Raw genomic sequence first — 57,010 nt, 5'->3', positions numbered from 1 at the left:
AAGTGTTTCCATTTGCAGCGCTTCATCGGATGTCATGACCAATTTGCCGTCAATGTCAAGGCCTGGCAGCGTTCGCGGACGCGAACCTGTGGCGATGATGACATTTTTTGGCACGAGCATTTCGTTTTCCGAACCGTCATTCATTTCCACGGAAATCGTTCCCGGCATCGGCGAGAAAATCGATGGGCCTAAAATGCGCCCAGTTCCGGCATAAACGTCAATTTTTCCTTTTTTCATTAAGTGCTGGACGCCTTTATGGAGCTGCTCGATAATGGCTGCTTTGCGCGCCTGCACTTTGGCGAAGTCAAGGCGTACATCGCTTGCCACGACGCCAAACGTTTCGCTGTTTTTCGTTTGCGCGTATACTTCCGCGCTCCGCAGCAGCGCCTTGCTTGGAATACAGCCGGCATGCAGACACGTTCCGCCCAGCTTGCCTTTTTCGACAACGGCTGTTTTTAACCCTAGCTGGGAAGCGCGAATCGCCGCCACATATCCTCCCGTGCCGCCGCCAAGGATGACGAGATCATATTCTTTTGCCATATCGTTTTCTCCTTTCTATCGCAAAACGGTTGTGTGTGTCACATTTCCGCTCGGATATACTTTGTCTTTTTCTTCGCCGCGCAACACGCGCAACGCCCCTTCCGCAAGCGCTTGCAACTCGTTTTCACCAGGGTGAACAATCACATCGGCAATCCAGTGAACGCGATCGCTGATTTCCTTCACAAACTGTTTTCCGTAGGCAAGGCCGCCCGTTAAAATAATCGCGTCGACTTTTCCCGCCAATGCAGCGCTTGCCGCTCCGATTTCTTTTGCCACTTGATAGGCCATTGCGCTATATACTAGCTTCGCCTTTTCATCGCCCGCTTCAATCATTTTTTCCACTTTTACCGCATCATTGGTGCCAAGGTAACCGACTAGCCCGCCTTTGCCGACAAGCATGCTCATTACTTCATCACGGAAGTATTCACCGGAGAAACATAAAGAAACGAGGTCGCCAGCGGGCACGGTGCCGGCGCGTTCCGGGCTAAACGGACCTTCGCCGTCCAATCCGTTATTAACATCGACTACGCGGCCTTTTTTATGGGCGCCGACGGTAATTCCGCCGCCCATATGGGCGACAATAAGGTTCAGCTCTTCATACCGTTTGCCGAGCTGCTTAGCAACGCGGCGAGCCACCGCCTTTTGATTGAGAGCATGGAAAATGCTTCTCCGCTCAATGAGCGCAAATCCAGAAATACGGGCGATTGGCTCAAGTTCATCAACGACAACAGGGTCAACAATAAACGCGGGGATATTTAACGCTGAAGCAATTTCATATGCCAAAATGCCGCCAAGATTCGAAGCGTGCTGGCCGGAATAGCCTTTACGCAAATCCTTGAGCATCTGTTCATTGACACGGTACGTGCCGCCTTCAATTGGGCGCAAAAGCCCGCCGCGGCCGCAAACAGCACTTAACTTGGAAAGATTAATTCCCTCTTCATCGAGAGCGTCTAGAATCGTTTGTTTGCGAAATTCATATTGATCAATAATCGATGGATAGCGCTGCAGCGTTTCTGCGTCATGGCGAATCGTTTTTTCAAAAATGGAGCGTTCATTTTCAAACACACCAATTTTTGTCGAGGTCGATCCGGGATTAATGGTTAAAATGCGAAACTTCTGCTCTTGCAACGGTTGCTACCTCCATTTCTGGGTGCGGAAGCAGAAAATATTTTCCTGCTTTTCCGCTTCCGCTTATATTGTCCTTAACGACCGCGACGGCGGCTTAAAATATGATGACCGTTTTGCAAGAATTGGCTGCGGGACTTGCGCATCGTTTCAATGCGTTCCTCCGCAAGACGGTCTGCTGCTTTATACGTCGGAATGCCGTCGCGTTTCGCAATGGCAAATACTTTTTCGATGTTGTCGTAAATTTGTTCGATTTTTTTCATTGCGCGTTCGCGATTGTAGCCGTACAGCTCATCGGCAACGTTAATGACACCGCCGGCATTGATGACGTAATCCGGTGCGTACACGATGCCCATTTCATGAATGATATCGCCATGTCTCGGTTCTTTTAGCTGGTTGTTCGCCGAACCGGCAATGACTTTCGCTTTTAATTGCGGAATCGTTTGGTCGTTAATAATGCCGCCAAGCGCACATGGAGCAAAAATATCGCAATCAACGCCATAAATATCGTTCGGGTCTACCGCTTTGGCGCCAAATTCTTCAACGGCGCGCTGCACCGCTTCTTTGTTAATGTCAGTAACGATAAGTTGCGCCCCTTCTTCATGAAGATGACGGCATAAATGATAGGCGACATTGCCGACCCCTTGCACGGCGATCACTTTTCCTTCTAATGAATCGCTACCAAATGCTTCTTTTGCCGCCGCTTTCATGCCGCGATACACTCCATATGCCGTTGCTGGAGAAGGATTGCCCGATGAACCAAATTCTGGCGAAATTCCTGTCACATAATCTGTTTCTTGGTAGATAATATCCATATCGGCAACGGTGGTGCCGACGTCTTCCGCGGTGATATAGCGGCCGTTTAATCCTTGAATAAAGCGGCCGAACGCGCGGAACATCGCTTCATTTTTATCTTTGCGCGGGTCGCCGATAATGACCGTTTTCCCGCCGCCAAGGTTGAGCCCTGCCGCAGCGTTTTTATACGTCATGCCGCGTGCTAAGCGGAGCGCGTCTTCAATCGCTTCTTCTTCCGAGTTATACATCCACATGCGCGTACCGCCTAATGCTGGGCCGAGAGTTGTATCGTGAATAGCGATAATCGCTTTCAATCCCGATTCTTTGTCTTGGCAAAACAACAATTGTTCATAATCGTATTTTTCCATGTATTTAAACAGTTCCATGATAACTTCCTCCCTAATTTTTTATTTGGATGCGGAACAAACCGCGAGCGCTAACGAATACAGTTTGCTTTCCGCCGAATCGGCGCGTGATGTAAGGACAATCGGTGCCTTCGCCCCAGCGATGACGGCCCCGACTTTGGCATTGGCAAAATAAACAAGCGATTTATATAGCATATTTCCCGCTTCAATGTCAGGAACGAGCAAAATATCTGCCCTTCCCGCCACTTCGCTCTCAATGCGCTTATGTTCTGCCGCTATAGCCGAAACAGCATTGTCGAGGGCAAGCGGTCCATCAATGATGCAATCTTTTATTTGTCCGCGTTTTTGCATCATGGTCAGAGCTGCCGCATCAACGGTAGCTGGCATCGCCGGGTTGACTACTTCCACCGCCGCCAACGGCGCCACTTTCGGCATGTCAATGCCAATTGACCGGGCTACGGCAACGGCATTCGCCACAATCTGCGCTTTTTGTTCCAAATCCGGCACAATGTTCATCGCCGCATCCGTCACAATAATGAAACGGTCATATCCAGGGACTTCAAATACAGCCACATGGGAAAGCACCTTTCCCGTCCGCAGGCCGTATTCTTTGTTTAACACCGCTTTTAACAACGCAGCGGTTGGGATGTTCCCTTTCATCAGGACATTTGCCTCATTGAAGTGAACAGCTTTTACCGCCAGCTCAGCGGCTTGCACAGCAGAATTGGCATGGACGACTTCAATATGTCCGGAATTCGTATAGCCTTTTCGCCTTAACAGTTGCACAATTTGTTCACGGTCTCCATACAACACAAACTTTCCGAAATGACGATCGAGCGCCATCGTCACGGCATCAATCACTTCTTCATCTTCCGCTGCCGCGACAGCTACCGTCATATCGGTATATTTGGTTGCATGATCGATCAACGATTGCAGCTTCATCTTATGCACCAACCTCTTCATTAAAATTTGCGGTGGCATTTTATTAACATGCAAAAATCGTGCCAACCCAAAAAGTTGAAAGCGCTTTATTTTTCGTGAATTTTGTTTTACTGATTATAAGCAATAATTTGCATGGTATGCAAATTATTGCGTGCTATTTTTGTCAATGTTATATTTCTCCAGCTTGTAATATAAATTGCGAATCGAAATGCCCAGCGCCCGCGCTGTCGCCGTTTTATTGTTGTTGTATTTTCGCAGCGCCTGCTTGATGATGCTTGCTTCATATTGCTCCATCATCTCCTCAAGCGGACGGATTTCCGGCTCCTTCTCATTTTTATGGGGAGAAGAATCGGCTCGCGGAATATCAAGGAGCGGAATATGATGAACATCGATCATCACTTCATTAAACTTCATAAAAATCATCGCCCGGCCTAATACGTTTTCCAATTCGCGCACATTCCCCGGCCAATCGTAAGCGAGGAGGAGGTCAAGCGCGGCCGGAGTGACTCCTTCGACATTGCGCCCGTAATCTTGGTTCAGCTTTTGAATTAAATGCTGGCACAACGCCGGGATATCTTCCTTCCTTGCCCGCAGCGGCGGAATGTAAATCGGCATGCGGTTTAAGCGGTAATATAAATCTTCGCGGAATGTCCCTTCGGCAATCGCTTTTTCTAAGTTGACATTCGTAGCGGCAATGACACGGACGTTAATCGGAATTGGCTTCGTGCCTCCGACGCGGACGATTTCCCCTTCTTGCAAAACGCGGAGCAGTTTCGCCTGCGTATTCGCGGAAAGCTCACCGATTTCATCAAGGAAAATGCTGCCGTTGTTCGCCTCTTCAAACAAGCCGCGTTTGCCGCCGCGTTTTGCCCCGGAAAATGCCCCTTCTTCATAACCAAATAGTTCGCTCTCTAATAGTGTTTCAGGAATGGCCGCACAATTGACACGGATAAATTTGTTATATTTTCTATCACTTGCATTATGAATCGCGTGAGCAAATAATTCTTTTCCCGTGCCGGATTCACCGCGCAGCAATATCGTCACCGGCGTTTTTGCGGCTACTTTCGCTTGTTCAATTGCTACCTTTATTCCCTCTGACGTACCGATAATATCGGCAAACGAATATTTCGCTTCGAGTGTACGGATAATTTGCCTTGCCCGATTGAGTTCCGCTGTCAGCCGCTGGATCTCAGATACGTCATGAATCACCCCGACGCTGCCTTTCAGCACTCCATCGACAATAATCGGCGCCACATTCACGACCACGTCACGGTTTTTCGGCCCGACTTTCATACGCACCCCGCGGACAGGCCGCCGCGTTTTTAGCACTTGCATATGCATGCTTTCCCCTTCGGCGATATCGGCTGTCGCCGGCTTTCCAATTACTTCTTCTTCCGACAGGCCGGTAATGCGCGTATACGCCGGGTTGATTAAAATGCCGTTTCCATGCTCATCGACAACGGAAATCGCTTCCTCTGACGAATGAATAATCGCTTCGAGCATCATGCGCATTTCTTTTAAGTCGGTAATTTCCTCGGCCAGTTTCACCAATTCGGTAATATCTTTAAAAATCGCCAGTGCGCCGAACAGTTTTCCGGTCTCATCCATCATCGGAATTCTTGTCGTTATAATTTTTTTCCCATTGGCTAGTTTTACTTCCTGGTGAAATTCCGTCTGTTTCGTTTTTAATACCCGCGGCAGTCCGCTTGTCGGCAGAACTTCTACAATGTGTTTTCCAATTACTTTTTCCTTATCCACTTCAATCATTTCGGCGGCGCTGTTATTAATATCGGTAATGTAAGCATATTCATCAACAACAATCATGCCATCATGAGACGAGTTAAAGATTAAATCGCGTCTTGTTGTCTCGCTTTTCAGTTTTGCAATTAACATTTCCTTTTCTTCCACCAATTCTGCCATCATATGGGCGACGGCTCCTGGTACGACAGTGATGTTAGGAGCACACTGCCCTCGAATGTCATCCAACACTTCCTGCTTCCCTGTCGCTTCAATAACGAGGTCAATTTCCTCACTAATAAAAGCACGCCAATCCGTGCCGACAGCAATATTCCATTCCCGCGCCAGTTTTATTCCGGGAGCCGTCTCATCAATATCTACTACGGCTGTTACCTGAAATGCTGTTGTTTTATGCAGCAGTTTTAGCAGCGCCGTTCCTCCGGTTCCCGCTCCCACGATTAATACTTTTTTCATCGTTCTTCACCACTCTTTGGCATATGCAATTTTTTGCAGACATTTTTATCATAACGGTTTTTTCTTTGCTTGACAAACGCAGAGGAACAGTTAAGATGGTTCATGAAACTACCTTTTTTTCGAAAGGATCAAGATGACGATGGTACGAATGATCGCTCTTCTTATTTTAGTGATTCCCGGCTTATTGGCGGCGCTTGGAATTAAATGGATGCGCGACACCTTATTTGGTATTTTGCACTCTCCGTTTCCATTTCTTTCCTTGCAGTTTTTAGCGGGGTTCCTTTTGTTTGCAGGCGGTCTGGCATTTATCGGCGGATTTATTTTATATCGCGACCGCAAGCGCAATAAAGTGCAGCCGAGGTTTCAAAACAAGAAAAAAACACCTTAAACATTTTTGTTTAAGGCGTTTTTTTTAATACTTCCCTCGCCTGACGCGGATAATCGGTAAAAATGGCATCGACTTTGTATTGGAACATTTTTTTCATTAAAGATTCTTTGTTAATGGTAAAGGGGCGAACGGCAATTTGATGACGGCGGGCCTGGCGAATAAACGGCTCTGTCACGTTGCGATGATAAGGATGCAGCCCCTTTGCCTGCATAACGCGGACATAGTGCCATGGTTCATATAACGGCTCGATATACAGCAAAGCCGTTTCGATCGCAGGGGCAAGGCGGTGGCACCACGCCATGCTGTTATGATTAAAGGACGAGAGAACGGTTCTATCTTCAAGACGATAGTGACGGATCATGGCGATCACTTTTTCTTCCAATTTTTCGTAGGCGATCAGGCTGTTTTTTAATTCGATATTCAATAGAAGTGGCTTTGAACAAATCCAGGCAAGCACTTCTTCTAGCAATGGAATGCGGCAGGTGCCGTATTGATCAGCAAATTTATATGCTGCATTAAACTGCTGCAGTTCATGATACGTAAAATCTTTGACCCAGCCGGTCCCATCAGTCGTTCGGTCGATCGTTTCATCATGAATGACGACAATTTGTCCGTCTTTTGTCAGTTGCACATCTAATTCAATGCCGTCTGCTCCCGCCCGTTCTGCTTCATAAAAAGCAATCATCGTATTTTCCGGATGCGTGCCGGCGGAACCGCGGTGCGCGAAAATTTTTGTCATTCGTTTATTACTCCTTTCCGTTTCCGATGCAAAAGCGATCATAAAAATATATGCAGGAACATAACAACATTTGCTATACTGTTTTATAAGCAAGCGAGGTGATACTATGCAGCCGCTAAAAATTTCGTTGGAAACGGCGCAAAAGCTGGCCAAAGCGCTAGGGATGCCGATCGAACGAATCATGCACATGCCACAGCACATTTTAGTGCAAAAATTGCTCGAACTGGAAAAAAAGCAAAATGAGCAATCGTAAAAAAGGCAGTCCACATCGGACTACCTTTTTTATTAGGAAGCCTTATGTTCCCATCTTAACCCCGAGTGCGACACTTACAAATCATTCCTCACCGGAGTTCTACTCTTTTTTGTTCTTTTCCTGTCAGACAAAAAATTTGACTACTACTCATCATAACGTATTTCAAGCAAGAGGGATTAGCAAAGCGACTAAGTCAGAGATGCAGAAGACTTACCACGCGTTAACACCATTTTCTCCGTAATTCATCGGGAAAATAATGGGAAATAGTCGCTTTTTTGCCTAATTTGGTGTATTATTAACTTAAGGTCAATCGTGCGAGCAGGGTGGGCGGTTGAGCCTCCAATAAGGAGGGGAAGCCGATGGACATGCCGACAGCGATGTTTATGATTTCGCTGGTGACATTGGTCGTGTTGCTGATCGAAAAAATAAAAAAGTAACCCACCCTGTGTTTGGCCGACGGAGGGTGGATTACTTTTTTTAAAATCCCAATGAAGTTTGCCAATCGCTCATCTTGTGACGTGCGATTGACTTAAGCCGAGGTGCTGCCGCACACATATCATATTATATCATGCTTCCGAAGGTTAAAAAACATAAATCCGTAAATTTATTTTAACAAAAACTGAATTTTGTGTCTAGAGACCTATGTAAAAAGTCACCTCTCGTTTGCTTCTACGAGAGGTGGTTTTTTATTTTACGACAATGTGACTCAATATCAAAATCGGGCAAAATAGAAACCCCTCCTACTTACCGTTGTGTTTCCGGTAAATATTTGGGAAGTATAAACCATGAGGTGATTGGATGAAAAGAACTTTTATGATGCTCTTGCTCGTGGCAATGGCTTCAACATCTATTCCTGTCCATGCTGAACCAAAACCATATGGAAAACAGACTGAACAATCTATTCCCAGTCCTCCATATGCAAAATGGAGTACATTAGCTATACGGGAAACCAACAAGAAGTATCCGAACGCGAAAATTGTTGATTATCTACATGTAGGTCGACAAACCGTATCCTCAACCACTACCCGAGAAACATTCAAACTTTGGCTAAAACAAGGAGATCGTGAGTTTGGGGTTTATGTAAGAATAACATTTGATACAGTAACCGAAAGGATTCAAGCAATCGTTTTTGAAGAAACAGAACGATAAATCAACATAAGCCACTTCCAGCGGTGATGGAGTGGTTTTTTATTCTAAGCTCTATAACTGTTGGTTGTTGTTTCCGAACAAAAGAAACCCACTAAGAAAAAAGTGGGTTAATTGAACTCTTGCACCGTTAGTTGGTTCAACAAGGAAGTTTAATTCTTATTGTAAGGTATGATTGGTCTTTCAAGAGATTGTATATCCTCTTCTAAACTCATCATTTTCTGTTCAAATACCTCTTTTGCATCTTTCACACCTTGGTTATAAAAGTAAGGCCCAATTTCTTTTAAAACAAAATCAAGTAGGCTTCCTGCTGCCAAATCACCAATTTCTTCTGACCGTTCATTATAAAAATAATCCTTAATTTTATAAATAATTTGATCTTTAATTTCCTTCGGAAGCCGAATATACATCGAATTCTCCTTTCACCAAATCATGGATAAGAATAGTATAGCACATATGTTCTGTTTCTGGAAGAAAAAACAACCGATTCATCTCCCACCTACACTCTATTAAGAGGTGGGAGACTTCTCGGTAAATATGTCAAAATCCGATTTATTGGCTTTTTATAACTTGATGTAAAATTATTCCATAACATTTAGACCGTTGATATTAACGGTTTTAAGACGCCTTATGCTCTAATCTTAACTTATCCGCCACCATCGCGATGAATTCCGAGTTCGTCGGTTTTGCTTTCGACATGCTGACGGTGTAGCCGAATAAGGAAGAAATGGATTCTAGATTGCCGCGGCTCCAAGCAACTTCGATCGCATGGCGGATCGCCCGTTCGACACGGCTAGCAGTGGTGTTGTATTTTTTCGCGATATCCGGATAAAGCACTTTCGTAATGGAACCGAGCAATTCAATATCATGATACACCATGGCGATTGCTTCGCGTAAATATAAATACCCTTTAATATGGGCAGGAACGCCGATTTCGTGGATGATGCTTGTAATGCTCGCATCCAAGTTTTTCGGCTTGTTGTCGCGCGCTTGGTAAGATGGAGCCGTTTTTTTCATGATCGGCGTTGTTTTTCCATGGATTTGCCGGATATGATGCACTAAATTTTCCATATCAAACGGTTTTAAAATAAAGTAAGAAGCGCCGAGTTCGACCGCTTTTTTTGTTACATCTTCCTGGCCAAATGCCGTTAACATAATGACGTGCGGCTGCTGCTTCAGCTTCGTGCGGATTTTTTCCAGCACCGCCAACCCGTCTAAATGAGGCATAATAATGTCTAGCAGCAAAATATCCGGCTGCTTTTCTTCGAGCATATATAAGCAATCTTGGCCGTTATAAGCTGTTCCGATTACCTCCATATCGTTTTGGCTAGAAATATATTCCTCAAGCAGGCTAACTAATTCGCGATTATCGTCTGCAATACATACTTTGATTTTCAAGAACATCTTCCTCCCTTACTTCCTATTTTCTATGTAGAAAAATCCATTTGGATACATTCGACAATAGAATGACAAAATCCTTTTACTTTTTACGAAATATTGAAATAAATGATTCTTTAAATTATAACAAAAATTGATTGAATTTGACAATTTGTAGATAGAAATTGTTGCCTTTTTGTCGAAAAATCTTCATACATTCATTTTATATAATGTTTCACCAAATATCTATGCAAAAAAGATGAATTTCTTGACGTTTTTTACAAAATTTTTTGCTGTGAATTGGAAAAAGGCGGGCTGAATCGATCAGCTCGCCTTTTTGTTCTGTTTGCCATATATATCAATGCCTGCTTCGTTTAACATCCATTCAATATGAACGCCATATCCTGAGGTTGGGTCATTCACAAATACGTGTGTAACAGCGCCAACTAATTTCCCGTCTTGAATGATCGGGCTTCCGCTCATGCCTTGAACGATTCCACCCGTTTTTTTCAATAGCCGCGGGTCGGTGACGCGGATAACGAGACCTTTAGTGGCTGGAAATTTTTGTGGAATGGTGCTGACAATTTCAATGTCAAATTGCTCGACTTTGTTGTCTTCTACGACCGTCAATATTTTTGCTGGACCTTCTTTTACTTGGTTCGCTAAAGCAACGGGAATCGGTTCGGTAAAAATTCCGTTTTCCACCGGTTTCGTCAGCGTTCCAAAAATGCCAAACGCGCTGTTTTCCGTAATATTTCCAATTACTTCTTCACTCTCGGAAAATCGCGCTAATTTCTCCCCCGGATTACCGCTGCTTCCTTTTTCAATCGACGTAACCGTTGATTTCATAATTTGCCCATTTTGTACGACAATCGGCTTTTTCGTATCCATGTCCGAAATGACATGGCCGAGTGCTCCATATTTTTTCGAAACAGGGTCATAAAAGGTCATCGTGCCAATTCCCGCAGCAGAATCCCGGATATATAGACCAATGCGATAAGCGTGGTCATGTTTATCCTTGAGCGGAATCAATTTAGTCGTAAAGGAGTGTTGGTCACGCAGAACTTGGAGGTGAAGCGGTTTCCCTGTTTTTCCTGATTCCTCAATGAAAGGGGAGAGATCGCTCATCTTTTCGATTTTTTTGCCATTAATGCTTGTAATGATATCTCCTACTTTAATCCCGGCTATTTCTCCCGGGGATTTTTTGCCGTTTTCGGTTTCGACGAGATGGTAGCCAACAACAAGAACTCCTACCGTATTTAACTTAACGCCAATCGATTGCCCTCCAGGAATAACCTTTAACGTCGGCAGTACTTTTACATCCACTTGTTTGATCGGCATTCCGGCAACTTCTAATACCATTTTCTTTTCTCCACTTTGTTTTGCCTTTATAGAAAGCGAATGAGCTTGTCGCTGAACTTCTATTGATTTGGGAGCGTTTTTTACTGTTGCTTGAACTGGAAGTGTTGCGGTAGGAAACCGTACCGCTTCTCCTTCAAACAGAACGATTTGTTTTGGAATTTGCAAATATTCTTTCATCGGCTTGGACATGCCAATGATCATTAATAAAATAAGGAGAAAAACCCCAACGATTTTTCGGATTGTTTCTGTATTCAATCTTGTTCACTCTCCTCGCTCCCACCTACACCTTTCAAAAAGCGGCTACAGTTTTAATTTTGCCTTAAACAGTGAAAATATAATCGTTGGGGCTATAAAAAAAGCTACCCATAATGGATAGCCCTTCATTGTTTGATTTTTGTTGCTAGCTCGAGCAGTTCTTTGGCATGTTTTTTTGTCAGTTCCGTAATTTCCACACCGGAAATCATCCGTCCAATTTCTTTTACTTTTTCTTCCTCTGTCAATGCTTTCACCAGCGTTTTCGTTCGGGTTCCGTCCGTTTGTTTGGCAATAAACAGATGCGTATCCGCCATTGCTGCTACTTGCGGCAAGTGGGAAATGCAGAGCACTTGCGAATCGATGGAAATGCGGTAAATTTTCTCGGCAATCGCTTGGGCCACACGGCCGCTGACGCCTGTATCGACTTCATCAAAAATGATCGATGTAACGCCTTGATGTTTGGAAAAAATGCTTTTTAACGCCAGCATGATGCGAGAGAGCTCACCGCCGGAAGCAATTTTGGCAAGCGGTTTAAGTGGTTCGCCGACATTGGTGGAAATATAAAACTCGACCACGTCCACACCGTCTTCATGAAACTTGACGGGCACTCCGTCCAAAAGCGGTGCGTCGAGCGGCCCTTCCCGCTTGGCAAATACGATGTCAAACTTCGTTTTTTCCATATATAGATCCTTTAGTTCCTGATGGATACGGTCGATTAACATTTTTGCATATTTTTTGCGAACGTTCGTTACGTTTTTTGCTTCAATTAATAAATCTTCCATCACCGATTTCAGTTCTTTTTCCAGTTCATGAACATGGATTTCCCGGTTTCGAATCGTATCGATTTCTTCAGCAATTTTTTCCGCGTATTGCAAAATCTCTTCAATCGTCGAGCCGTATTTTCGTTTTAATTGATTAATTTCGCTTAGGCGGCTTTCGATGAAATCTAGACGGTATGGATCATATTCTAATTGTTCGAGTTCATCGCGCAATTTATACGTGATGTCTTCTAATAAATAATAACTGTTGGCGATCGTTTCATACGCTTCCTTTAGCGCCGGATCGATGGAGGCAACATCGTCTAAATGGCTCATCGCCAGCCCTATCCAATCGAGGCCGCGCTGCTCACCGGACAGCGCTTCATAGCTATGTTTCAAGGCTTCGTAAATTTTTTGGAAATTAACAATTTTTACCTTTTCCTCCATCAATTGTTCATCTTCATTTGGCTGTAAATTTGCCTGCTGAATTTCATTAAGCTGAAACGTCAACAAGTCAAGGCGATGGGCCATTTGTTGTTCATTTTCATTTAATTTTTTCAGCTTCTTCCGCAATTGTTCATATTTCTCATAAACGGCGCGGTATTCGGCCAGCGCTTCTGCAATTTCCGCGCCGCCGAATTCATCTAATAGCGGAAGATGCCGCGATGGATCCATTAATTCCTGATGTTCATGCTGCCCGTGAATATCAACGAGCGTCGAACCAATCTCACGCAATACCGCTGTCGTTACTAATTTTCCGTTTACGCGGCATACGCTTTTTCCAGTCGCGAAAATTTCGCGGCGCAGCACAATCATTCCTTCGCTAATATCGATGCCGACTTCGGCGCATTTGTCATAACACGGATGAGTTTCATCATCTAATAAAAAAAGTCCTTCTATTTCCGCCTTCTCTTCTCCATAACGGACAAATTCTACGGAACCGCGGCCGCCAATCAGCAAATGAATCGCATCAATAATAATTGATTTTCCTGCTCCCGTTTCCCCTGTTAATACTGTTAACCCTTTCTCAAACGAAACCGACAGCGATTCGATAATGGCGAAATTTTTTATGGATAATTCCGCAAGCAAAGGGAATCACCACCTTTATTTAAAGCATTTCCATCAACTGTTTTGATACCTTGTCCGCATCTTTCACTGTGCGGCAAATAATGAGGCACGTATCATCGCCGCAAATTGTGCCGACGATTTCGTTCCAATCCAAATTATCCAATAAAACGCCGATGGCATGCGCATTGCCCGGCAACGTTTTTAAAACGAGCAAATTCCCCGCTCCGTCCAATTTGACAAACACATCTACTAAAACGCGTTTGAGTTTTTGCATCGGATTGAAGCGCTGGTCAGAAGGCAGGCTGTATTTATAGCGCCCGTTGGCCATCGGCACCTTGACGAGCTGCATTTCTTTGATATCCCTTGATACCGTTGCCTGCGTTACGTTAAACCCTGCTTTCTTCAGCATATCGACCAATTCATCTTGCGTTTCGATGTCGTGACTCATAATAATTTCACGAATTTTAATGTGCCTTTGTCCTTTGTTCAAATTCCGCCACCTCACAAAATAATGTCACGCTGAATCTCCACACGACTAAAGTCGGTAGGTTTTGACGTACTTAAGAGTTTTTCCTACACCAGCGTGTAAGCACTCACTCTTGTTCCACCAAACTTTCATGGACAAACACCTCATTGTTGCTTAGCGCCCTGTCGGCTCGATTCAGAACCGTAGTCACGGGCTTTCGTGGTATATACTTGTGTAAAAACGGGAATAACCGCAACCGTTATTCCCTTTCTTAAGCAGAACTGTTTTTTAGCTGTACATGGGCTTCTTTTACTACTTCAGCGACCGTCTTCACTAAATGATTCTCTCCTCCTTCATCATTTCCCGAAAAGCGAAGGTGGAGCAAAAATTCAATATTGCCATCGCCGCCGGTAATCGGGGAATAGGATACATTCATGACATCAAATCCTTCGCGAAGGGCAAATGCTATGACCGACTCTAATACTTCCTCGTGCACGGCCGGGTCGCGAACAATCCCCTTTTTGCCGACTTTTTCCCGTCCTGCTTCAAACTGTGGCTTCACCAGGGCGATAACGTCGCTATCGGGCACCAGCACTGTCTTTAATACCGGCAATATTAATTTCAAAGAAATAAAAGAAACATCAATCGTCGCAAATTGTGGAAGCCCTTTCGTAAAATAATCCGGCGTAACGTAGCGGAAATTGGTCCGCTCCATCACGACGACCCGCTCGTCCTGGCGCAGTTTCCACGCCAATTGATTATAGCCGACATCAAGCGCGTAAGATAATTTCGCGCCATGCTGCAAGGCGCAATCGGTAAACCCGCCGGTAGATGCCCCAATATCTAAAACAATTTTATCTTTGACGCTGACGTCAAACGTACGCAGCGCTTTTTCTAATTTTAAGCCGCCGCGGCTGACATACGGAATGGCGTTTCCTTTCACCGTTAGCGGGATGTCTACAGGCACCTTTTCCCCTGGCTTGTCTAAGCGGACATCATTCGAATAAACAAGCCCGGCCATAATCGCACGTTTTGCTTTTTCCCGCGTTTCCATTAAGCCGCGTTCCACCAATAGCACATCTAGACGTTCTTTTTTTGCTTTCATCTCTCATGCCCTTTTTTGCTTTTTTGGTATGATCGTTTTGACGCGATCGATAATATGGGAAGTGGTTAAGCCGATTTCATTTAACAGCTCTTTGACACTGCCGTGTTCAATAAAGCGATCAGGAATGCCCATACGGTTAATCACCGCTTGATGGTAGCCATGATCATGGGCAAACTCCAAAACGGCGCTGCCAAATCCGCCTTGTAGTACCGCTTCTTCAATCGTTAAAATCGGCATATTGCTTCCCAGCAGATCGTGCAGCATTTTTTCATCCATCGGTTTAATGAAGCGGGCGTTGACGACCTTTACCGAAACTTTTTCTTTCGCTAGCTTCTCCGCCGCCTCGAGCGCCATGGAAATCGTCGTACCGAATGTTAAAATCGCCAGATCGCTTCCTTCACGCAATACTTCCCATGTACCGATCGGAATTTCCTTGAATTCCTCATCCAATTTCACGCCAAGCCCATTGCCGCGCGGGAAGCGAAGCGCGATCGGCCCGTCGTCATATTGGATGGCCGTATATACCATATGTTGGCCTTCGTTTTCGTCTTTTGGCATCATAATGACAAGATTCGGAACGTGACGCAAAAAGGCGATATCAAACACCCCTTGATGCGTTTCGCCGTCCGCACCGACGAGCCCGGCACGGTCAATCGCAAAAAAGACGTTTAAATTTTGCCGGCAAACATCATGAACGACTTGGTCATATGCCCGCTGCAAAAACGTCGAATAAATCGCCAAAAACGGCTTCATTCCTTGCGTCGCCAGTCCTGCCGCGAGCGTTGTCGCATGCTGCTCGGCAATTCCGACATCAAACATACGGTCTGGAAACTCGCTCGCAAACCCTTCTAATTTCGAGCCGACCGGCATCGCCGGTGTAATCGCGACAATTCGCTTATCGGTGCGCGCCAGTTTCCGTACCGTTTCGCTGACGAGCTCGCTCCACGACGGGGCCGTCTCCACCGGTTTTAGAAAATCGCCGGTTTCGATTTTATACGGGCCGGTACCGTGCCATGTTCCTACTTTATCATTTTCTGCCGGACTATACCCTTTTCCTTTTTTCGTAATCACATGGAGAAGCACCGGACCTTTTGTCTTTTTCGCGTAACGCAAATTCTCGAGCAAATCGTCAAAATTATGGCCGTCAACAGGGCCAAAATACGTAAATCCTAATTCCTCAAAAAAAACACCGGAAACAAGCAAATATTTCAGGCTGTCTTTAATGCGCTCCGCCGTCGCCGCCAATTTGCCGCCGACAGCTGGGATTCGTTTTAATAAAAGCTCTAGTTCGTCTTTTACCCATTGATACTTGCCCGCTGTCCGCAGACGCCCAAGCACGTTGTGAAGCGCACCGACATTCGGAGCGATCGACATTTCATTATCATTTAAAACGACAATGATATCTTTTTTCTCATGTCCGATATGATTGAGCGCCTCAAGCGCCATGCCGCCTGTCAATGCCCCGTCGCCAATAATCGGCACGATATATTCATCCGTTCCTTTCAAATCGCGGGCAATTGCCATTCCCATCGCTGCGGATAGCGATGTAGAACTATGTCCCGTTTCCCATACGTCATGTTCACTTTCGTTTCGTTTGGGAAATCCGGATAATCCTTTATATTGCCGAAGCGTATCAAATTCGGCGGCACGTCCCGTCAAAATTTTATGAACGTATGACTGATGGCCGACGTCCCAAATTAACTTGTCCTTCGGGCTGTCAAACTCTTTATGAAGCGCAATCGTCAGCTCAACGACCCCTAAGTTTGGGCCGATATGCCCGCCTGTTTTCGACAGCTTTTCAATTAAAAATTTGCGAATATCTGCGCTTAGCTCAATGAGTTGTTTGGTAGACATATTTTTTAAAAAGCGCGGATTTTCGATTTTCGTAACGTCCAAACGAGATCACTCGCTTTCGTTTTTATCATTCCCTCTAGACGCGTTGCTATAGTACAGAAGTTAGTTATTATTATACATGATTAGACATAAAAAATCGATTTTTGCTAAGAGAAAAAGAGCCGCTAACACGAATGTGATAACGGCACAAAAGGAAAAACCTCCATTATTTCAATATAACATACTAGCGGACAGTCAGCAATATACAATGCGTCAATGGTCGCGTGTAGCGACTAAATCACAAATATATTGCAATACATCATCCTTTACTCCCGCTTTTTGCAAATAACGTTTGGCCTCGGTAATATGCAAAGCTAATTTCTCTTTCGCTCCCTCCATCGTTAATAACGACGGATATGTCACCTTTTTCTTTTCCACGTCGCTGCCGACCCGTTTGCCAATTTTATCTTCCGAGCCTTCAATATCGAGAATATCATCGCGAATTTGAAAAGCAAGGCCAAGATGGGAGGCAAATTCATATAGATCGCGTTGCTGTCTTTCACTAGCTCCTGCAAGCAGCGCACCTGCTAATACGCAGTATTGCAACATTTTCCCGGTTTTATGGCGATGGATATATTCAAGCTGTGCAAGCGACAGCTCCCGACCTTCTCCTTCAATATCAGCTACTTGTCCCGCCACCATTCCTTCCGGCCCCGCCGCTTTCGCCAGCTCTTCGATTAAACGAATTTGGACTTCCGGCGCGATGCGGTCATCCTTCATCTCCGCGATGACTTGAAACGCGTACGTCAGCAATCCGTCTCCAGCCAAAATCGCCATCGCCTCGCCAAACACTTTATGGTTCGTCGGCTTGCCGCGCCGCAAATCATCGTCATCCATGCTCGGCAGGTCGTCATGAATTAACGAATATGTATGGATCATCTCAATCGCACAGGCAACGGGAAGGCCAATATCCGGATCTTTCTCAAACGAATGCAAAGTGGCAAACAGAAGCAGCGGACGGATCCGCTTTCCACCCGCTTCCAGCGAGTACGCCATCGCCCGCTTTAGCGTGTCAGGCGCCTGCAGCCTCGCGATATAACGCGGCAGCGTCGCTTCCAAACGCTGTTTTTGCCGCTGCAAAAATTGTTCTACTTCCATCCGATTCAAACGTTATTCCTCCTCCTGGATCGAGAAAGGAGCGAGCTGTCCATCTTCTCGCAAAATATATTCCATCTGCTTTTCGACATGCTGCAATTTATCGTGGCAAAGCTTGGAAAGTCTCATGCCCTCTTGAAAAAAAGAAATTGCCTGTTCCAACGGCACGTTTCCTTCTTCTAATTTTTCAACGATCTCTTCTAACTTTTGCATTGCTTCTTCAAACGTCAGTTCTTTTTCTTCACTCATGTAGCTGCTTCTCCTCCATTCCCCATACGTGGCAGTCAATTTGTCCATCTTGCAAGCGCACTTGAATCGTATCTCCTAGTTGAAGCTGGCGAATGCTTTTTACAAGTTCCTTTTTTTCATTATAAACTAAGCTATAACCCCGCTCCATAATTTTCAGCGGACTGAGCGCATGTAAATGGGAAACAAGCGATGTAAAGCGAAGCTCGTGTTGATGTATGATCGTACGCATCTCTTTTTCCAGCGTTTTCGCCAATGCTTGCTGTTTTTCTTTCATGCGCGAAAGCTGTTCAGCGGGATGATAGCGCAATAATGTCAAACGAAGCTGCTCGAGCCGCTCGCGCTGTTTCTCCAACAGCCGCTCGGCATGGCGCTGCAATCGTTCCAGCAAAGCATCTAGCTGTTGTTCTTTTTGTTCATACAGTTTTTCCGGGTATCGAAAGGCGTACGATTTTTGCAAACGCGACAGCCGTTCCGATTCCATCGCGATTTTTTCTTTCATGGCGCGCATGAGCCGCACTTTTCGCTGCGAAATGCGCTCAATTAGCTCGGTCATATGAGGGACGGCCAATTCCGCCGCGCCCGTTGGGGTTGGCGCGCGCAAGTCGGCAACAAAATCGGCGATCGTAAAGTCCGTCTCATGGCCAACCGCGGAAATAATCGGCACTTCGGAAGCGAAAATGGCGCGGGCGACAACTTCCTCATTAAACGCCCATAATTCTTCAATCGAGCCGCCTCCGCGCCCGACAATCAGCACATCAATGTAGCCAAGTTCATTCGCTTTTTGAATGGAACGGACGATTGATTGTGCGGCATGTTCCCCTTGAACGAGCGTCGGAAACAAAATGATCGTGGCAATCGGATAACGGCGCCGAATCGTTGTAATAATATCACGGATCGCCGCTCCGGTCGGCGAAGTGACAACTCCGATATAGCGAGGGAAGGCGGGAAGCGGCTTTTTATGCTGCGGCGAAAACAATCCTTCCGCCTCAAGCCGCTTTTTTAGCTGTTCATACGCCAAATATAAATTCCCGATTCCTTCCGGCTGCATTTCTTTTACGTAAATTTGATAGTTTCCACTCGGCTCGTAAACGGAAATCTCGCCGCGGACGAGCACTTTCATGCCATCTTCCGGGCGAAAATGCAAATATTGATTATATCCGGCAAACATGACCGCCTGAATGCGGGCTTGTTCATCTTTCAGCGTAAAATACATATGGCCGCGCGAGTGATATTTAAAATTGGAAATTTCCCCTTTAATCCATAAATCGCGCAAATGCGGATCGACGTCAAATTTGCGTTTAATGTATTTCGTCAGCGCTCCGACGGTTACATATTTTACCTCTGCCACCGCTTTAACCCTCTCTTATGGAATGAACTTTACCGATGCATAAGCTCCTTTGCCGCCTCGATCGTATTATGAAGCAGCATCGTGATCGTCATCGGTCCGACCCCTTTTGGAACCGGCGTAATGTAGCTTGCTACTTCCTTTACTTCATCGAAATTTACATCTCCGCACAGCTTGCCGTTTTCTAGACGGTTCACGCCGACATCAATGACAACCGCCCCTGGTTTAACATAATCGGCACCAATCAACCGCGCTTTGCCGACAGCAACGATTAAAATATCGGCCTGACGCGTAATGGCAGCTAAATCGTTTGTTTTCGAATGGCAATACGTCACCGTCGCATGCTCGCGCAAAAATAGCTGTCCGACCGGCTTGCCGACAATGTTGCTGCGGCCGACAACGACCACATGTTTTCCTGCGATATCCACGCCGATCGATTTCACCATTACTAAAACACCGTATGGCGTACAAGGGAGAAACGCTTTTTGGCCGACCATCATTCTGCCGACGTTAATAGGATGGAAGCCATCGACATCTTTTGCCGGTGAAATCGTTTCAATCACTTTTAACTCATTAATATGTTTTGGAAGCGGAAGTTGCACTAAAATGCCGTGCACGGATGGGTCAGCGTTCAATTCTCTTATTTTCTCCAATAAAAACTCTTCTGTAATCGTCGCCGGAAACGTCAGCAATGTCGAACGAATGCCAACTTCCGTACACGCTTTTTGCTTTCCTTTTACGTAAGAATGGGAAGCAGGGTCATCACCGACAAGAATGACTGCAAGCCCCGGCTCGATTCCTTTTTGCTTTAGCTCCTCTATTTCTTTTGCCAATTGTCCTCGTATTTCCTTTGCCAGCTCGGCGCCGCTAATGATTTGTGCTGTCATGGGCAACTTTTCTCCTCTCTTATTCTTGAATATGCAATGCATCTTTTACTTTCGAAAGCACACCGTTGACAAAACTCCCAGATTTCGTATCGCCAAATTTTTTAGCTAATTCAACGGCCTCATCTAGGCTCACATTGACAGGAACATCATCGACATATTTCATTTCATAGGTAGCCATCCGCAAAATCGCGCGGTCGACATTCGCCACCCGCTCTAACGTCCATTTTTCCAAGTTGGCGCGCAACAATTCGTCAATTTCTTGCTGATGTTCCACCACGCCATACACAAGCTGCTGCAAAAACGGATCCGCTGCTTTCCCTTCCGTCACGTTTTGCAGCGCCTCGTCCGGAGGGATGCGGCCTACATCGACTTGGAACAATGCCTGCAGCGCCTTTTCCCGCGCTTCATGCCGTTTCATTTTGCTCCCCCCTTTCTAAACACGAACATTTATATTAGAATCATAACATATTTTTCGGATAAAAGGCACTCCCCTGTGCACAAATCATTAGCCTTGATTTTTGTTTATTTTGGAACGCCTATTCGCCTCCTTATTCTTTGACGCCTCTTCATAAAAAAGGCCCGTTCATTACAATAACAAACTTTCAGCAAAAATACAAAAGGGCACGATCGCCTGAAGCGAATGCGCCCTCTTCCGCTTTATCCTTGCTCTACTTCCTGTTCCTGCTTTGCCGTTTCAAACTGAATACCGACAATATGAACGTTGATTTCGCTCGTTTCCAGCCCTGTCATGTTAAACAATGCTTGGCGGACGTTTTCCTGCACTTTTTTGGCTACATTCGGAATCGACGTACCAAATTGGACAAGGCAGTAAATATCGATGGCGACGCCGTCATCCCGTAAATCGACTTTGACGCCTTTGCCGTGATTTTTCTTGCCGAACCGCTCGACAACACCGGCAGCAAAGTTGCCGCGCATTTGCGCGATTCCTTCCACCTCGCTGGCGGCGATCCCCGCGATTACTTCAATCACTTCTGGAGCAATTTCCACTTTTCCTAATGCGCCATGATCTTGCTCCATTTCAAAAATATGTTCTGACATGGTACCCACCTCCTGTCATGACTTCATAATGTCATATAGTTCCAAAAATTTCGTATTAAACTCGCCACTCACAAATTTTTCGTGTTCAAATAATTTTATGTGAAACGGAATCGTTGTATGAATGCCATCGATGATAAACTCGCTTAACGCCCGTTTCATGCGGGCGATCGCTTCCTCACGCGTAGGGGCGTGCACAATCAATTTCGCGATCATCGAGTCGTAATAAGGCGGGATCGTATAGCCAGGATAAGCAGCGGAATCGACCCGTACTCCCAAGCCTCCCGGCGGCAAATACATTTCTATTTTGCCCGGCGATGGCATAAAGTTTTTCGCTGGATTTTCCGCATTAATCCGGCATTCGATCGCCCAGCCGTTAAAGGTGACTTCCTCTTGAGTCAGCGACAGTTTTTCGCCGGAAGCGATGCGGATTTGTTCTTTTATTAAATCCACTCCGGTAATTAACTCTGTTACCGGATGCTCTACTTGAATGCGTGTGTTCATTTCCATAAAATAGAATTTTTTGGCGTTATAGTCAAAAATAAATTCCACCGTGCCAGCACCGGTGTAGTTCACTGCGCGGGCCGCCTGTACCGCCGCTTCCCCCATCTTCTTGCGCGTTTCTTCATCCAACGCCGGTGATGGCGCCTCTTCGACCAGTTTTTGCAGACGGCGTTGAATCGAGCAATCCCGCTCGCCAAGATGAATCACGTTTCCGTATGAGTCGGCTAGCACTTGAATTTCCACATGGCGGAAGTCTTCAATATATTTTTCAATATATACACCCGGGTTGCCAAACGCAGTGGCAGCTTCCTGCTGTGTAATGTTAATGCCTTTAATAAGTTCTTGCTCATTTCTCGCTACGCGAATGCCTTTACCGCCGCCGCCCGCTGTTGCTTTAATAATGACCGGATAGCCGATTTCATTGGCAATGGCAAGCGCCTCGTCGATATTTTCAATAACGCCCTTTGATCCGGGAACGACCGGCACCCCTGCTTCCCGCATCGTCTCGCGGGCGATATCTTTAATCCCCATTTTTGTAATCGCTTCCGGACTCGGACCGATAAATGTGATATTGCATTCACGGCAAAGTTCAGCAAACGCCGCGTTTTCCGCCAAAAATCCGTATCCCGGATGAATCGCATCACATCCAGTTAATGTGGCGACGCTCATGATGTTGGTGAAATTTAAATAGCTGTCTTTGGAAGCGGTCGGTCCGATGCAGTACGCTTCATCGGCGAGCTGGACGTGCAACGCCTCGCGGTCCGCTTCAGAGAAAACGGCCACCGTTTCAATTCCCAGCTCTTTGCAGGCGCGAATAATGCGAACGGCGATTTCCCCACGGTTGGCAATTAATACTTTTTTGATCATCGCTCGTTCTCTCCCTTATTCAGGCTTGACCAAAAATAGAGGTTGTCCATACTCAACAAGCTGTCCATTTTGGACAAGCACTTCGACAATCTCCCCGTTTACCTCTGCCTCGATTTCATTAAACAGCTTCATCGCTTCAATAATGCAGACGACCGTATCTTTTTGCACTTTATCGCCCACTTTGACGTATGGTGGAGCATCTGGGGACGGCGCAGCGTAAAACGTACCGACCATCGGCGAAGTGATTTTGTGCAAGTTTTCTGTATTTTCCGCTTTTGGCTTCGGCGTTTCTTGCTGTGTTGTTTCCGCTTGTACATGAGCTGCTTGCACTGGCGCCTGTACCTGCGGTTTTGCTTCTTCTACTGCTGGCTTCGCTACCGGCTCTGCCAGCGGTGCCGCAACCACTGCTTGGACTGGTGCCCCTGCTGCGGCTTTTTTCATATGTACTTTCGTTCCATCTTGTTCATAAACAAATTCATCAATGTTTGATTGATCAATTAAACGGATCAGTTCACGGATTTCTTGGATTTTCATCTTTCTCACACCTTTCTACGTTACAAAATATCAAGTCTTTGTTCATCATTATGATTATACACATAATGATCATATAATAAAAAGGTTTTTTATGATAAAAAAGAAGCTGCCCTTGGCAAGAGCAGCTTTTCATTACCCAGCTGGCTGAAATTCAACCGTTACATCATTAGCTTCTGGAATTTCATTTTTTACCATATGAATCACTTCGTTGGCCGATTTCTTGGAATGCTCTTTTGCTTTAATCGTTACCCGCACTTGGTCATCTTCCGCGCGCACCAATACATCCTCATAACCGCCTTTCGATTTGATCAATGTTTCTAACGTTGCCTCTTTTTCCGCTAGCGCTTGGAGTTTTTCAATTTTATCCATCGCTTCGCTTTTTTCTTGTGCGGTGGCATTGGCAGAAGCGACAATCGCGTTTAATTGGTCGCGCAGACGGCTGCGTTCATCCTCAATTTGCATGCGAAGCGCGGTGAATACATCGTCGCTAGAAACACTGGAAGTGACTTTTCCATCTTTCGTTTCCATTTCTTCTACCGCCACATCGGCTTGATCTTTATCGCTTTCTTTTTGTTTCGTTGCATCTTCATGGCTCGTAAAAGCGATATTATCATTTATATCTTTCGGCGCCGTTACATAATACACCGACAAAACAACGACTAAACTTAACATCGTTAATAGCCAAACCGTTTGTTTCTTTAACATCATAACCATCCTCCCCCAAAGCCTGTTATTTTTTTGGCAATACGGCAACGCGGTAGCTTGGAACGTTTAACACACGCGTCACTGCCTCGACAATCCATTTCTTTATTTGTAAGTTATCCGCACCTTTCGCGACTACTAACACTCCTCGGATTTCCGGCTTTTTGGTTGTTAAGACAATCGGTGTTTCGTTATCGCCATCGCGGACGATGACAACTTCCTCATTCGTAGAATTGTTTTCAATCTTCCGCTTTCCGCCTTCACGGTCCGTTTCTTCCGTTGTCTGCTGCTGAGAAACGCGGTTTTTCTCTAATATTTTCGTTTCGGTTGTATCAAGGTTGACGACAACAGTGACATCTTCTACTCCCTCAATCGCTTCGAGCGCCGCTTTTAGCTCTTTTTCGTAACGTTCTTCATAAGCGGCGATCACTTTCGGCTTTGTCTCTTGTTTAATTCCAAAGGTAGGCTCTGCTTGCTGTGGTTGCTCCGTGGCTGTTTCTTTATGAACGGATGCCACTTCTCCCTGTTTCGAAAAATGGCTCATCACCATGAGCGCAACCCCAACTAATAGCAGCAGAACAATATACGAAAAAGGTGTTTTCTTCTGTTCGCCTTCTTCTTTTTTTGACGATGAGAAAAAACGTTTAATGAGCTCGCGCATCCCCCCATTCCCTCCCTTTTACTAGCACTGCAATTTTATTTTCATCGACTTCCCATTTGCTTGCTAAAAAAGTGCGTAGTTCTTTTTCTAGCTGAAGATCGCTATCTGGTGAATGGACTGGCTTTGATGTGTCAATTACTACAGGCTCGATCCCTTTCGAAGTCTCCTTTTGGGAAAGCACTACTTCAATCGTTTCAATGTCTCTCGGAATTTGTAAATCCTCTTTTTCTTTTATTTGCAGAGAGACGTCTTCCACACTTAATCCATATTCCTTCATCAACTCCCCATCTACCTGTTTTTTCATCTGGACAGCCATTTGTTCTAAAATATATGCACGTTGTGAGGCTTGTATTTCTTTTTTCTTCATTTCCATTTCATTTTTTATCATCTCTTGTTCATTCCCCTTTTCCGATAGACTGGATATGGCAGACGCGACGAGACGGTCAGGATGGATGGACAGCAGCTGTAAAATTGGCGATAGCATGAGCAACAGCAAAATGAGTCCCACTGCCATTTTTACATACTTCTGCATGTTACTAGAGGGAAGCAGAAAATCAATGATGGTCGCAAATAAAATAAAAATAAGAATATTGGTGATCCATTCCGTCACAAATTGCATAGTTTTCCCCCTATCGAACCATCATCGTAATATTTCCGGCCGTAATAATAATGGTCAAACTAAGGAAAAACATCAGCGAGACGATAGCCAGCGCAGCAAGTACATAGGCAATGCTTTTGCTCATGATACTGAGGCAAGAAATGACTGGCCCTCCCCCTAAAGGCTGCATGATTGCTGCGGAAATTTTGTACACCAACGAAATGGAAAAAATTTTCAGCGCTGGGAACACGGCGATGATCAATAAAATGGCAACGCCGACTATACCGACCGTATTTTTCAATAACATCGAGGCGGTCACGACGGTATCCGCCGCATCGGTAAACATTTTGCCAACAACAGGAATGAAGTTTCCCGTCACAAATTTCGCCGTCCGCAGCGCAATTCCATCAGCAATCGCCGATGTCGTTCCTTTTACCGACATGACTCCAAGAAAAACCGTCAAAATGACTCCCAGTATCCCGACGCCAATTTTCGTCAGCAGCTCCGCTAGCTGTGTGACTTTATAATGATCAGTCAGCGTGCTGACAATGCTTAAAAGCGCGGCCAAAAACAACAACGGCAACGTTACATATTCAACAATCGTTCCCGTCGTATTCATCAGAAATAAAATAATCGGATGAAAAAACGCTGCCGATACCACTCCTCCGGAAGACGCCAGCAGCGCCAGCAGCAAAGGAAGCATCGCGATCATAAAATGGCTCATCGTCCTTACAGCGTCAAGCGCATAGTCCATTGCGAGGCGAAAACTGTTTAACGCAATAATCAGCAGCACCATATAAACAACGGCATAGGCGACTTTGCTGACGGTTTGTTGCGCAAACGCGTTTTGCAATGACTGCAGCACCATGCTAAACACCGTTAATAAAATTAACGTTCCTAGCAATTTTCCGTTTACTTGCAATTCGTAAAAAAGAAATTTCACCAACGCGACCAGCCATTCTTTTAATGACAATTCTTTTTCGCCGCTTAAAAAATCCGTAAGCGATCCTTTTTGACTTTCCGGCAAAAAACCGCCGTATTTCGTGACAATATCTTCCCAAAATTGACGAATTTCGCTGACATCGAGCTGTTCGATTTGCTTTTGCACCAATTGCTCATTAGAAGAGGAAGCTTGTACAACAAACGGGGATAAAAAGAAGAAAAAGAAACTTGCCGCCGTTATGATTTTTCGAATCAATTCATCACCCCCTATTCTCCTGTCATGACGCAGGAATCAAGCTGATGACCGCTTCAATGATCGCTGTTAAAATCGGGATCGCCAGCGCCAAAATAATAATTTTTCCCCCCAATTCAATTTTCGAGGCAATCGCTCCTTGACCGGCGTCTTTGGAAATTTGCGCGGCAAATTCCGCAATATAGGCAATGCCAATAATTTTCAAAATCGTTTCCAAATAAACCATGTTAATTTTGGTGCTAGCTGCCATTTTTTGCAGCATATTTAAAATCGCGCTGATTTTGTCGACGAGAAACAGGAAAATAACACAGCCGACAAATACCGTTAGCAAAAAGGCAACGCTCGATTTATGTTCTTTCAACAGCACGACTAAAAACGTGGCAATCAAACCAAGACCGACAATTTGTAAAATTTCAATCGCCCATCCCTCCTAACCGCGGAACAAAAATACGTCTTTAATTTTTTGAAACAAGTCGCTGACAATCGAGGCGACCATAAACAAAATGTAAATAAAGCCAAGCAGCGTAACCCATTGCGCATACTCCTTTTTCCCCATTTGATCGAGCACCGTATGCAAAAAAGCCACTACGATTCCGATGCCAGCGATTTTAAAAATAATATCCACATCAATGCCCATTTTGTTCTGCCTCCTGTTCAAATCAGTAAAATCACGAGTAGCAATCCTGTAAGAACCCCTAAGCTTTTCGCCATTTTTTCATAGCGCGCCTGCCTTTCGAGCGCATCGGCCTCTTCCCGCTCTAAATGAACGAGCGCCAGCGCGATTTGTTTCTGCTGTGTCAGGCGGTCGTACTGTCCGAGCGTTTCCCCAAATTGCCTCATAATCTCTAATTCCCCTTGTTTGAGCGCCGTCGAACTCCATACCGTTTGCAAACTTTCTTCCCACGCTTGCTGAACGCTCGTTTCTTCCTTTTGCAGCTTGGCAGCGAATTGCTCGAACAGTTTGGAAAGCGGCAGCGATATTTGCTTGCTGATATGCAGCGCGGCTTCAGATAGCGGAGTGTGCGCATACATAATTTCTGCTTCTAGCACCTTGAGTGCCGCTTTCAACTGGCGCAACTGCCTCGGACGCTCCTTGAGCATTCGCGCCGCTTCAAATCCAAACCACGTTGTCGTAAGGAGAATCAACATTGCGCCGATCAGCTTCATCTGCTTTTCACCGTCCGCTCATACAGCGCCGTTCCATGCGCATCCGTAATGCGTCTTACCGTGCCCGGCCCGAATTCGTTCGTCAGTTCAACAAATCGCTCAAATACCCCTTGTTCGATAATGGGGCGCAATGTCGGACGCTGCAGCACATCTTTCCAATTCCTTCCGTGAACCGTCGTCCATATGCATACCCCAGCGTTCACCGCTTCTAAAATCGCTTCGCTATCTTCGGCGCGGCCAATTTCATCAACGATCAGTACATCCGGGCTCATCGAGCGGATCATCATCATCATTCCTTCTGCTTTCGGGCATGCGTCAAGCACATCGACACGGTTGCCTAATTCAAATTGCGGGATGCCTTTTACACACCCGGCAATTTCGGAACGTTCATCAACAATTCCTACTTTTTGCGATGGAATATGTTTTGCCCGAACCCCGGTGCTGATCATCCGTGCCGCGTCGCGCAGCAGCGTCGTTTTCCCTGTCTGCGGCGAACCGATGATCATTGTATTATGCCAACGGCCGTCATATACATACGGCACGAGCGGTTCAGCGATGCCGATCTTCTGTTTCGCAATGCGGATATTGAAAGAGGTCACATGACGAATCGCTTTCACGCTTCCGCCCTCGGTTACGACTTTCCCTGCTAGTCCAACACGATGGCCTCCCTGTACGGTAATAAACCCGCGTTTCAGTTCTTCTTCTATTGCATAAATCGAATATTGGCTCAATTTATTAAGCAAATGCATTCCATCTTCGTAAGTCACTTCATATGGGAGAAATTGAGCCTTTCCTTTCACAATAATTTCTAATGGCCGAAGAACCCTTATGCGAATTTCTTCCACCTGTTCATGCCATGAAGGAGGCTGTTGCTGCAGTATGGCGGCAATCGTTTTTGGAAGCATATCCCATATCGCTTGCATTTCATTCCCCTCCCTGTTGGACTAGTTCATATGTATGGGACGGAAAAAGAATTTATGACTTACTTATAAATACCGATGAGAATAAGAATGACCCCTAAAGCGATCAAACCTAATTTCGCGAAAGAAAGCTCGTCCGCTAAAGAAAACAGGCCGATCGCCATCGTGACAATAAAAATAGTCGGTCCAATCACAGCAAGGATCGCATTGACAACCAATGCCTTTTTGACATCATTGAACAGCAGCATGGCAAGAGCAGCGATCATCTCCATCACCGCCGACAGTAACCGCATTCCTGCCATTGACAAAACGGCTGGTTCGATGCTTGATAGCCAACGTTTCATGTACTCCTCCTAAAAAATGAGATGGTTAGTACAAACGTATGCCGGAACAGGCAATTTCAGAAGGGATTTTTTTCTTTTGCGGCAATGAGTCCTTAAGGTATGGACATGTTTGTGGAAATAGTTTCATAATGGAAATAGAGGAAGGTTGTAAATAATTTCTAAAAACAAAAAGGGGGGAAATCATGAGGAAACTTTCTACGTTCGGAAAAATCACATTTTACGCCGGATGTATGTTTGCTATATTGGGGTGCGTTGGGGTGTTCGGTCTGTTCGATGATTCACCTCTTGTACCGAATCAATCTTTGGCGATAGGTGGTTATGTACCACTTGGAATATCGTTAATGTTGTCATCGTTTTTTTATAAAAAGCGCGACTGTTAGCGAATAGGACGTCAAGGCTTCCAAAAACCCCCTTTAACAAAAAGCTCCTTGCCAAAAACGCAAGGAGCATAAAGGTTAGGCACGGGACACGTATGTGCCGTCTGACGTATTGATAATGAGCGTATCGCCTTCGTTGACAAAGAACGGAACTTGTACGACAAGACCAGTTTCCAGCTTCGCTGGCTTCGATCCGCCAGAAGCGGTATCGCCTTTAATGCCTGGTTCTGTTTCTACTACTTTTAATTCGACAGTGTTTGGAAGTTCTACCCCAATCGTTTCGCCTTGGTACATCATGATATAAACTTCCATGTTTTCTTTTAAAAATTTCAATTCATGTTCGATTTGTTTCGCTGGAAGTTCGATTTGCTCATATGTTTCCATATCCATAAATACGTGCTGATCGCCGTTGGCATATAAATACTGCATTTTGCGCGTATCGATTTGGGCGCGGTTTACTTTTTCGCCGGCGCGGAACGTTTTTTCTTGAATCGCACCCGTGCGAAGGTTGCGAAGCTTCGAGCGGACGAACGCTGCCCCTTTTCCTGGTTTGACGTGCTGGAATTCGATGACGCGCCAAATATCGCCATCTACTTCAATCGTTAATCCTGTGCGAAAATCGTTCACTGAAATCATCCGTTAAAATCCTCCCACACGATAAATTTATAAAATGATCAGTTCTTTTGGCGAATGAGTGAGCGATTCATTGCCGTTTTCCGTGACAACCGTATCATCTTCAATGCGCACGCCGCCAAGTCCTGGGATATAAATCCCCGGCTCCACGGTAACTACCATGCCAGGCGCCAGCACGACATCGGAACGAACGGATAACGCCGGTCCCTCGTGAATCTCAAGGCCAATTCCATGGCCGGTGGAATGGCCGAAATATTCACCATAGCCTTTTTCGCTAATGTAATCGCGCGTCAGCGCATCGGCTTCTTTTCCGGTTATTCCCGGCTTAATGCCGCTCATGCCGCGCAACTGCGCTTGAAGCACAATGTCATAAATCGTTTTTAACTCGTCGCTAATGGCACCGACAGCAATCGTTCTTGTAATGTCGGAACAATATCCTTTGTAATAGGCGCCGAAATCAAGGGTAACGAGTTCGCCTTTTTCGATGACTTTCTCAGTCGCCACTCCGTGCGGCAATGCAGAGCGGTGGCCAGATGCGACAATGATATCAAACGAAGAGGAAGTCGCACCTTGTTTGCGCATAAAAAATTCCAGCTCATTCGCCACGTCAATTTCTTTTACACCCGGACGAATAAAGGAAAGAATGTGTTCAAATGCCGCATCGGCAATTTCCGCTGCTTCCTTTAATATCTTAATCTCTGATTCCGACTTAATCAAGCGCAACTTTTCAATAACATACGAAGTTGGGACGAGTTCCGCCTTTACAGCGCTTTCATACGCCTTAAACGTCGCAAACGAAACATCTTCCTGCTCGAAGCCGAGCTTTTGAATGCCAAGGCGGGCGATTTGATTTGCAGCCTCCTCGACAATCGGTCCGGTATGTTGGACAATTTCAAAGCCTTGCACTTGTTTGGATGCCTGCTCAACATAGCGGAAATCGGTAATAAACACCGCTTTATCCCTGCTAATGACCGCGACGCCGGCCGTTCCTGTAAAACCGGTAATATAGCGGCGGTTGTACGGATTGGTGACAAGCAGGCCATCAATATCATGTTCGTCAAACAACGCACGTAATTTTTCAAGTTTTTCCATTCTTCAATCTCCTCTTCCCTGTATTTCTAAACCTCCGCACGACTTAAGCCGGCGGGTTCTGACGTACTAAATTTCCTACACCTGCGTGCAGGCACTCCCTCTTGTTCCGCGAAATTTTCATGGACAAATACCTCACTGGCGTTTAGCGCCCTGTCGGCTCGGTTCAAAACCGTTTTCCACTTCATCTCAAGACTTAAGTCACGGGATACTTTTGTAATAATGCTAAAATGGCTAGCCGATAGCCCATTAATCCAAAACCGACAATTTGTCCGGCGACAACCGGAGCAATCACAGACTGATGGCGAAACTGCTCGCGCGCATGAATATTGGAAATATGTACTTCCACCACCGGGACGCTGACACTGGCGATCGCGTCGCGAATCGCATAACTATAGTGCGTAAGCGCGCCCGCATTTAAAATGATGCCATCGTATTTTCCTTCCGCCTCCTGAATACGGTCGATAATCGCGCCTTCGTGATTGCTTTGAAAACAAGTCAGTTCGGCCCCATGCTCGCTTGCAAACGATATCAGCTCTTGCTCTAGCTCATGAAGCGTTGTGCTTCCGTAAATATGCGGCTCCCGCTTGCCAAGAAGATTCAAGTTCGGACCGTTAATGAGAAGAAGATGAGCCATATTCTTAACTCCTTTAATCTAGCGAAAGAAATATTGAAACATTCTTTATTTTACCATAAAGCCAACGCTTCTTACTACTCTGTTGTTGATTGTGTTTGCCGATTCATTTCCTGTGTTGCAAATGAAATGGAGTATCCAATGAAAACACCATATAAAATGTACAGGCACAACGTTGTAATAATTGTATTTCGCTGCAAATGGGAAACTGTTTCTAAATTAGGGAAGAGAGGATTCAATACGTAAAATACGATCAGCCACCAGGCAACGCCATACAGTACGCCCGCCCACATTCCTTTTATTCGCCTTAATGCAGCATAATAAATGAGGGCGACTAATATGGATAATAATCCAATGAGCAAAATAGCGATATAATTGCCAATCTTTCCATGTTTCCAATCACCGGCCACCCATGGGATCAAAATCATATTCGGGCTTATTTCGCTGAAATGGAAGAAATACGCTAAATATCCAATCAAGCTCCAAAACACGCCGCCAACAAATCCAGTAATAACTGTTTTCAGCAAAAGAGACATCGGCCGTTCTTTCTGATTTTGTTCGAGCTGCTCTGGATTTTCCGCCATTTTATTTTACACCCCCTTGTACGTAGTATGACCGGTTATTCGCGAAGTCATGAATAGAAGGGCAAAAATTGCAACGTCTGAAGGTGTAAACGCTGAAATTTTTGGAAATTATAATATTAACATCAACCTAGAGGTTTCTAGACGTTTTTTGTAGAATAAAATAATAAAGATAAAAAAAATAGGTTGGTGTCAACAATGGAAAAAGTCGCAAAACCAATGTACGGCGGCCAGGCGGTGATCGAAGGGGTCATGTTTGCCGGAAAAACATATTCTGTCACTGCCATTCGCCGCAAAGATCACACCATTGAATACTTTCGTTTGCCGCGCCAGGCTAATCCGACGCTCGCGTTTCTTAAAAAAATTCCGTTTGTTCGCGGCATCGTCGCGATTATTGAAGCGAGCGCAAACGGGGCAAAACATTTGCAGTTTGCTAGTGAACGCTACGATCTCGACCCAGGTGAAGAGGAAGCATTACAAACAGCGAAAGCGGATTCGTCCAAACTTTCTCTCGTCCTTGGTGTAGCAGTCGTCGGCGTGTTGTCCTTTCTATTTGCCAAAACGATTTTTACGCTCGTTCCCGTCTTTTTAGCAGCATGCTTTAAGCCGCTGTTTCCGGGGAAAATGGCACAAATTTTGCTCGAGGGAGCATTTAAGTTCGTTTTGCTTCTCGCGTACATTTACTTTATTTCGATGACGCCGCTTATAAAACGCGTTTTCCAATATCATGGCGCAGAGCATAAAGTCATCAACGCCTATGAAGCGGAGTTGCCGCTTACGGTAGAAAATGTTCAGCGTTCATCCCGGCTTCACTACCGCTGCGGCAGCAGCTTTATTCTATTCACCGTCATCGTCGGCATCTTTGTCTATATGTTTGTGCCGACAGATCCGCTTTGGCTAAGAGTCGTCAACCGGCTCGCTCTCATTCCGGTCGTGCTTGGCGTTTCATTTGAGGTGTTGCAGTTTACAAATAAATTGAGGGATATCCCCGTTTTACGCTGGTTCGGCTATCCGGGGTTATGGCTGCAGCTTTTGACAACGAAAGAGCCGACCGATGACCAAGTGGAAGTGGCGATCGCTTCCTTCCAAGAGCTGCTCCGTTTAGAAGAAAACATCAAAATGGAAACAAAAGCTGTCCAGTAACATGTAAGGGGGTGGACTCATTGCGGCGCGGTACCATTCATCCGCTTGTCGGGATTACCCTTTTTCTTGGAGTGCTCGGCATCCTATACACGCTTTTCGCACATCCAACTGCCCTGTTTCGCAAAATCTTGTTCGTAATGCTTGTCATCGCGGTAATATACGTTTTCTATCACTTTATCTATAAACGCCGTACAAACAAAGACCATCTTGCCTATTTAAAAGCGGTGCGTCAATCGAAAAAACTCCATCCCCAAGCGGTGCGAAAACAAAAAACAAACAATGCGCATTTAAAGATGAAACGACCGCTGAGAAAACGAACGACAACGACCCATTTAACGGTCATCGACGGAAAAAAAGGCAAAAAAAAGAATCGAGCGTCTTTTTAGCTTGATTCTTTTTTTCTGTGTCCTCTGTGGCATACCTGCTTCTTGTTTCAATATGTCCATTTTTTTAAAAATTGTTCCGTTCTTTCTCTTCCATATCGAATTAAGCGGTCTCTCGTTTCAGGGGTGATGGAAAATTCCGTGGATAAAACATTTTTAACAGGAAGAAACACAATATTTTTTTCATGGCGCCGCGAGATATAACGGGCGTCATGAGCTTCTTTCATGGCGACAAACAGCGCTTCATATAAATCAATCGCATTGTTAATTTTTCGTTTCGGCCTTTCCACCAGATTCGCGCTTAACTGTATGCCAAGAACAGGTCGTTTTTTTACTTTCTTTTCCTCATCGAATAAAAAAAGCGGAAAATTGCTGAGCACGCCTCCGTCGACGATAACACATTTTCCTTCCTTCGTCTGCAATTTGACCGGTTCGAAAAAATATGGAATGCTAATGCTCATCCGCACCGCCTTTGCGACAGGAAACGATGCCGGATCCATCCCGTATTGCGGCAAATCATCCGGCAAAATCAGCATTCGTCCATTTGTTACATCCGATGCAACAATATATAAACTTTCTTTTGGCAAATCGGCAAATGTTTTTATGCCCCGTGCCGCCAATATCTCTTCTAGCCATTGTTGCAACGCTTCACCTTTATACAATCCCATTCGCCAATAAATTCGCACCCATTTCCATACGGAAAATGGCAACAGATATTTCCGCTCATCCAGAAAACACTGCAGTTCCAATCCATCCAGCAACTCAATCATTTCCTTGCTTGTGTAACCCGCGGCGATCAACGCGGCAATGAGCGCCCCCGCACTCGTCCCAGCAAGCCGTTTCCAGCGCAATCCTTTTGCTTCAATCGCTTCGTAAGCGCCAAGGAACGCAAATCCTTTTATTCCACCTCCGGAAAACACGATGTCAATGTCCAATGCTGTCTCCCCCTTACTTGCCATTTGTATATATGTAAGAGAGAGAACCTCAATTTAGTACAGCAATAAAAAAAGAGTAAGATTTCCCCTTACTCTTCTGCTTGCTCATTTCGTTTTTGAATGTTTCGAAGCGCCTCAATGCGGTTGGGATCCTCCTGAAAATATTGCACTAAATCGCCGATGCGGTCGATCGCGTTCCAGCTTAAATGGTGTTCAATTCCCTCGACGTCGCGATAAATATTTTCCTCATCCACGCCGATAATGCGCATAAACTGCTCGAGCAGTTCGTGGCGATATACAAGCCGCTTGCCGATTTTCTTTCCTTTCGACGTCAACACTAAACCGCGGTATTTTTCATATACTAAATATTCATCCTTGTCCAATTTTTGCACCATTTTTGTCACCGAGGAGGGATGTACGGACAATGCCTCCGCGATATCAGATACGCGGGCATATCCTTTTTCTTCAATTAAAATATATATTTGTTCAATATAATCTTCCATGCTTGGTGTCGGCAATTTCTGTCCCCTCCCGTAAACCATTGTAAGAAAAAAATAGCAATCAGTATTATTATATCATGAAGGCTTAAAATGACAAGGAAGATTGCACCGTTGCTTCCCAGAAAAAATTCGGCGATATAGCAGCACATCGTCATTTATTAAAATTTGTCATAAAGTTTTTCATTACGAACAGAATGTAATCCATTCATTTTTTGCTATTTGAGCCTGCACCATTAAATCAGCGCTTTGATTCCCGTTAAAAAAATCCCGATAATAAAACCGCAAATCGCTCCATTCACCCGAATCCACTGCAAGTCTTTTCCGATTTTATTTTCCATCGTATGAATAAGCGTTTCATCATCTAGCTTATCTAGATTCTCCTGTACAAGCTTGCCTATTTTTGAATGATTCTCTTCAACAAAATTATCAATTTCCTTTTTTATCCAATTATCAATGATATTGATTGTTGCTGGATCTTCCTTTAGTTTGTTCAGTAAGCGTGTTAAAAAGGGAAGAAGATACGTATCCATAAACTTGCTGCTTTGAACAAAGGCCAATGCTTTCTGCTGAGTTTTCTGCAACATTTCGGTTATTTTTTCAGCAGGTTCCCAATCAGCAATAAGATGGTTCTTCCAATTTTCGATTTCTTCCAACAGCTCCTTATTGTTTTTTATGTTTTGCAATTCCGTACGAACATGTAAAAGCAAAGCCTTCCTGTTCGTATCATCGGTCTGGCGCAAACTGCTTACAACACTAAGAAGAAGGGTTTGCAGTATGCTGCCGAGTTTTTCTTCATTCAATAGATTCTGAAAAGACTTTAGCGCAAACTGCAGAAAACCGTCTAACTTTATATTGTCAAGCGCCCATATTGCTAGTTTGCCGAGTTGATTCTTCGTGTTACTTTTCCTTATCCATTCCTCTGCCTTGCCAAGCAGATAATCTAACGCCTTCTCATCATATTCACGAATGAGTACTTGATTGATGGCAGACTGAAGGACAGTGCTCATTTCAATGGAATGAAAAGCAGACTTTATTTCTTTTTCAACAAAAGGAGTAATTTTTTCAAGATTGATATGACTGATCATTTGTGCGACGAGTGACACAGCGCCCTTTTTAACTGAATCTGAATGAAGCTCTCTCTCAAGAACAGGCAGTATTTTCTCTGTAAAATTGATTTGTTTGATTTTATTTCTAATACTTTCTTTTGAAAGCCAGTCATTTTCAAGTGTAGAGACGAGAGCTTTTGTCATTCTTTCCCGGTTTTTAGGCAAAAGAGCCGTATGGGGGATGGGCAGTCCCAATGGATGCCGGAATAAGGCAGTAACGGCGAACCAGTCGGCTAATCCACCCACAAGCCCCGCCTCAAAGCCTCCTTGCAGTAAGCCACCTAGAAACGATCCTTGCAAAGGAATAGTTGCGACAAAGCCAGTTCCCATAACCGCAAGCGAAAAACTAGCTAAGCGCTTTGATTTCTTTGGTTGCTTTGACTTTTTCGATATCATGCTTCCCTCATCCTTTATGATATAAATTACTATAACCAAATGATTGTGAGATGATGCATAACCCAGCTTTTCCCGAATCGAACTTCTTGACGGTACCAAATATTGTTACAGATATGATATTGCCTTACAACAATATAGCAAATCTTTGTTCATATTTCATTCACATAGACTGGAAAATGACGCTGTTCTGCCTTTCCAATGAACCTCTCCCACCTACACTCTGTTTAGAGGTGGGAGGCTTCTCGGTAAATATGTTAAATTAGTTGTGATCAAGCTCCCAGCGAAACCAACGGGCGTGTCCATCTGTTTCTGCGACAATTTCGTTATGTTCGATGCCATCGATAAAGTAGTCAAGATGAAGCTTTGCGTCCCACATATTGTTATATAGATGGAAAATATCCCTTGTTTGTCCAATCTCCCGGATTTGTTTGATGAGAAGCTGTTTTGCTTCATCAGGGATTTGGTTCGCCACATGGGTGTGAAACACGCAAATAATAGTATCTTCTGGAATTGTAGCTACCATGTTAGGTAAGAGCGATATTCCATCTCCTTCTACAAAGCGGACAGGTGTTTGCTGCAGGCAGCGGGCGGCTTTTTGAAACAATTCGCGCCGCTCTTTATGCTCCGGCCAAATAAGCGCTTGCATCCATAATCGGTCTTCTTCGTTTTGCAAGTCATTCACATGCAAATCAATCCCTATACGCTCCGCAACCGGAGGACTTTTCGGCAGCAAAAATGGCAAACGCTCTCCGCGAATTTCGGAGGTAATCAAAACATTGGAATGCGGGTTTCCGTATGTCACGGGCAAACCGTAATCGTATCGGTACTTGTCCCACGCCAGCTGCAAACCGGCGCTTGTGCCAATTTCAATAAGCGATAGAGGCTTTTTGACCATATCATAAATAAAACAAAAACTCGGATACAAATACGCACAACGCCGAACTTCATTCGTCTGCACGAGTTTACTTGTCAGCATCGCTGTTATGTCTTCTTGATAGCGGATACAGAAATCGCGGAAATAAGGGAAAGCGTGCTGCGGGTTTCGTGGCCGGTCGACTATACTTCCATAAAATTCACGCAGCTCATGCATATATCCTTTGAGCAATAAATAATGAACCGCTCCAAATAACAAGTTCGGAATCGGCTGGCCGCTTCGAGCGGCTGAAGCAAGTCGCAACAGTTCCTCATCTTCGGCAACGTTTAATGACAGCTGTTCGTACAGTTCACTAGACCCACAGCATTCACGAATGGCAAAACGGCGAAACCGCTCAGAAATAATCTCTAGCGACATCTTTATCTTCTCCTCTCATTTTCTATCCCTCCAGCAATTGAATATGGATGGCTAACGCCCCCCATTGCCGCTCTTGTTCTTTCGTATAAATGGCATATGTGGCCTCGAGCATTTCCTCCATCGTCCATCCTTCACAGTCAAAAAAAGAAAACGGAATATCACGATACATATCGGCAAACGTTTCATACGGCTGCAATGCCATCACTTTTACTTTTACAGTTTCCTTTTCATCAGGCACTTTCACAAATTCGATGATATCCCCGACGTGAATGCCGCGGCGTTTTTCGTCATATAACCGCACTTCCACCGTTTTCTTTCCGGATTGGATGGAACGGAAAGGTCTCTCATACAATCCCATTTGATGAATCATTCATTTCTCCTCCGCCTCTTTTAAAAAACTTCTTTTCTCCCCCATTATCCATCATGACATTCCATTCCGGCAATGGTACAATGGAGTCAATAGAAAGGAGGGACACAAAATGGCGCAAGAATTAATCGAATTGTTTCGTTCCGTTTTAAAAGAAGAGCTGCAGCCGATTCATGAGCGGCTTGGCCGTCTCGAAGAGGGACAACAGCGGCTCGAAGAAAATCAACTTCGCTTGGAAGAACGACAGCAGCGGTTGGAAGAGCGGCAGCAACGATTAGAAGAACGACAACAACGATTGGAAGAGCGACAACAACGGTTGGAAGAGCGGCAACAACGATTGGAAGAACGACAACAACGATTGGAAGAGCAACAGCAGCGGTTAGAAGAGCGGCAACAACGTTGGGAAGAAAAACTAGACAATTTCATTATTGAAACAAGAAGTCATTTCAAAAAAATCGAAGAAGAATTGGCCGAGCACCGCCGGATGTTTGAGCTGCTTTCCAATGACTGGAGAAACGCGAAAATCGACATCGACTATTTAAGCGCAAAAACCGGAAAACATGACGCGGAAATTCATCAAATAAAGAAACGGCTCGAATTGCAGCAGCTATAAACAACCTCCCCACAAACGAAAAAAAGCGCGTGCTGTCGGAGTGACCCGCTTACACGCACCTTCGTTGGAAAAGGCCATTTATCATCGCTTGCGAATTTGAAAATTGTCCTCTAACAGCACCCAATTTTCCGGATAAGGATAACCAAGCACCCAATAGCTAACTCCTCTTAGCTGATATTCTTTCACCAACTCAAATTTTGCCTGGGCACTGCGGGCATCCTCAAACCAAACTTCATGCGTCCGCCCCTGGCTGTCGACATAGCGGTAAAACGGCGATGCGGCGATTGGATCGTATTGAATCGTTGCTCCATAACGAATGGCGCGTTCTACTGCTTCCTGCGGACTGAACGTTTCCGCCTCTTGCCCTTGTACGTGTGGAAGCACCCAGTCGCGTGCGTAAACTTGAAATCCCATAAAAATTTTATTTCTTGGTATCACGCTGACCGCGTAATTGAGCACCCTTCTAATTTGATGAACCGGGGAAATCGCCTGCGGCGGGCCAAGCCGGTATCCCCATTCATACGTCATCAGCACGACAAAGTCGACAATTCTCCCATGGGCTGGGTAGTCATGCGCCTCGTATAATAATCCCTTTTGCTCCCCGCTTGTTTTTGGAGCGAGAGAAGTCGAAACAAAGTATCCTTCGCGATGAAGCCGCTCCACAGCGCGCTGCAAAAACTGATTATATCGCTCGCGATCAGACGGATAGACGTTTTCAAAATCAATGTTCAACCCGCGATATCCTTTTTCCCGCATCGTACGGACAACATTGTCAAGCAGCCGGTTTTGTAATTGTGTATCGGAAAGGATCGTCCGCGCCAATCTGGATCCCGGATCTTTATACGTAAAATTGGTGATCGCCATCATTGGAACGACCCTTTCTGCCGTTGCTGCCTGAATGATGGCTGCATCATTGAACGGATTGAGCCCGCCATCTGCTCTGATTGTATACGCAAACGGAGATGCGTACGTTAAATGGCGGCCTACTTCCCGGACTTCCTGCGCTCCTTTTTCTCCTGGATCAATCGTAAACGCATTCGCTTCAATGATCTGCTTAGAATGAGGAATCGTTAATACCATGCCGGGGGAAATTACGTTTGGATCGGCAATCCGATTGACTCGCAGGATCTCTTGCACGGTCGTCCCATACCGCGTGGCGATTTGTGCCAACGTTTCTCCCCGCTGCACCGTGTGTGTTCTTGGTGGAATAAGAAGAACCGTTCCTGGGTAAAGAACCGAAGGGTTGCTGATTCGGTTGGCCCGAACAATCGCATCCAGCGAAACGCCGTATCGTCTGGCGATCATCCATAATGCTTCTCCCGGACGAACGGTATGATAGCGATACGGAACCGGAATGACGAGCGCCTGCCCGACCGCGAGGCGGTTGGCATCTTTCAGCTCATTGGCCGCGACGATTCGCTCGAGCGGCACCCCGTAGCGTTGGGCAATCGCCCAAAGGTTTTCCCCCCGCTGCACAACATGGATCAGCATTGTTATCCCCCTTAGTCAGTAATTACGCCTCATACTACTATATTTTCTTTTCCATGCTTTTATGAATGAAAAAAGCTGGCCTCATGGTTGAAGCCAGCTTTCTCTGCTTATTTTTGCTTACAGCCCGCATTTTAGCTGTGCGCCGCAGCTCGTGCATGTGTTGCAGCCGCCGATTTCTTCGACCGTACCTTCACGGCAAACGGGACAAATGTTGCCGACTTCGGAGCCGATCGTTACATCGGTTGCCCGCAAATCTTGAATCGTATCGACGAGGACAACGGCGCGCTTTGTTTCTTTGTCCTCTTTTTCTTCCGGGAGCAGTTCGAGCTGCTCTTCGATTGTGTTTTCTTCCGCTTTCAGCGTCAATACTTGCGCGTCGCGGCTTCCGTCCACATACACGGTGCCGCCTTTTGCGCCCCCGCGCCATAAACGTTCGTACACCTTTTGCACTTGCTCAACGGTATATCCTCTCGGCGCGTTCACCGTTTTCGACAGACTCGAATCGACCCAGCGCTGAATGATGCATTGCACATCGGCATGCGCTTCCGGCGATAAATCCATCGCCGTGACAAACCAGTGCGGCAAGTTGTTCGGATCTGCTTCCGGATGCTTGTCTAAATATTCTTGAACGATATCGGCCTTCACCTCAATAAACTTGCCGAGACGACCGCTGCGGTAGTAAGAGAAGGAAAAATATGGTTCAAGTCCTGTGGAAACCCCGACCATTGTCCCAGTGGATCCCGTCGGAGCCACGGTCAGCAAATGCGAATTGCGAATGCCGTATTTTAAAATGTCTTGGCGAATATCTTCCGGCATCCGTTTCATATAGCCGGTGTTAATAAACGCTTCTCGCAGTTTTTGCGTTTCTTCTTCCGTTTCCCCGACAAGGAACGGAAAGCTGCCTTTTTCTTTCGCCAGTTCAATGGAAGCGCGGTATGCGGTTGTCGCAATCGTTTTAAACAATTCATCGACCAGCTTGTTTCCTTCTTCGGAACCGTATTCTTTCTCGCAGTAAATGAGCAAATCAGCCAATCCCATAACGCCAAGACCGATACGGCGCTCCCCGAGCGCTTGTTTTTTGTTTTCTTCTAGGAAATACGGCGTTGCGTCAATGACGTTGTCCTGCATTCTTACGCCGATTTCGACGGTACGTTTTAATTTTTCATAGTCGACGACTTTCTTTTCTTTATCGACCATATTCGCTAAGTTAATGGCGGCCAGGTTGCAGACGGAATATGGTGCGAGAGGTTGTTCACCACACGGGTTGGTCGCAACCACTTTTTGACCGTACGCTCGGGCGTTCGTCATGTCATTGGCGTTATCGATGAAGAAAATGCCTGGTTCCGCGGAGTACGTCGCACAAATATTAATCAGTTTCCAAAGCTCGCGGGCACGAATTTTGCGGTACACACGCACGCGGTATCCCATTTTCTCCCATTCACGCACATCGCCGACTTCGTGCCATTTTTCATTGTAAATCCGCATTTCTTCTTCTGAGTAAGTTTCGACATCCGGGAAGCGAAGTTCGTACTCTTCATCTTTTTCCACAGCTTCCATAAATTCTTTCGTCAGGCAGACGGAAATGTTGGCTCCTGTTAAAAAGTCTGGGTTGTGGACCGTGTATGTACCGCCTGTCCGCAATTTTTCCTCGGCCTCTTTAATAATCTCTTCACTGAAGCCGCCGTAGCCCGGTGCGTTTTTATAATTGACGATGGCTTGGTACATCGCGCGTTCCCGCTCGGTAAGCGGCGTGAATTTCAATTTGTCTTGTGCCGCTTTTTTAATGCCTTCGTCTTCCGTATTTTCAATCAAGTAGCGCAAAATGCGCGGGTTTTGCATTTTCGATACGATAAATTCGATAATGTCCGGGTGCCAGTCGGCCAACATGATCATTTGCGCGCCCCGGCGGGAGCCACCTTGTTCAACCAGGTGGGTCAATTTTGCAATATCATCAAGCCAAGAAACCGACCCGGACGATTTACCGTTCACCCCGCGCGCTAACGTGTTGCGCGGACGCAATGTCGAACCGTTCGTGCCGACGCCGCCGCCGCGGCTCATAATCTCCATCACTTGTTTGCGATGCTCGGAAATCCCTTCGCGCGAATCTTTCACAAACGGCATAACATAACAATTAAAATACGTCACCTCTTTGCCGGACCCTGCGCCATACAATACCCGTCCCGCTGGCACAAAGTTTAAGCTGACAAGTTCTTGATAAAACTTTTCAAACCACTCTTTCCGTTTTTCCTCCGTTTTTTCCACCGCCGCTAAACCTGTCGCATTGCGTTTGGCGATTTGTTCATAAAAGATTTCTAGCGGTTTGTCGATAATATCGAGCGAGCGGACGACGATTCCCGTCTCTGCTTCTTCTCCTTCGAGCACGTGCCGATATTCTTCCTCCACGAGCACTTTCGCTTTTTTCGCTGCCCAATCGATATCGACGATAAAGCCCAAGCCGCGGGCCGGGAATTTCGGATCTTCTTTAATCGTCAATACAACAAAATCGCCGACTCCCAACGTCAATTTTTCCGTATCTTTAAATGAGTAGCGGTCCAACATCACTAAACGAGAAACGCCTTTATGCGTAATTTTCATGTCCTCCGTAATCGGATGCACTTGCGGAAACAGGCGAATATCCTCGTTCAGCTTTTCGATATCAATTTTCATTTTTTCTGAAGACGCGACCGTCATTCTTCAATCTCTCCTCTTCTTTCTATTTCTTCATCACTTTTCTGCCTGCATGTCCTGTCTTTTTTACCTTACCATATTAACCATAAAAAAACAATATATAGTATGTTTTTCACTAAAAAACATACTATATATTGTGTTTAGGTCAAATATTTTTCATTTTGTCAAATAAAAAAAACAATAGAAAACGGCGGAAAAAGGAGAAAAACGGAAAAATCCCGCCGTTTTTGCCGATAAACGAATGATTTTCCATGTTGCCAATCAGCGTTTGAAATTCCATTCATCGCTTTCATATTTCGTACGCGCTAACTCATGAACATATTCGAGCTCTTCCGGCGATAATGTATACGGTTCCAGTACGATATCAAGCCCTTTTTCAAATCCTTTATAAAACGCTTCTTTCGCTTCTTCGATCGTAATCTTGCGGTCGGTCAGTTCGTTAATCGCCACCGCCTTGTTTTTAAAATTGCGTTGCAGACGCTCTTTTACCCGTTCGTTTGGATATTTAAACAAGCTGAAAAGCAAATCTTCATCCAAGTCAAGCAAAATCGAGCCGTGCTGCAAAATAACCCCTTTTTGCCGCGTCTGCGCGCTGCCGGCAATTTTGCGGCCTTCGACGACGAGCTCGTACCATGACGGCGCATCAAAACAGACGGCGGATCTTGGGCTTCTTAAATCCGCTTTTTCCTCTTCCGTTCTTGGCACGGCAAAATAGGCATTTAAGCCGAGAAAACGAAACCCTTCTAAAATTCCTTGCGAAATCACCCGATACGCCTCGGTCACCGTTTTTGGCATATCCGGATGCTCTTCGGAAACAATCACACTATATGTCAGCTCTTTATCATGGAGAACGCCGCGCCCTCCTGTCGGCCGTCTCACAAACCCGAGGCCATGGCGTTTTACCGCTTCTAAATCAATCTCTTTTTCGACTTTTTGAAAGTAACCGATCGATAGCGTCGGCGGATTCCAGCCATAAAAGCGAATCGTCGGCGGAATTTTTCCTTCGCTATGCCAATCTAAAAGCGCTTCATCAAGCGCCATATTAAACGATGGGGTACAATAGCCCGAATCAATAAAGCGCCATACTTCTTTTGCCATCTTTCAACCCTTCTTTTTTTAAGTTCGCGTTTACTAGTTTAGCAAACAAAACGGAACATGGAAAGAAAAACGCTATATCGTGAAAAAAGTTCCCCTTTCCTTTCATAGAGTTGCTGTGAAAATGCTTTGCTTCCAAATAGCAACCTTTATATAATAGATGTTAGCGAATGTACAAAAAGGAGGACTGGCTTGTGAACGCACTATTGATCATTCTCGGCGCGATTATCGTTTATTCAGTCGTCACCTTCTTGATGCAGCGAAAAATGGTGAAAGCGTTGACGGAAGAAGAATTCCGCGCCGGTTACCGCAAAGCGCAATTAATTGACGTCCGTGAACCGGATGAGTTTGCAGCTGGACATATTTTAGGGGCGCGCAATATTCCTCTGACCCAACTGCGCATGCGCATGAAAGAGCTGCGGAAGGATCAGCCGATTTATTTATACTGCCAAAACGGGCTGCGCAGCGGCCGCGCCGCGCAAATGCTGTACCGCAAAGGCTACCGCGATTTGTACCATTTAAAAGGCGGTTTTAAAACGTGGACGGGCAAAATCAAGAAAAAAGCTTAATAATAGCTAGAAAGGATAGATAGCAGCTGCAAGCTTGCCATCTATCCTTTTCGTTTTTCTTCATCTATAATGCAAATAAACCATTCTCTTATGACAGGTCCGTCGTTTTTACTACATTTTTTGAGACAAATGCTCTTTTCACCCCATTTAACATCAGTTGTGCCGCAATAATCGTTAACGAAAAAAACACGATCGGTACAAGCGGAATCCAAGGATAGATGCTTATGAATGGATAGCTGTCACCAATGAGTCCTGACCATTCATAGGAAATCGTTTTCGGAGGATCCATCTGCATATAGTCGACATAAGTGCCACCAAAAAATAATTGCAGCACTCCTAGGTGGGCCAACACCATTAATACTTGGATGAATTGCTGAATAGACAGCAGCACCCAATTTTCCAAAACATGCGGAAGCACATGCACTTTGAAAATATGCCATTTGGAACCGCCTAATATTTTAGCCGCTTGAACAAACTCTTCTCTATACACTCTCCGTATATCATTGGCAATATAAAATGACAACGTTGGAAGAGCAAGAACCGTCAGAACAAATACTTCAAATACGGCCCGTTTCCAAAAAGGATGCGGAAACCCGTCGATCGGCATCCACAGCACATTGACTAAAATAAAGTACGCGATTAACGTTAATGGAACGACAGTAAAACTATCAAAGAAGTTTTCCAGTTTTGGGATCCATTTTTTGCAGTAAACGCCTAACGTCCCACCGATCATAATCGACAAAGCCATGCGCAACATCGTGATGAGTAAAGCGATTCCTATAGTAAATTTTGCACCTTGTATAATAATATAGAGCATGTCATATCCATTGCGATCAGTCCCTAATGGAAAACGAAGAGAAGGCGCAAAAGGAGGAGCGCCGATGACATTACCGTTTTTATCAAAAAGAATTGGTACTTGCCGAATGTTCCCATCATTGATCATGCTGTTTAATAAACTTAATAGGAGCAATATGCTGACAAAAAGGAACCCCAGCATAAATAACTTGTCCCGCATCAATATACGAATCAAGCTACTTCTCCCCTTTCCACATCTGTGGAAGAAACAAATAAAAGATTTTATAAAATAGAAAGACCGGGATATATAATAATAACACCCCGAGTGCAAACACTTCCGGAGTATGATATTCAATCAAAAAAGCAGTAATGCCACTCACGTTAAATACATACTCGATCATAATCAAGTTCGAAAGCATACACCAAATCATTGTTTTCGAATAATAAAGCAATCCTAGCGCTACGTTCCGCAGCACATGCTTATTCAGAATATAGAAAAAAGACAACCCTTTCGAAAAAGCATATTCTACATATGGTTTGCGAAGTTCATTTTCATATTGCTGCAAAAGCAGCTTTGCAAACAACGGAGAAATCGGAATACTCAGACAAATAACAGGCAAAAAAAGGCTTCTTTCCTCTCCGACAGAAGCAAGCTGAAAAATGAGCCAGCCGGTCTTTTTAAATATTGCGATCACGATTAACTGAAAGGTCACGATAATCAATAGATCGGGTAAGGACTCGAAAAAAGCTAATATCATTTGGATTCGCTCCATATTGCGCCGAAAGAAAAGCAGCGTGATATACGTTATCCCCCATGCTAATACTAGTGCTACCACGATTGCCAATCCACATAGTAGGAGCGACTCCCGATAATGAATAAGAATTTGCGGGAATACTTTTCTATTCATTCCATATTCGATACTTAGCGGATGAATAAGCTTCATGCTGATGTACCCTAACGTTTTTACATATTCCTTTATATTGATCGAAATATTATGAAATAAGTTGGGCAAACCGCTGACGATCACTACTCCTAAAATGGCAGCGAGGCATTCCAGTATCACTTTCGCAACGGATTGTATCGTTTTTGCCACTGACACTCCCCCTTATTCCTGACTGCTCATCTTCTTTCGTTACCAGAATGATACTCTATTGTACAAAATTATAAATTATTAAAAAAAAAAGCGATGCCCCGAAAAACTTTTAGGGCACCTGGTTTAGACTGCTATGAAATGACTTCTAACTCCGAAGGCATCACTACTTTTTCTAATACGGAAGCCACGGCACCGATCGCACAGCTTTTTTCGAATAACTGCGATGGAATAATGAACGGGCCGTTCCCATTTTTCACCAATATCCTTTTTTCGACTTCTTCCCGTGCCGGCTCCAGCACCCATTTGCCCGCCTTGCCAATCGTACTGCCGACGATAACGGCTTCCGGGTTATACGCATAAATGATATGTAAAATCCCAATTCCCAGGTAGCGGCCGACCTCCGCTAATATTTGCGCCATTTGCTTGTCGCCGCGTTCGGCTAATGCGCGCACTTTTTCTACGGAAAAGTCTTCTAGCATGGAATGATAGTTTTCTTGCTCGAGCCGGCGCTGAATATACTTTTCTGACGCGTACATCTCCCAGCATCCGTTATTGCCGCAGTTGCAGCGAACGCCGTGAACGTCAATGACATGATGGCCGATTTCGCCGGCAATGCCATCAATCCCGCGGTATAGCTGGTTGTGAATGATGACTCCGGCGCCGATCCCAATTCCGGCGCTGACATATACAAAACTCGCAAACTCTTTGCCGGCGCCAAACCATTTTTCGCCAAGCGCCGCCAGTTTTGCTTCGTTTTCAATAATAATCGGATAATTTGGCCATTGTTTTTGAAGAATGGAAGCAAGAGCAACATGATCCCAATGAAGGTTTGGTGCAAATATAACAAGTCCTTCCTCTGTATTCACAATCCCCGGCACGCCAATGCCGATGCCCATTATTCCATACGGAGTAGTTGGCGCATGGCGAATGGCTTCGTGAATCATCGCGATCATTTTTTCAATGATTGCTTCCTGCTTTTCATTGGCGCGGAAATGGCACATCTTTTCCCAAATGATCTCGGCGTTTAAGTTAGTTAACACAGCATAAATGTAGTTGACCCCTAACTCTATGCCAATCAATGAGCCAGCCGCTTCGTTAAAGCGGAGCATGAGCGGCCGGCGGCCACCGGTGGAAACGCCAATTCCGCTTTCACTGACAAAATGTTCGGAAATTAATTCATCGACTAACGCTGATACCGTCGCCTTGTTTAATCCGGTGATTTTGGCGATCTCCGCCCGCGAAATATTATTTTTTTCACGAATCAGCTTTAATACGATATGTTTATTGATTTTTTTGACGAGTCCTATATTTCCTGTTCGCACCATATACCGTCTTCCTTCTGCAAACTTTATTTATAGTATGCCGCGCAAATAGGCGGATGAGCCTCTGACCAATATACGTCGACATCTGCTGTATGATGACATATGCAAACGCACGCCACAATTCTTCGTCGTTTACTTTTTCCCATGATCCGCCGATCGTCTATGGCCAAAGCCGATTTCACTTGCTTACTCTCCAGTCTTCTATATTTCATCTTTTCTTCCTACTGTGGTATGCAAAATAAAAACGACTTACTGCTTCTGTTTAATAATGTTAGTTTATATACTAAACTAATATGGTTTTTATGTCAATAAAATATAGATGCATTCATCTTCTTTGCAGAGAAAGGAACTGTCTGTTTGAGATATGGACATTACTCCCATTAATCTAAAAGATACACTTCGTCTCCGACATGAATTTCTCCCGTCTTGATGACAGAAGCGTAAACGCCAAAATAATTATTTTTTCTAATTTTTCTGTCTATGATTAATATACAAAAACAAGCGATCCATTCCGAGCGGAATGAATCGCCTGTGACATTCGTTTTTATTGTTTTTGATAGCGCAAGATCGGCTTGCGCGCCGCTGTCGTTTCGTCGAGGCGTTTGACAACGGTCGTATGCGGCGCCTCTTGCACAATTTCCGGATTTTCCTCCGCTTCTTTGGCGATTTGAATCATCGCGTCGATAAACGCATCGAGCGTTTCTTTGGATTCCGTTTCCGTCGGCTCGATCATCATGCATTCCTCGACGATAAGCGGGAAATAAACCGTCGGCGGATGGAAACCGAAATCTAGCAAACGCTTCGCGATATCAAGCGTGCGGACGCCGAGTTTCTTTTGCCGTTTGCCGGACAACACGAATTCGTGCTTGCAATGGCGGTCATACGGCAAATCGTAATATTCGGCAAGGCGGCGCATCATGTAGTTGGCGTTTAACACCGCGTATTCGGTGACTGCTTTCAGCCCGTCCGGTCCCATCGAACGAATATACGTATAGGCGCGGACGTTGATGCCGAAGTTACCGTAAAACGGCTTCACACGGCCGATGGACTGCGGGCGGTCATAATCGAGATAATAGCCGTTTTTACCTTTTTCCACGACCGGCTTCGGCAAAAACGGAATAAGGTCAGCTTTGACCCCGACTGGGCCGGAGCCAGGACCACCGCCGCCGTGCGGGCCGGTAAACGTTTTATGCAAGTTGAGATGGACAACATCAAAGCCCATGTCCCCCGGTCTTGCTTTGCTTAACACCGCGTTTAAGTTCGCTCCGTCATAATACAGCTTTCCGCCGGCTTCGTGAACGATTTTCGCCATTTCTAAAATGTTTTCTTCAAACAGGCCGAGCGTGTTCGGATTTGTCAGCATCAATGCCGCTGTATCCGGACCGACGACGCGTTTTAAATCTTCCAAATCGACAAGCCCATTCTCCGTCGACTTGACCGTCACCGTGTCAAAGCCGGCGACCGTCGCCGAAGCCGGGTTCGTGCCATGGGCAGAGTCAGGAACAATTACTTTCGTCCGCTGGAAATCACCGTTTGCCTCATGATAGGCGCGAATCATCATCAGACCCGTCCATTCGCCATGCGCACCCGCGGCCGGCTGCAATGTCACGGCGTCCATGCCGGTAATTTCCTTTAAATGCTCCTGCAAATCGTACATTAATTCCAGCGCTCCTTGCACCGTTTCTACCGGCTGAAGCGGGTGGATATGGGCAAACCCAGACAAGCGGGCGACGTTTTCATTGATTTTCGGATTGTATTTCATCGTGCACGAACCGAGTGGGTAAAAACCGGAATCGACGCCATGGTTTCGTTTCGATAAAGCGGTGTAATGGCGCATAATATCGAGTTCTGATACTTCCGGAAGTTCCGGTTCTTGCGTGCGGATATAATCCGCAGGTACAACTTCATCGATATCGACAGCCGGAACGTCCAATTCCGGCAAGCTGTACCCGATGCGACCTGGTTTGCTGATTTCAAAAATAAGCGGCTGATCTTTATGCATGGCAATCCCCCAATTCTTTCACAAGCGTGTCGATTTCCTCTTTTGTCCGCAATTCCGTGACCGCGATAAGCATATGGTTCGCCAATTCTGGATAATCGCGGCCGAGGTCGTATCCGCCAATGATGCCTTTTTCCAAAAGATGCTTATTGACTTCTCCTGCCGGTTTGGACAAGCGGATGACAAATTCGTTAAAGAATGGACCGGTAAACGGCACGACAAAACCGCGTTTTACTAGTTCATTTTTCGCATATTGCGCTTTTTGAATATTCATCATCGCCATCTCTTTGACGCCTTTTTTGCCGAGCGCCGTCATCGCCACCGACGCGGCAAGCGCGTTTAGCGCCTGGTTCGAACAAATGTTGGACGTCGCTTTATCACGGCGAATGTGCTGCTCGCGCGCCTGCAGCGTCAATACGAACCCTCTCCGTCCTTCTTCATCGGTCGTCTGTCCGACAAGCCGGCCCGGAATTTTCCGCATCAGCGCCGCTTTGACGGCAAAATAACCGCAATGCGGTCCGCCAAATTGCATCGGAATGCCAAATGGCTGCGCATCACCGACGACAATGTCGGCGCCAAACTGCCCCGGCGGGGTGAGCACACCGAGCGCGAGCGGATTGCTGGCAACGACAAACATGCTTTTTTCACCATGTGCAATCGGCTCGATGTCTTTTAGCGGTTCAATTTGTCCGAAAAAGTTCGGATATTGGACGATGACGCAAGCGACATCGTCGGCCATTTCCGCCTTAAGCGCTTCTAAATCAGTAATGCCGCCTGCAAACGGAATTTCAACCACCTCAAGGCGCTGTCCTTTCGCATACGTTTTCACGACATCGCGATATTCCGGATGGACGGCTTTCGACAGCAATATTTTTTTCCGTTTCGTATGCGCAGCGCTTAACAGCACCGCTTCCGCGAGCGCCGTGCCGCCGTCATACATTGACGAGTTAGCCACGTCCATACCGGTCAGCTCGCAGATCATCGTTTGAAATTCGAAAATCGCCTGCAGCTCACCTTGCGAAATTTCCGGCTGATACGGGGTATATGCCGTATAAAACTCAGAACGGGAAATGACATGGTCGACAATGACCGGAATATAATGATCATACACTCCCGCTCCTAAAAAAGAGACGTATTTTTTCGCATCGACGTTCTTCGCAGCAAGCTCGGTCAATTCTTTGAACAGCTCCGGCTCCGACTTCGCCTTTTTAATGTTTAACTCGCCGCGGAAGCGCACGCTTTCCGGAATATCGGCAAACAAATCATCAATCGAGTCAACGCCAATTGCTTTTAGCATTTCCTTCTTATCTTCTTCGGTCATTGGCAAATATCGATGCAGCACGTTCCATTCTCCCCTTTTCTATTACTTTGCCCGCTTATAAAACGGCGTCGCAATGACTTTTGCTTTTAGGCGTTTGCCGCGAATTTCCACTTCTACTTCGCTGCCAAGCCCGGCAAATTCCGCTTTCAGCAGCGCTAAGCCGATATTTTTCTTTAACGTCGGCGATTGCGTTCCTGTCGTAATAAAGCCGATTTCTTCCCCATTGGCAAACACTTTATAGCCATGGCGAGGAATGCCTTTGTCAATCATTTCGATACCGACTAGCTTTCGTGCGGTTCCCTCTTCTTTTTGTTGTTTCAGCACATCTTTTCCAATAAAATCCATCTCTTTGTTCGTTTTCACCGCAAATCCAAGCCCTGCTTCGATCGGCGTAATATCTTTGGACAGCTCTTGGCCGTAAAGCGGCAATGCCGCTTCAAAACGAAGCGTATCGCGCGCGCCAAGCCCGCACGGAATAACGCCTTCTTCTTTTCCTGCTTCTAAAATCGCCTCCCAAAGGGCGATCGCATCTTCGGCACAGCAATAAATTTCAAATCCGTCCTCCCCCGTATATCCGGTACGGGAAACAAGCGCTTTTACTCCTTGAAGATCAACATTATCTTGAAACGTAAAAAACTTGAGCGTCGATAAATCAATATTGGTTAATTTTTGCAGCACTTGTTCTGCAAGCGGTCCCTGTAGGGCAAGCTGGGCAATTTCCGCTGAAACATTTTCCAGCTGCACATCGCCAAATGCGTGCTCATTCAACCAAGCAAAATCTTTCTCTATATTTGCGGCATTGACAACAAGAAGATATTCCCCGTCCGCTTTTTTATAAATTAATAAATCATCAACGGTGCCGCCGTCTTCATAGCACATCAGCGTATATTGCGCACGGCCATCTGTTAATTTCGCAACATCATTCGTCATCATTTTTTGCAAAAACGCAAGGCTCCCGCTCCCTTTGACGACAAACTCGCCCATATGCGATACATCGAATAGGCCTGCGCGCATGCGCACTGCTTCATGCTCTTCTTTAATGCTCGAAAATTGGACAGGAAGTTCCCATCCGCCAAAATCGATCGTTTTTGCGCCATAGCGCTCGTAAACAGGAAATAGCGGCGTGCGTTTTAACATTTTGTTCCCTCCTCGTTTTTCCGTCAACGCAAAAAGGACAGACTCCCCCCTCATCATCATGAGTGGTGGGCTCTGTCCTGGTACCTGAAAGTTTCCCTATTGTAAGGTTTCCTCTTGGGTGGTTCACGGGTGGTGAACGCTCTCCAGAGCTGCGTCAAACAAGAGTCTTTTTGCCTGAGAGATTCGCGTTTTCGCTTGCTCCTTCGGCGCTACATCACGTAGTCTCTCCCCTTGTTCTCATCCGCCGCATATATAATTTTCAAGAAAATGGGCAAACTAATGAAGGTAAAAATCGAAAAATAACTTTTAACTTTCTAACTTTATACTACCATTAACAAACAGAGAAGGGCAATAGAAAAATAACGAACTTTTAAATATTAATAAATAATAAATGTTAGTAATTACTGAAATGTTTACAGTAACAAAAAAATAAATATTCGTAGCAAGGGAAGGAGATGAATGCGATGCTAGACATCGAAATGGATGAGTCGTGGAAGGAAGAATTTATCGAGCGGCTTGAAAAAGACGGTCCATGGGCGAGCTGGGAAATGTACCAGCTTGCATTGGAGGCAGCAATGCATTTAAGCGTGCCTGAATTTGACGGCCTGCAGGCGCCAAAGCATTTGCCACACTTAACACCGCTTCCACATCAGCTCGAAGTCGCAAGGCAGGTCGTCGAGAACATGAACGGAAAAGCGATCCTTGCTGATGAGGTCGGGCTTGGCAAAACGATTGAAGCCGGACTCATTTTAAAAGAATATATGATCCGCGGACTAGTAAAGAAGGTGCTCATTCTCGTTCCCGCCTCCCTCGTGTCGCAATGGGTGAAAGAACTGAATGAAAAGTTCTTTATTCCCGCCGTGCAGCAGAAAAAAAGCTATGTATGGGAACAATGCGATGTCGTCGTTTCCTCGATCGATACCGCTAAAAAAAGCCCGCACCGCGAAATCATTTACAAGCAGCAATATGACATGGTCATCATCGATGAGGCACATAAGCTGAAAAATAATAAAACTAAAAACTATGAATTCGTACAAAATTTAAAAAAGAAGTTTTGTTTATTGCTGACCGCCACCCCGATTCAAAACCGGATCGAGGAAATTTTCAACCTCGTTTCTTTGCTAAAGCCCGGTCATTTAGGGAATGCCGAATATTTTGCGAAAACGTACGGCAAAACACGCTCTCTAAAAACCAACGAACATTTAAAAGCGCTAGTCAATAAAGTGATGATCCGCAACCGCCGCGCCGATACCGGCATCGAATGGTCGAAGCGCCATGTAGAGCCGGTGCTTATCGAATTTACAAAAGAAGAACGCGAAATGTATGAGGCGGTGCAAGCATTAAAGCATGACGGGGAATTGCTGTTTGGCAGCCAATTTTCCCTTATCACGATGCTAAGGGAGGCGTGCAGCAGCCGTGAAGCTCTGTTTCTTACCGTCAAAAATATGATGGACAAATATGAAGGCAATGTCCCGGATTCGTTCCATAAACTGATGGAAAAAATTAATGCAGTCACCACCAATTCGAAAGCGGAGAAAGCGCTCGAGCTGATTCGCTCCATTAATGACAAAGTCATTATTTTTACCGAATACCGGGCGACCCAGCTGTATTTGCAATGGTTTTTAAAGCAGCACGGCATCACTTCCGTCCCGTTCCGCGGCGGCTTTAAACGCGGAAAAAAAGATTGGATGAAAGAACTCTTTAAGAACCATGCCCAAGTTTTTATCGCCACCGAAGCGGGCGGGGAAGGAATCAACTTGCAGTTTTGCCGCCATGTCATTAACTATGACCTGCCTTGGAACCCGATGCGGCTTGAACAGCGGATTGGCCGCGTCCATCGCCTCGGCCAGACAGACGACGTCTATATTTATAATTTCGCGGTTAAAAATACGGTCGAAGAGCATATTTTAACGCTCTTATATGAAAAAATCCGCCTGTTTGAACGGGTCATCGGCGAACTCGACGACATTTTAGCGAAAATGAATTTTGCCAACTTGGAGCGTTATTTGCAAGATGCGTTAATCCACTCTAGAAGCGAAGGCGAAATGAAAATCAAAATGGAAAACATCACAGCCATGATTGAATTAGCGGACCAGCTTGCCAAAGGAGGAGAGCATTATGCAGCAACATGAAATCCGACATTTTGTCGAGCGGTATTTCCGCGCCAATGAATGCGCGATTCTTGAAGCGAATGATGAATATATGACGGTGCAGCTGACCATCGAAATGGACAAAGAGTTAATGAACCGGCCGTTTTATTGGCATTATATCGAACGGACCGGCGGCACGCCGCAGCCGATGCAGCTGACGCTGATTACAAAACAAACGGAAAAAACAAAATCTTTGCAAGGAGAACGGCTGCATTTCGGCTCGCCGCGATTGCACCAAATTTTCCGCTCCGCGCAAAAGCGCGGCAGCTTCATCCGCCTTTATGAAGAGCCCGATGCTCTCCAGCACACGCACCTTCCGCTCCATCCTTGGCTTGGCTTAAACGTAAAAATTTCCTATCAATGCGATCGAAAAAAAGACCAAATTTTATCGCTCGGCTTGCACTTAATTAGCGGAACGATTATCGAGCAATTTCACGAGCTTCTGCAAAAACGGAAGCTCACACCGAAAATTCCTGATTACTGTTTTACGATTTCACCGCTCATCAAACCGAAAAGCGGAATCGGTCGTTTGGAGCAATATATTCGCAGCCGCATTGCCGCGGACGATCATACATGGGCGGAAAAAGCAAAAGAACGATGGATGGAAGATTTGGCGCTTCTCGACCACTTTTATGAAGGAGTAGAAGAGAAGCCGGAATGTTATTATATCGAAAAAGAAGCGCTGGAACAGCAGTACAAACCACGCATTATCGTTTCCGTTATTAACGGCGGGATGTTTTATTTGCTTCCCCGCTCTTGATCATTATATAAAAAGGAGCGCCTCTCTATTGAGAGCGCTCCTTTAAGAATGGCGCCGAAACAAAAGGCGAAGGGAAAGGGGAAGCATTCCGAACCAGCGATAAGCCAGCGGCGGTTTTTCTTGTTTTCGCTGCATTCGTCTCTTTTTTCGCTCTTCCTTCGGCAAATCCATATAAGCGACCAATTGCTGGGTGACAAACTTTACATAATCGTTTGCCGCCATCAATGCCACCCCCTTTTTTATTATCCTTTCCATTGCTGTCATTTTTTAATCATGGCACGTCATTCTCCGTCCACTCGATAATATCGAGTGACGGAAACGATACGAGAAAAGTGGCGCTATAGCGGATGCCGCCGCTGGAATAGGCGGAAATCGTCGCTTGGATTGTGGTTTCATCTATCTTCTTCCACTGATAATCCGCTTTTCCAATCGGATACAAAAATGTCCCTTCCTTTTCTTGCTGTAAAGGGGAAGACGCCATCTGTTTTTTGACGTCAAAAACAGCCATCTGCATAATGGACTCCACTTCAAAAGATTGTTGCTCGTACTTCATCGTTTCCATTTCCACCTCATACAGCGCGAGAACGTGACCAAGCATAAGAAGAAGGAAAAACGAGACCACGACTGTGAGCGGAAAAATGACACCGCTTTGCTTGCGCATGCGCACCGCCACCTTGCTAAAAAAGTCGGGAAAGAAACGCCTCATACGTTTTTCCGTCCGTTGCCGTGACATGAAGAAAAATTCCGTTATTTGTCGTGGTATAGGCAACACTCTTAACATACTGCAATGCCGTTTCATTACCGGTGCCGTTTACTTGCCGGCGGATCGTCGATTGGTATAAATCAAAACTGACTTGCTCCCCGGTAAACTTTTCTAAATATAACGCCGTCCCGCTGTTTTCCCATCGTTTTGATTCGTTCAGCTCCTTTTCGAGTTGCTGCAGGAAAATCTGCCACTCCGTACGGTGAAATCCGTTCACATTGTCATAGGTGAATAAACGCGCATCAAAAAACAGCGGCAGCAGCGAGGTAACTAGTAAAACGACAGACAAGACGACAAGCATTTCTAAAAACGTAAAGCCTTTTACGGCATTGTTCATCGCTTCCCATATCCACACCTTTCTAAACTGCGTCCGGCGAAATCGTTCCAACTCACACATACTTTCCACATATCATTTTCTTCATAGTACGAACGAAGGACAAACGTCGTCCTTCCATCTGCTACCGTTGCTTCCGGCTTCATATCTTCTTCATGAAGGGCGACAGACAACAATTGCTGCGCCTTTGCTTTTAGCGCTATATTTTGCCGTTCGATTGCGATTTGCGTAAACAACGGCAGCAATGCTGTTGTTACAACAAGCAGCAGCGCGAGGGCAAACACCGCTTCCACTAACGTAAATCCGCTACATTTTTTGCACATAAAACCTCCCTTTTCCGAGCAAAAATATAATTTTATAGGCGCTGTCTTTTCTTTTTAATACAAGCGCTCCCGCTTTATTCACATTTCCGTTTTCCAAAAAGAGAAGCGGCATCGTCAGCGTCGTCAGCTGGAACTTCCATGGATTCGGAAGCGTGCGGATGAAAAGCGTTTTCCCGTTTTTCATTTCTGTCATCCGATATTCGGGGCGG

General features: G+C 45.4%; 63 protein-coding genes, 1 pseudogene and 1 riboswitch (2 of these 65 only partly in view). Of the genes and pseudogenes, 9 read left to right on the top strand and 55 right to left on the bottom strand.

The window, feature by feature from the left end:
• From lpdA to AC1WMD_RS06085, 5 genes are all read right to left on the bottom strand, one after another.
• Window positions 1-540: the 5' portion of a dihydrolipoyl dehydrogenase gene (gene lpdA, locus AC1WMD_RS06105; RefSeq protein ID WP_043905407.1), read on the bottom strand. Its footprint begins 882 nt before the window's first position; 540 of the gene's 1,422 nt are visible here — the first part of the coding sequence; its start codon is at window positions 538-540; its stop codon lies beyond the left edge, outside the window.
• Window positions 541-555: 15 nt separating this feature from the next.
• Complete coding sequence (buk, locus tag AC1WMD_RS06100) at window positions 556-1,668, bottom strand: butyrate kinase (protein ID WP_043905408.1); 1,113 nt, start codon at window positions 1,666-1,668, stop codon at window positions 556-558.
• 74 nt (window positions 1,669-1,742) lie between these two features.
• The gene (locus AC1WMD_RS06095) at window positions 1,743-2,846 is read right to left on the bottom strand and encodes a leucine dehydrogenase (protein ID WP_043905409.1); all 1,104 of its coding nucleotides are present in this window, start codon (window positions 2,844-2,846) and stop codon (window positions 1,743-1,745) included.
• Window positions 2,847-2,867: 21 nt separating this feature from the next.
• The gene (gene yqiS / locus AC1WMD_RS06090) at window positions 2,868-3,788 is read right to left on the bottom strand and encodes a phosphate butyryltransferase (protein WP_494256311.1); all 921 of its coding nucleotides are present in this window, start codon (window positions 3,786-3,788) and stop codon (window positions 2,868-2,870) included.
• A 123-nt stretch (window positions 3,789-3,911) separates the two neighbouring features.
• On the bottom strand, window positions 3,912-5,978 hold the full coding sequence (locus AC1WMD_RS06085; protein ID WP_494256285.1) for a sigma-54 interaction domain-containing protein: 2,067 nt from the start codon (window positions 5,976-5,978) through the stop codon (window positions 3,912-3,914).
• A 139-nt stretch (window positions 5,979-6,117) separates the two neighbouring features.
• On the opposite strand from AC1WMD_RS06085, the gene AC1WMD_RS06080 reads away from it, so the two are divergent.
• Complete coding sequence (locus AC1WMD_RS06080) at window positions 6,118-6,366, top strand: DUF2627 domain-containing protein (RefSeq protein ID WP_043905412.1); 249 nt, start codon at window positions 6,118-6,120, stop codon at window positions 6,364-6,366.
• A gap of 10 nt (window positions 6,367-6,376) precedes the next feature.
• Here AC1WMD_RS06080 and AC1WMD_RS06075 read toward each other — a convergent pair whose 3' ends face one another.
• Entirely contained in the window at window positions 6,377-7,105 is a 729-nt protein-coding gene (locus AC1WMD_RS06075) for a glycerophosphodiester phosphodiesterase (protein ID WP_043905413.1), read from the bottom strand.
• Window positions 7,106-7,211: 106 nt separating this feature from the next.
• On the opposite strand from AC1WMD_RS06075, the gene AC1WMD_RS06070 reads away from it, so the two are divergent.
• Window positions 7,212-7,358, top strand: a complete 147-nt coding sequence (locus AC1WMD_RS06070) for a YycC family protein (RefSeq protein WP_070104534.1) — start codon at window positions 7,212-7,214, stop codon at window positions 7,356-7,358.
• 798 nt (window positions 7,359-8,156) lie between these two features.
• A complete protein-coding gene (locus AC1WMD_RS06065) occupies window positions 8,157-8,507 on the top strand; it encodes a YqzG/YhdC family protein (RefSeq protein ID WP_043905414.1) in 351 nt (116 codons plus the stop codon).
• A 149-nt stretch (window positions 8,508-8,656) separates the two neighbouring features.
• Here the strand turns inward: AC1WMD_RS06065 and AC1WMD_RS06060 are convergent, their stop codons facing one another.
• The 28 genes from AC1WMD_RS06060 to AC1WMD_RS05925 form a co-directional block, all read right to left on the bottom strand.
• A complete protein-coding gene (locus tag AC1WMD_RS06060; protein ID WP_043905415.1) occupies window positions 8,657-8,914 on the bottom strand; it encodes a DUF2164 domain-containing protein in 258 nt (85 codons plus the stop codon).
• Window positions 8,915-9,122: 208 nt separating this feature from the next.
• Window positions 9,123-9,908: a sporulation transcription factor Spo0A gene (gene spo0A / locus AC1WMD_RS06055; protein WP_494256283.1), complete on the bottom strand. Its 786-nt coding sequence runs from the start codon at window positions 9,906-9,908 to the stop codon at window positions 9,123-9,125.
• 297 nt (window positions 9,909-10,205) lie between these two features.
• The gene (gene spoIVB, locus AC1WMD_RS06050) at window positions 10,206-11,498 is read right to left on the bottom strand and encodes a SpoIVB peptidase (protein ID WP_043905417.1); all 1,293 of its coding nucleotides are present in this window, start codon (window positions 11,496-11,498) and stop codon (window positions 10,206-10,208) included.
• Between the two features lie 125 nt (window positions 11,499-11,623).
• On the bottom strand, window positions 11,624-13,345 hold the full coding sequence (gene recN, locus AC1WMD_RS06045; protein ID WP_043905418.1) for a DNA repair protein RecN: 1,722 nt from the start codon (window positions 13,343-13,345) through the stop codon (window positions 11,624-11,626).
• Window positions 13,346-13,364: 19 nt separating this feature from the next.
• The gene (ahrC, locus tag AC1WMD_RS06040) at window positions 13,365-13,814 is read right to left on the bottom strand and encodes a transcriptional regulator AhrC/ArgR (protein WP_043905419.1); all 450 of its coding nucleotides are present in this window, start codon (window positions 13,812-13,814) and stop codon (window positions 13,365-13,367) included.
• A 247-nt stretch (window positions 13,815-14,061) separates the two neighbouring features.
• A complete protein-coding gene (locus AC1WMD_RS06035) occupies window positions 14,062-14,895 on the bottom strand; it encodes a TlyA family RNA methyltransferase (protein WP_043905420.1) in 834 nt (277 codons plus the stop codon).
• Window positions 14,896-14,898: 3 nt separating this feature from the next.
• Entirely contained in the window at window positions 14,899-16,791 is a 1,893-nt protein-coding gene (dxs, locus tag AC1WMD_RS06030) for a 1-deoxy-D-xylulose-5-phosphate synthase (protein WP_494256281.1), read from the bottom strand.
• A gap of 210 nt (window positions 16,792-17,001) precedes the next feature.
• The gene (locus tag AC1WMD_RS06025) at window positions 17,002-17,886 is read right to left on the bottom strand and encodes a polyprenyl synthetase family protein (protein WP_409994246.1); all 885 of its coding nucleotides are present in this window, start codon (window positions 17,884-17,886) and stop codon (window positions 17,002-17,004) included.
• A 12-nt stretch (window positions 17,887-17,898) separates the two neighbouring features.
• Entirely contained in the window at window positions 17,899-18,132 is a 234-nt protein-coding gene (locus tag AC1WMD_RS06020) for an exodeoxyribonuclease VII small subunit (protein WP_043905423.1), read from the bottom strand.
• Window positions 18,125-19,480, bottom strand: coding sequence for an exodeoxyribonuclease VII large subunit (xseA, locus tag AC1WMD_RS06015; protein ID WP_043905424.1), 1,356 nt, complete (start codon window positions 19,478-19,480; stop codon window positions 18,125-18,127). The genes AC1WMD_RS06020 and xseA overlap by 8 nt, the downstream gene beginning before the upstream one ends.
• A gap of 29 nt (window positions 19,481-19,509) precedes the next feature.
• Complete coding sequence (gene folD / locus AC1WMD_RS06010; RefSeq protein WP_043905425.1) at window positions 19,510-20,364, bottom strand: bifunctional methylenetetrahydrofolate dehydrogenase/methenyltetrahydrofolate cyclohydrolase FolD; 855 nt, start codon at window positions 20,362-20,364, stop codon at window positions 19,510-19,512.
• 19 nt (window positions 20,365-20,383) lie between these two features.
• On the bottom strand, window positions 20,384-20,782 hold the full coding sequence (gene nusB, locus AC1WMD_RS06005) for a transcription antitermination factor NusB (protein WP_043905426.1): 399 nt from the start codon (window positions 20,780-20,782) through the stop codon (window positions 20,384-20,386).
• Between the two features lie 239 nt (window positions 20,783-21,021).
• Window positions 21,022-21,423, bottom strand: a complete 402-nt coding sequence (locus AC1WMD_RS06000) for an Asp23/Gls24 family envelope stress response protein (protein ID WP_043905427.1) — start codon at window positions 21,421-21,423, stop codon at window positions 21,022-21,024.
• Between the two features lie 15 nt (window positions 21,424-21,438).
• Entirely contained in the window at window positions 21,439-22,791 is a 1,353-nt protein-coding gene (gene accC / locus AC1WMD_RS05995; RefSeq protein ID WP_494256278.1) for an acetyl-CoA carboxylase biotin carboxylase subunit, read from the bottom strand.
• A 15-nt stretch (window positions 22,792-22,806) separates the two neighbouring features.
• Window positions 22,807-23,325, bottom strand: a complete 519-nt coding sequence (accB, locus tag AC1WMD_RS05990; RefSeq protein WP_043905429.1) for an acetyl-CoA carboxylase biotin carboxyl carrier protein — start codon at window positions 23,323-23,325, stop codon at window positions 22,807-22,809.
• A gap of 132 nt (window positions 23,326-23,457) precedes the next feature.
• Complete coding sequence (locus AC1WMD_RS05985) at window positions 23,458-24,030, bottom strand: SpoIIIAH-like family protein (protein ID WP_494256309.1); 573 nt, start codon at window positions 24,028-24,030, stop codon at window positions 23,458-23,460.
• Window positions 24,031-24,055: 25 nt separating this feature from the next.
• Complete coding sequence (spoIIIAG, locus tag AC1WMD_RS05980; protein WP_043905430.1) at window positions 24,056-24,688, bottom strand: stage III sporulation protein AG; 633 nt, start codon at window positions 24,686-24,688, stop codon at window positions 24,056-24,058.
• Window positions 24,672-25,307, bottom strand: coding sequence for a stage III sporulation protein AF (spoIIIAF, locus tag AC1WMD_RS05975; protein WP_043905431.1), 636 nt, complete (start codon window positions 25,305-25,307; stop codon window positions 24,672-24,674). Before spoIIIAF ends, spoIIIAG begins: the two co-directional genes overlap by 17 nt.
• Before the next feature lie 10 nt (window positions 25,308-25,317).
• Window positions 25,318-26,484: a stage III sporulation protein AE gene (gene spoIIIAE / locus AC1WMD_RS05970; protein ID WP_043905432.1), complete on the bottom strand. Its 1,167-nt coding sequence runs from the start codon at window positions 26,482-26,484 to the stop codon at window positions 25,318-25,320.
• 22 nt (window positions 26,485-26,506) lie between these two features.
• On the bottom strand, window positions 26,507-26,893 hold the full coding sequence (spoIIIAD, locus tag AC1WMD_RS05965) for a stage III sporulation protein AD (protein ID WP_088124186.1): 387 nt from the start codon (window positions 26,891-26,893) through the stop codon (window positions 26,507-26,509).
• A gap of 18 nt (window positions 26,894-26,911) precedes the next feature.
• Entirely contained in the window at window positions 26,912-27,118 is a 207-nt protein-coding gene (gene spoIIIAC, locus AC1WMD_RS05960) for a stage III sporulation protein AC (RefSeq protein WP_043905434.1), read from the bottom strand.
• 17 nt (window positions 27,119-27,135) lie between these two features.
• Entirely contained in the window at window positions 27,136-27,648 is a 513-nt protein-coding gene (gene spoIIIAB / locus AC1WMD_RS05955; RefSeq protein WP_043905435.1) for a stage III sporulation protein SpoIIIAB, read from the bottom strand.
• Window positions 27,645-28,571, bottom strand: a complete 927-nt coding sequence (gene spoIIIAA / locus AC1WMD_RS05950) for a stage III sporulation protein AA (RefSeq protein ID WP_043905436.1) — start codon at window positions 28,569-28,571, stop codon at window positions 27,645-27,647. The genes spoIIIAB and spoIIIAA overlap by 4 nt, the downstream gene beginning before the upstream one ends.
• 59 nt (window positions 28,572-28,630) lie before the next feature.
• On the bottom strand, window positions 28,631-28,912 hold the full coding sequence (locus AC1WMD_RS05945) for a YqhV family protein (RefSeq protein WP_043905437.1): 282 nt from the start codon (window positions 28,910-28,912) through the stop codon (window positions 28,631-28,633).
• A gap of 455 nt (window positions 28,913-29,367) precedes the next feature.
• Complete coding sequence (gene efp / locus AC1WMD_RS05940) at window positions 29,368-29,925, bottom strand: elongation factor P (RefSeq protein WP_043905439.1); 558 nt, start codon at window positions 29,923-29,925, stop codon at window positions 29,368-29,370.
• 27 nt (window positions 29,926-29,952) lie between these two features.
• The gene (locus tag AC1WMD_RS05935) at window positions 29,953-31,014 is read right to left on the bottom strand and encodes a M24 family metallopeptidase (RefSeq protein ID WP_494256276.1); all 1,062 of its coding nucleotides are present in this window, start codon (window positions 31,012-31,014) and stop codon (window positions 29,953-29,955) included.
• Window positions 31,015-31,207: 193 nt separating this feature from the next.
• Window positions 31,208-31,648: a type II 3-dehydroquinate dehydratase gene (gene aroQ / locus AC1WMD_RS05930; RefSeq protein ID WP_494256275.1), complete on the bottom strand. Its 441-nt coding sequence runs from the start codon at window positions 31,646-31,648 to the stop codon at window positions 31,208-31,210.
• Between the two features lie 74 nt (window positions 31,649-31,722).
• Window positions 31,723-32,229, bottom strand: a complete 507-nt coding sequence (locus tag AC1WMD_RS05925; RefSeq protein ID WP_043905442.1) for a YqhR family membrane protein — start codon at window positions 32,227-32,229, stop codon at window positions 31,723-31,725.
• Window positions 32,230-32,424: 195 nt separating this feature from the next.
• Between AC1WMD_RS05925 and AC1WMD_RS05920 the strand changes: the two genes are divergently transcribed.
• Both AC1WMD_RS05920 and AC1WMD_RS05915 read left to right on the top strand, forming a co-directional pair.
• Window positions 32,425-33,369, top strand: coding sequence for a DUF1385 domain-containing protein (locus AC1WMD_RS05920; RefSeq protein ID WP_043905443.1), 945 nt, complete (start codon window positions 32,425-32,427; stop codon window positions 33,367-33,369).
• A 20-nt stretch (window positions 33,370-33,389) separates the two neighbouring features.
• Complete coding sequence (locus tag AC1WMD_RS05915) at window positions 33,390-33,755, top strand: SA1362 family protein (protein ID WP_043905444.1); 366 nt, start codon at window positions 33,390-33,392, stop codon at window positions 33,753-33,755.
• 47 nt (window positions 33,756-33,802) lie between these two features.
• Here the strand turns inward: AC1WMD_RS05915 and AC1WMD_RS05910 are convergent, their stop codons facing one another.
• From AC1WMD_RS05910 to AC1WMD_RS05890, 5 genes are all read right to left on the bottom strand, one after another.
• Window positions 33,803-34,687 (bottom strand): patatin-like phospholipase family protein, encoded by an 885-nt coding sequence (locus AC1WMD_RS05910; RefSeq protein ID WP_494256274.1) that lies wholly within the window; start codon window positions 34,685-34,687, stop codon window positions 33,803-33,805.
• Between the two features lie 89 nt (window positions 34,688-34,776).
• Entirely contained in the window at window positions 34,777-35,205 is a 429-nt protein-coding gene (gene mntR / locus AC1WMD_RS05905; RefSeq protein WP_043905446.1) for a transcriptional regulator MntR, read from the bottom strand.
• Window positions 35,206-35,420: 215 nt separating this feature from the next.
• The gene (locus tag AC1WMD_RS05900) at window positions 35,421-36,689 is read right to left on the bottom strand and encodes a DUF445 domain-containing protein (protein ID WP_043905447.1); all 1,269 of its coding nucleotides are present in this window, start codon (window positions 36,687-36,689) and stop codon (window positions 35,421-35,423) included.
• A gap of 259 nt (window positions 36,690-36,948) precedes the next feature.
• Complete coding sequence (locus tag AC1WMD_RS05895) at window positions 36,949-37,980, bottom strand: DUF2332 domain-containing protein (RefSeq protein ID WP_494256273.1); 1,032 nt, start codon at window positions 37,978-37,980, stop codon at window positions 36,949-36,951.
• 22 nt (window positions 37,981-38,002) lie between these two features.
• Entirely contained in the window at window positions 38,003-38,350 is a 348-nt protein-coding gene (locus AC1WMD_RS05890) for an ASCH domain-containing protein (protein WP_494256272.1), read from the bottom strand.
• 109 nt (window positions 38,351-38,459) lie between these two features.
• Here AC1WMD_RS05890 and AC1WMD_RS05885 point away from each other — a divergent pair, with 109 nt between their 5' ends.
• The gene (locus AC1WMD_RS05885; RefSeq protein ID WP_494256271.1) at window positions 38,460-38,960 is read left to right on the top strand and encodes a hypothetical protein; all 501 of its coding nucleotides are present in this window, start codon (window positions 38,460-38,462) and stop codon (window positions 38,958-38,960) included.
• Window positions 38,961-39,041: 81 nt separating this feature from the next.
• Here AC1WMD_RS05885 and AC1WMD_RS05880 read toward each other — a convergent pair whose 3' ends face one another.
• The 4 genes from AC1WMD_RS05880 to lipM all read right to left on the bottom strand — a co-directional run bounded on the left by AC1WMD_RS05880 (window position 39,042) and on the right by lipM (window position 44,237).
• Window positions 39,042-40,451 carry a glycoside hydrolase family 18 protein gene (locus AC1WMD_RS05880; RefSeq protein ID WP_494256269.1) on the bottom strand — a complete coding sequence of 470 codons (1,410 nt, stop codon included), beginning with the start codon at window positions 40,449-40,451 and terminating at the stop codon, window positions 39,042-39,044.
• 117 nt (window positions 40,452-40,568) lie between these two features.
• On the bottom strand, window positions 40,569-43,142 hold the full coding sequence (locus AC1WMD_RS05875; protein WP_494256268.1) for a vitamin B12-dependent ribonucleotide reductase: 2,574 nt from the start codon (window positions 43,140-43,142) through the stop codon (window positions 40,569-40,571).
• A 142-nt stretch (window positions 43,143-43,284) separates the two neighbouring features.
• The gene (locus AC1WMD_RS05870; protein ID WP_260676077.1) at window positions 43,285-43,419 is read right to left on the bottom strand and encodes a hypothetical protein; all 135 of its coding nucleotides are present in this window, start codon (window positions 43,417-43,419) and stop codon (window positions 43,285-43,287) included.
• Window positions 43,401-44,237: an octanoyltransferase LipM gene (gene lipM, locus AC1WMD_RS05865; RefSeq protein ID WP_043905453.1), complete on the bottom strand. Its 837-nt coding sequence runs from the start codon at window positions 44,235-44,237 to the stop codon at window positions 43,401-43,403. The genes AC1WMD_RS05870 and lipM overlap by 19 nt, the downstream gene beginning before the upstream one ends.
• A gap of 191 nt (window positions 44,238-44,428) precedes the next feature.
• Here lipM and AC1WMD_RS05860 point away from each other — a divergent pair, with 191 nt between their 5' ends.
• A complete protein-coding gene (locus tag AC1WMD_RS05860) occupies window positions 44,429-44,803 on the top strand; it encodes a rhodanese-like domain-containing protein (RefSeq protein ID WP_494256266.1) in 375 nt (124 codons plus the stop codon).
• 88 nt (window positions 44,804-44,891) lie between these two features.
• Here the strand turns inward: AC1WMD_RS05860 and AC1WMD_RS05855 are convergent, their stop codons facing one another.
• The 7 genes and pseudogenes from AC1WMD_RS05855 to gcvT form a co-directional block, all read right to left on the bottom strand.
• Complete coding sequence (locus AC1WMD_RS05855) at window positions 44,892-45,833, bottom strand: ABC transporter permease (protein ID WP_043905455.1); 942 nt, start codon at window positions 45,831-45,833, stop codon at window positions 44,892-44,894.
• 1 nt (window position 45,834) lies between these two features.
• Window positions 45,835-46,692 (bottom strand): ABC transporter permease subunit, encoded by an 858-nt coding sequence (locus AC1WMD_RS05850; protein WP_494256264.1) that lies wholly within the window; start codon window positions 46,690-46,692, stop codon window positions 45,835-45,837.
• A 131-nt stretch (window positions 46,693-46,823) separates the two neighbouring features.
• Window positions 46,824-48,017 carry an ROK family protein gene (locus AC1WMD_RS05845; protein ID WP_494256263.1) on the bottom strand — a complete coding sequence of 398 codons (1,194 nt, stop codon included), beginning with the start codon at window positions 48,015-48,017 and terminating at the stop codon, window positions 46,824-46,826.
• A gap of 377 nt (window positions 48,018-48,394) precedes the next feature.
• Window positions 48,395-48,478: pseudogene (locus tag AC1WMD_RS05840) on the bottom strand (MOSC domain-containing protein); the annotation flags it as partial.
• 80 nt (window positions 48,479-48,558) lie between these two features.
• Entirely contained in the window at window positions 48,559-50,016 is a 1,458-nt protein-coding gene (gene gcvPB, locus AC1WMD_RS05835) for an aminomethyl-transferring glycine dehydrogenase subunit GcvPB (RefSeq protein ID WP_494256262.1), read from the bottom strand.
• The gene (gene gcvPA, locus AC1WMD_RS05830; RefSeq protein ID WP_043905458.1) at window positions 50,009-51,355 is read right to left on the bottom strand and encodes an aminomethyl-transferring glycine dehydrogenase subunit GcvPA; all 1,347 of its coding nucleotides are present in this window, start codon (window positions 51,353-51,355) and stop codon (window positions 50,009-50,011) included. Before gcvPA ends, gcvPB begins: the two co-directional genes overlap by 8 nt.
• A 21-nt stretch (window positions 51,356-51,376) precedes the next feature.
• On the bottom strand, window positions 51,377-52,471 hold the full coding sequence (gene gcvT, locus AC1WMD_RS05825; RefSeq protein ID WP_043905459.1) for a glycine cleavage system aminomethyltransferase GcvT: 1,095 nt from the start codon (window positions 52,469-52,471) through the stop codon (window positions 51,377-51,379).
• A gap of 152 nt (window positions 52,472-52,623) precedes the next feature.
• A riboswitch (glycine riboswitch) is annotated at window positions 52,624-52,712 on the bottom strand.
• 223 nt (window positions 52,713-52,935) lie between these two features.
• Here gcvT and AC1WMD_RS05820 point away from each other — a divergent pair.
• Window positions 52,936-54,603: a DEAD/DEAH box helicase gene (locus AC1WMD_RS05820; protein WP_409994221.1), complete on the top strand. Its 1,668-nt coding sequence runs from the start codon at window positions 52,936-52,938 to the stop codon at window positions 54,601-54,603.
• Window positions 54,590-55,381, top strand: a complete 792-nt coding sequence (locus AC1WMD_RS05815) for a YqhG family protein (RefSeq protein ID WP_043905461.1) — start codon at window positions 54,590-54,592, stop codon at window positions 55,379-55,381. Before AC1WMD_RS05820 ends, AC1WMD_RS05815 begins: the two co-directional genes overlap by 14 nt.
• Before the next feature lie 42 nt (window positions 55,382-55,423).
• Here the strand turns inward: AC1WMD_RS05815 and AC1WMD_RS05810 are convergent, their stop codons facing one another.
• The 5 genes in view from AC1WMD_RS05810 to comGD are tightly spaced (at most 49 nt apart) and all read right to left on the bottom strand, a layout consistent with a single transcriptional unit that may run on beyond the window.
• On the bottom strand, window positions 55,424-55,603 hold the full coding sequence (locus AC1WMD_RS05810) for a YqzE family protein (protein WP_043905462.1): 180 nt from the start codon (window positions 55,601-55,603) through the stop codon (window positions 55,424-55,426).
• Between the two features lie 49 nt (window positions 55,604-55,652).
• A complete protein-coding gene (gene comGG, locus AC1WMD_RS05805; protein ID WP_043905463.1) occupies window positions 55,653-56,042 on the bottom strand; it encodes a competence type IV pilus minor pilin ComGG in 390 nt (129 codons plus the stop codon).
• A gap of 16 nt (window positions 56,043-56,058) precedes the next feature.
• Window positions 56,059-56,481, bottom strand: coding sequence for a competence type IV pilus minor pilin ComGF (comGF, locus tag AC1WMD_RS05800; RefSeq protein ID WP_494256260.1), 423 nt, complete (start codon window positions 56,479-56,481; stop codon window positions 56,059-56,061).
• A complete protein-coding gene (gene comGE / locus AC1WMD_RS05795; RefSeq protein ID WP_043905465.1) occupies window positions 56,478-56,801 on the bottom strand; it encodes a competence type IV pilus minor pilin ComGE in 324 nt (107 codons plus the stop codon). Before comGE ends, comGF begins: the two co-directional genes overlap by 4 nt.
• Window positions 56,785-57,010, bottom strand: partial view of a competence type IV pilus minor pilin ComGD gene (gene comGD / locus AC1WMD_RS05790; protein WP_088124188.1) — the 3' portion only. 212 nt of this gene lie beyond the right edge of the window; only the last 226 of its 438 coding nucleotides appear in the window; the start codon falls outside the window, past its right edge — the gene reads right to left on this strand; its stop codon occupies window positions 56,785-56,787. Before comGD ends, comGE begins: the two co-directional genes overlap by 17 nt.

It is taken from the genome of Parageobacillus sp. NEAU-HV-2 (assembly GCF_059115485.1).
This window is presented reverse-complemented; position numbering and strand designations above follow the sequence as displayed.

What these genes read in the sequence shown, in the direction of transcription:
- lipM (WP_043905453.1), bottom strand. Translation starts at nt 44,237, where the DNA reads ATGGCAAAAGAAGTATGGCGCTTTATTGATTCGGGCTATTGTACCCCA.
- AC1WMD_RS05925 (WP_043905442.1), bottom strand. Translation starts at nt 32,229, where the DNA reads ATGGCGGAAAATCCAGAGCAGCTCGAACAAAATCAGAAAGAACGGCCG.
- AC1WMD_RS05885 (WP_494256271.1), top strand. Translation starts at nt 38,460, where the DNA reads ATGGCGCAAGAATTAATCGAATTGTTTCGTTCCGTTTTAAAAGAAGAG.
- AC1WMD_RS06020 (WP_043905423.1), bottom strand. Translation starts at nt 18,132, where the DNA reads ATGAGTGAAGAAAAAGAACTGACGTTTGAAGAAGCAATGCAAAAGTTA.
- comGF (WP_494256260.1), bottom strand. Translation starts at nt 56,481, where the DNA reads ATGAACAATGCCGTAAAAGGCTTTACGTTTTTAGAAATGCTTGTCGTC.
- AC1WMD_RS05880 (WP_494256269.1), bottom strand. Translation starts at nt 40,451, where the DNA reads ATGCTGATCCATGTTGTGCAGCGGGGGGAAAACCTTTGGGCGATTGCC.
- AC1WMD_RS06035 (WP_043905420.1), bottom strand. Translation starts at nt 14,895, where the DNA reads ATGAAAGCAAAAAAAGAACGTCTAGATGTGCTATTGGTGGAACGCGGC.
- spoIIIAG (WP_043905430.1), bottom strand. Translation starts at nt 24,688, where the DNA reads ATGCGCGAGCTCATTAAACGTTTTTTCTCATCGTCAAAAAAAGAAGAA.
- AC1WMD_RS06070 (WP_070104534.1), top strand. Translation starts at nt 7,212, where the DNA reads ATGCAGCCGCTAAAAATTTCGTTGGAAACGGCGCAAAAGCTGGCCAAA.
- AC1WMD_RS06025 (WP_409994246.1), bottom strand. Translation starts at nt 17,886, where the DNA reads ATGGAAGTAGAACAATTTTTGCAGCGGCAAAAACAGCGTTTGGAAGCG.
- spoIIIAC (WP_043905434.1), bottom strand. Translation starts at nt 27,118, where the DNA reads ATGGGCATTGATGTGGATATTATTTTTAAAATCGCTGGCATCGGAATC.
- AC1WMD_RS06085 (WP_494256285.1), bottom strand. Translation starts at nt 5,978, where the DNA reads ATGAAAAAAGTATTAATCGTGGGAGCGGGAACCGGAGGAACGGCGCTG.
- spo0A (WP_494256283.1), bottom strand. Translation starts at nt 9,908, where the DNA reads ATGTTCTTGAAAATCAAAGTATGTATTGCAGACGATAATCGCGAATTA.
- AC1WMD_RS05985 (WP_494256309.1), bottom strand. Translation starts at nt 24,030, where the DNA reads ATGTTAAAGAAACAAACGGTTTGGCTATTAACGATGTTAAGTTTAGTC.
- AC1WMD_RS05890 (WP_494256272.1), bottom strand. Translation starts at nt 38,350, where the DNA reads ATGATTCATCAAATGGGATTGTATGAGAGACCTTTCCGTTCCATCCAA.
- yqiS (WP_494256311.1), bottom strand. Translation starts at nt 3,788, where the DNA reads ATGAAGAGGTTGGTGCATAAGATGAAGCTGCAATCGTTGATCGATCAT.
- spoIIIAB (WP_043905435.1), bottom strand. Translation starts at nt 27,648, where the DNA reads ATGAAGCTGATCGGCGCAATGTTGATTCTCCTTACGACAACGTGGTTT.
- efp (WP_043905439.1), bottom strand. Translation starts at nt 29,925, where the DNA reads ATGATTTCAGTGAACGATTTTCGCACAGGATTAACGATTGAAGTAGAT.
- AC1WMD_RS05920 (WP_043905443.1), top strand. Translation starts at nt 32,425, where the DNA reads ATGGAAAAAGTCGCAAAACCAATGTACGGCGGCCAGGCGGTGATCGAA.
- folD (WP_043905425.1), bottom strand. Translation starts at nt 20,364, where the DNA reads ATGACAGCACAAATCATTAGCGGCGCCGAGCTGGCAAAGGAAATACGA.
- aroQ (WP_494256275.1), bottom strand. Translation starts at nt 31,648, where the DNA reads ATGGCTCATCTTCTTCTCATTAACGGTCCGAACTTGAATCTTCTTGGC.
- spoIIIAA (WP_043905436.1), bottom strand. Translation starts at nt 28,571, where the DNA reads ATGCAAGCGATATGGGATATGCTTCCAAAAACGATTGCCGCCATACTG.
- AC1WMD_RS05895 (WP_494256273.1), bottom strand. Translation starts at nt 37,980, where the DNA reads ATGTCGCTAGAGATTATTTCTGAGCGGTTTCGCCGTTTTGCCATTCGT.
- AC1WMD_RS06060 (WP_043905415.1), bottom strand. Translation starts at nt 8,914, where the DNA reads ATGTATATTCGGCTTCCGAAGGAAATTAAAGATCAAATTATTTATAAA.
- AC1WMD_RS05870 (WP_260676077.1), bottom strand. Translation starts at nt 43,419, where the DNA reads ATGGAATTTCAAACGCTGATTGGCAACATGGAAAATCATTCGTTTATC.
- AC1WMD_RS06075 (WP_043905413.1), bottom strand. Translation starts at nt 7,105, where the DNA reads ATGACAAAAATTTTCGCGCACCGCGGTTCCGCCGGCACGCATCCGGAA.
- AC1WMD_RS06080 (WP_043905412.1), top strand. Translation starts at nt 6,118, where the DNA reads ATGGTACGAATGATCGCTCTTCTTATTTTAGTGATTCCCGGCTTATTG.
- AC1WMD_RS05810 (WP_043905462.1), bottom strand. Translation starts at nt 55,603, where the DNA reads ATGGCGGCAAACGATTATGTAAAGTTTGTCACCCAGCAATTGGTCGCT.
- comGG (WP_043905463.1), bottom strand. Translation starts at nt 56,042, where the DNA reads ATGCGCAAGCAAAGCGGTGTCATTTTTCCGCTCACAGTCGTGGTCTCG.
- AC1WMD_RS06000 (WP_043905427.1), bottom strand. Translation starts at nt 21,423, where the DNA reads ATGTCAGAACATATTTTTGAAATGGAGCAAGATCATGGCGCATTAGGA.
- AC1WMD_RS06095 (WP_043905409.1), bottom strand. Translation starts at nt 2,846, where the DNA reads ATGGAACTGTTTAAATACATGGAAAAATACGATTATGAACAATTGTTG.
- gcvPB (WP_494256262.1), bottom strand. Translation starts at nt 50,016, where the DNA reads ATGCATAAAGATCAGCCGCTTATTTTTGAAATCAGCAAACCAGGTCGC.
- AC1WMD_RS05935 (WP_494256276.1), bottom strand. Translation starts at nt 31,014, where the DNA reads ATGGAAAAACTTGAAAAATTACGTGCGTTGTTTGACGAACATGATATT.
- accB (WP_043905429.1), bottom strand. Translation starts at nt 23,325, where the DNA reads ATGAAAATCCAAGAAATCCGTGAACTGATCCGTTTAATTGATCAATCA.
- AC1WMD_RS05945 (WP_043905437.1), bottom strand. Translation starts at nt 28,912, where the DNA reads ATGAAACGTTGGCTATCAAGCATCGAACCAGCCGTTTTGTCAATGGCA.
- AC1WMD_RS05815 (WP_043905461.1), top strand. Translation starts at nt 54,590, where the DNA reads ATGCAGCAACATGAAATCCGACATTTTGTCGAGCGGTATTTCCGCGCC.
- AC1WMD_RS05845 (WP_494256263.1), bottom strand. Translation starts at nt 48,017, where the DNA reads ATGGTGCGAACAGGAAATATAGGACTCGTCAAAAAAATCAATAAACAT.
- gcvT (WP_043905459.1), bottom strand. Translation starts at nt 52,471, where the DNA reads ATGTTAAAACGCACGCCGCTATTTCCTGTTTACGAGCGCTATGGCGCA.
- nusB (WP_043905426.1), bottom strand. Translation starts at nt 20,782, where the DNA reads ATGAAACGGCATGAAGCGCGGGAAAAGGCGCTGCAGGCATTGTTCCAA.
- accC (WP_494256278.1), bottom strand. Translation starts at nt 22,791, where the DNA reads ATGATCAAAAAAGTATTAATTGCCAACCGTGGGGAAATCGCCGTTCGC.
- spoIIIAF (WP_043905431.1), bottom strand. Translation starts at nt 25,307, where the DNA reads ATGCAATTTGTGACGGAATGGATCACCAATATTCTTATTTTTATTTTA.
- comGE (WP_043905465.1), bottom strand. Translation starts at nt 56,801, where the DNA reads ATGTGCAAAAAATGTAGCGGATTTACGTTAGTGGAAGCGGTGTTTGCC.
- AC1WMD_RS05875 (WP_494256268.1), bottom strand. Translation starts at nt 43,142, where the DNA reads ATGACGGTCGCGTCTTCAGAAAAAATGAAAATTGATATCGAAAAGCTG.
- AC1WMD_RS06065 (WP_043905414.1), top strand. Translation starts at nt 8,157, where the DNA reads ATGAAAAGAACTTTTATGATGCTCTTGCTCGTGGCAATGGCTTCAACA.
- AC1WMD_RS05820 (WP_409994221.1), top strand. Translation starts at nt 52,936, where the DNA reads ATGCTAGACATCGAAATGGATGAGTCGTGGAAGGAAGAATTTATCGAG.
- AC1WMD_RS05900 (WP_043905447.1), bottom strand. Translation starts at nt 36,689, where the DNA reads ATGATATCGAAAAAGTCAAAGCAACCAAAGAAATCAAAGCGCTTAGCT.